General features: G+C 41.3%; 51 protein-coding genes and 3 pseudogenes (1 of these 54 running past the window's edge). 47 read left to right on the forward strand and 7 right to left on the reverse strand.

Annotation, left to right across the window (positions count from 1 at the left end):
• Positions 1–294 precede the first annotated feature (294 nt).
• The 14 genes and pseudogenes from J2S23_RS03275 (at position 295) to J2S23_RS03340 (ending at position 15,927) form a co-directional block, all read left to right on the forward strand.
• Positions 295–612 (forward strand): PadR family transcriptional regulator, encoded by a 318-nt coding sequence (locus tag J2S23_RS03275; RefSeq protein WP_307121332.1) that lies wholly within the window; start codon positions 295–297, stop codon positions 610–612.
• Positions 609–791: pseudogene (locus J2S23_RS03280) on the forward strand (DUF1700 domain-containing protein); the annotation flags it as partial. The gene J2S23_RS03275 and the pseudogene J2S23_RS03280, both read left to right, overlap by 4 nt.
• A gap of 33 nt (positions 792–824) precedes the next feature.
• Complete coding sequence (locus J2S23_RS03285; RefSeq protein WP_307121434.1) at positions 825–1,718, forward strand: DUF4097 family beta strand repeat-containing protein; 894 nt, start codon at positions 825–827, stop codon at positions 1,716–1,718.
• A 158-nt stretch (positions 1,719–1,876) separates the two neighbouring features.
• The gene (gene cshA, locus J2S23_RS03290; protein WP_307121333.1) at positions 1,877–3,469 is read left to right on the forward strand and encodes a degradosome RNA helicase CshA; all 1,593 of its coding nucleotides are present in this window, start codon (positions 1,877–1,879) and stop codon (positions 3,467–3,469) included.
• Between the two features lie 86 nt (positions 3,470–3,555).
• A pseudogene (locus tag J2S23_RS03295) lies at positions 3,556–4,992 on the forward strand (IS1182 family transposase); the annotation flags it as partial.
• A 213-nt stretch (positions 4,993–5,205) separates the two neighbouring features.
• Positions 5,206–6,123 carry a diacylglycerol/lipid kinase family protein gene (locus tag J2S23_RS03300; RefSeq protein WP_307121334.1) on the forward strand — a complete coding sequence of 306 codons (918 nt, stop codon included), beginning with the start codon at positions 5,206–5,208 and terminating at the stop codon, positions 6,121–6,123.
• 133 nt (positions 6,124–6,256) lie between these two features.
• Positions 6,257–7,075 carry a glycosyltransferase family 8 protein gene (locus J2S23_RS03305; RefSeq protein ID WP_307121335.1) on the forward strand — a complete coding sequence of 273 codons (819 nt, stop codon included), beginning with the start codon at positions 6,257–6,259 and terminating at the stop codon, positions 7,073–7,075.
• A 269-nt stretch (positions 7,076–7,344) separates the two neighbouring features.
• Positions 7,345–8,166, forward strand: a complete 822-nt coding sequence (locus tag J2S23_RS03310; protein ID WP_307121336.1) for a PRD domain-containing protein — start codon at positions 7,345–7,347, stop codon at positions 8,164–8,166.
• 47 nt (positions 8,167–8,213) lie between these two features.
• The gene (locus tag J2S23_RS03315; RefSeq protein ID WP_307121337.1) at positions 8,214–9,641 is read left to right on the forward strand and encodes a PTS transporter subunit EIIC; all 1,428 of its coding nucleotides are present in this window, start codon (positions 8,214–8,216) and stop codon (positions 9,639–9,641) included.
• A gap of 26 nt (positions 9,642–9,667) precedes the next feature.
• Positions 9,668–11,602 carry a beta-glucoside-specific PTS transporter subunit IIABC gene (locus tag J2S23_RS03320; protein WP_307121338.1) on the forward strand — a complete coding sequence of 645 codons (1,935 nt, stop codon included), beginning with the start codon at positions 9,668–9,670 and terminating at the stop codon, positions 11,600–11,602.
• 31 nt (positions 11,603–11,633) lie between these two features.
• A complete protein-coding gene (locus J2S23_RS03325; RefSeq protein ID WP_307121339.1) occupies positions 11,634–13,109 on the forward strand; it encodes a sulfatase in 1,476 nt (491 codons plus the stop codon).
• Positions 13,110–13,155: 46 nt separating this feature from the next.
• Positions 13,156–14,262, forward strand: coding sequence for a radical SAM/SPASM domain-containing protein (locus J2S23_RS03330; RefSeq protein WP_307121340.1), 1,107 nt, complete (start codon positions 13,156–13,158; stop codon positions 14,260–14,262).
• 9 nt (positions 14,263–14,271) lie between these two features.
• The gene (locus J2S23_RS03335) at positions 14,272–15,048 is read left to right on the forward strand and encodes a sulfite exporter TauE/SafE family protein (RefSeq protein ID WP_307121341.1); all 777 of its coding nucleotides are present in this window, start codon (positions 14,272–14,274) and stop codon (positions 15,046–15,048) included.
• A gap of 15 nt (positions 15,049–15,063) precedes the next feature.
• Entirely contained in the window at positions 15,064–15,927 is an 864-nt protein-coding gene (locus J2S23_RS03340) for a formylglycine-generating enzyme family protein (RefSeq protein ID WP_307121342.1), read from the forward strand.
• A gap of 59 nt (positions 15,928–15,986) precedes the next feature.
• Here J2S23_RS03340 and J2S23_RS03345 read toward each other — a convergent pair whose 3' ends face one another.
• The gene (locus J2S23_RS03345; protein ID WP_307121343.1) at positions 15,987–16,979 is read right to left on the reverse strand and encodes a helix-turn-helix domain-containing protein; all 993 of its coding nucleotides are present in this window, start codon (positions 16,977–16,979) and stop codon (positions 15,987–15,989) included.
• Between the two features lie 212 nt (positions 16,980–17,191).
• On the opposite strand from J2S23_RS03345, the gene J2S23_RS03350 reads away from it, so the two are divergent.
• The gene (locus J2S23_RS03350) at positions 17,192–18,580 is read left to right on the forward strand and encodes an MFS transporter (protein WP_307121344.1); all 1,389 of its coding nucleotides are present in this window, start codon (positions 17,192–17,194) and stop codon (positions 18,578–18,580) included.
• Between the two features lie 48 nt (positions 18,581–18,628).
• Positions 18,629–19,672 (forward strand): family 43 glycosylhydrolase, encoded by a 1,044-nt coding sequence (locus J2S23_RS03355; RefSeq protein WP_307121345.1) that lies wholly within the window; start codon positions 18,629–18,631, stop codon positions 19,670–19,672.
• Between the two features lie 59 nt (positions 19,673–19,731).
• Here the strand turns inward: J2S23_RS03355 and J2S23_RS03360 are convergent, their stop codons facing one another.
• The gene (locus tag J2S23_RS03360) at positions 19,732–20,421 is read right to left on the reverse strand and encodes a helix-turn-helix domain-containing protein (protein WP_307121346.1); all 690 of its coding nucleotides are present in this window, start codon (positions 20,419–20,421) and stop codon (positions 19,732–19,734) included.
• Between the two features lie 54 nt (positions 20,422–20,475).
• On the opposite strand from J2S23_RS03360, the pseudogene J2S23_RS03365 reads away from it, so the two are divergent.
• Together J2S23_RS03365 and J2S23_RS03370 are read left to right on the forward strand one after the other, a co-directional pair.
• Positions 20,476–20,658, forward strand: a pseudogene (locus tag J2S23_RS03365) (hypothetical protein); the annotation flags it as partial.
• A 190-nt stretch (positions 20,659–20,848) separates the two neighbouring features.
• Entirely contained in the window at positions 20,849–22,309 is a 1,461-nt protein-coding gene (locus J2S23_RS03370) for an MFS transporter (RefSeq protein WP_307121347.1), read from the forward strand.
• A gap of 157 nt (positions 22,310–22,466) precedes the next feature.
• Here J2S23_RS03370 and J2S23_RS03375 read toward each other — a convergent pair whose 3' ends face one another.
• From J2S23_RS03375 to J2S23_RS03390, 4 genes are all read right to left on the reverse strand, one after another.
• Positions 22,467–23,039 carry a xanthine phosphoribosyltransferase gene (locus J2S23_RS03375; RefSeq protein WP_307121348.1) on the reverse strand — a complete coding sequence of 191 codons (573 nt, stop codon included), beginning with the start codon at positions 23,037–23,039 and terminating at the stop codon, positions 22,467–22,469.
• 5 nt (positions 23,040–23,044) lie between these two features.
• Complete coding sequence (locus tag J2S23_RS03380; RefSeq protein ID WP_307121349.1) at positions 23,045–24,358, reverse strand: nucleobase:cation symporter-2 family protein; 1,314 nt, start codon at positions 24,356–24,358, stop codon at positions 23,045–23,047.
• Between the two features lie 104 nt (positions 24,359–24,462).
• Positions 24,463–24,723, reverse strand: coding sequence for a GIY-YIG nuclease family protein (locus J2S23_RS03385; protein WP_307121350.1), 261 nt, complete (start codon positions 24,721–24,723; stop codon positions 24,463–24,465).
• Complete coding sequence (locus J2S23_RS03390; protein ID WP_307121351.1) at positions 24,713–25,459, reverse strand: tRNA1(Val) (adenine(37)-N6)-methyltransferase; 747 nt, start codon at positions 25,457–25,459, stop codon at positions 24,713–24,715. Before J2S23_RS03390 ends, J2S23_RS03385 begins: the two co-directional genes overlap by 11 nt.
• A 63-nt stretch (positions 25,460–25,522) precedes the next feature.
• Between J2S23_RS03390 and J2S23_RS03395 the strand changes: the two genes are divergently transcribed.
• The 16 genes from J2S23_RS03395 (at position 25,523) to pepF (ending at position 42,303) form a co-directional block, all read left to right on the forward strand.
• Positions 25,523–26,278, forward strand: a complete 756-nt coding sequence (locus tag J2S23_RS03395) for a lysophospholipid acyltransferase family protein (RefSeq protein WP_307121352.1) — start codon at positions 25,523–25,525, stop codon at positions 26,276–26,278.
• 49 nt (positions 26,279–26,327) lie between these two features.
• A complete protein-coding gene (locus J2S23_RS03400; RefSeq protein WP_307121353.1) occupies positions 26,328–27,005 on the forward strand; it encodes a helix-hairpin-helix domain-containing protein in 678 nt (225 codons plus the stop codon).
• Positions 26,989–29,226: a DNA internalization-related competence protein ComEC/Rec2 gene (locus J2S23_RS03405; RefSeq protein ID WP_307121354.1), complete on the forward strand. Its 2,238-nt coding sequence runs from the start codon at positions 26,989–26,991 to the stop codon at positions 29,224–29,226. Before J2S23_RS03400 ends, J2S23_RS03405 begins: the two co-directional genes overlap by 17 nt.
• Positions 29,227–29,297: 71 nt before the next feature.
• Positions 29,298–29,420, forward strand: coding sequence for a hypothetical protein (locus J2S23_RS03410; protein ID WP_307121355.1), 123 nt, complete (start codon positions 29,298–29,300; stop codon positions 29,418–29,420).
• Positions 29,421–29,638: 218 nt separating this feature from the next.
• The gene (locus J2S23_RS03415) at positions 29,639–31,189 is read left to right on the forward strand and encodes a 2-isopropylmalate synthase (protein ID WP_307121356.1); all 1,551 of its coding nucleotides are present in this window, start codon (positions 29,639–29,641) and stop codon (positions 31,187–31,189) included.
• Positions 31,190–32,227, forward strand: coding sequence for a 3-isopropylmalate dehydrogenase (leuB, locus tag J2S23_RS03420; RefSeq protein WP_307121357.1), 1,038 nt, complete (start codon positions 31,190–31,192; stop codon positions 32,225–32,227).
• Positions 32,224–32,505, forward strand: a complete 282-nt coding sequence (locus tag J2S23_RS03425) for a DUF1294 domain-containing protein (RefSeq protein ID WP_307121358.1) — start codon at positions 32,224–32,226, stop codon at positions 32,503–32,505. Before leuB ends, J2S23_RS03425 begins: the two co-directional genes overlap by 4 nt.
• Positions 32,502–33,884: a 3-isopropylmalate dehydratase large subunit gene (leuC, locus tag J2S23_RS03430; protein WP_307121359.1), complete on the forward strand. Its 1,383-nt coding sequence runs from the start codon at positions 32,502–32,504 to the stop codon at positions 33,882–33,884. Before J2S23_RS03425 ends, leuC begins: the two co-directional genes overlap by 4 nt.
• A 14-nt stretch (positions 33,885–33,898) precedes the next feature.
• Positions 33,899–34,489, forward strand: coding sequence for a 3-isopropylmalate dehydratase small subunit (gene leuD, locus J2S23_RS03435; protein ID WP_307121360.1), 591 nt, complete (start codon positions 33,899–33,901; stop codon positions 34,487–34,489).
• Positions 34,490–34,562: 73 nt separating this feature from the next.
• Positions 34,563–34,835 carry a hypothetical protein gene (locus J2S23_RS03440; RefSeq protein WP_307121361.1) on the forward strand — a complete coding sequence of 91 codons (273 nt, stop codon included), beginning with the start codon at positions 34,563–34,565 and terminating at the stop codon, positions 34,833–34,835.
• 315 nt (positions 34,836–35,150) lie between these two features.
• Positions 35,151–36,527 carry a 6-phospho-beta-glucosidase GmuD gene (gene gmuD, locus J2S23_RS03445; RefSeq protein WP_307121362.1) on the forward strand — a complete coding sequence of 459 codons (1,377 nt, stop codon included), beginning with the start codon at positions 35,151–35,153 and terminating at the stop codon, positions 36,525–36,527.
• 19 nt (positions 36,528–36,546) lie between these two features.
• The gene (locus J2S23_RS03450; RefSeq protein WP_307121363.1) at positions 36,547–37,635 is read left to right on the forward strand and encodes a DUF871 domain-containing protein; all 1,089 of its coding nucleotides are present in this window, start codon (positions 36,547–36,549) and stop codon (positions 37,633–37,635) included.
• A 52-nt stretch (positions 37,636–37,687) separates the two neighbouring features.
• Entirely contained in the window at positions 37,688–37,999 is a 312-nt protein-coding gene (locus J2S23_RS03455; RefSeq protein WP_307121364.1) for a PTS sugar transporter subunit IIB, read from the forward strand.
• Between the two features lie 31 nt (positions 38,000–38,030).
• Positions 38,031–39,422, forward strand: a complete 1,392-nt coding sequence (locus J2S23_RS03460) for a PTS sugar transporter subunit IIC (protein WP_307121365.1) — start codon at positions 38,031–38,033, stop codon at positions 39,420–39,422.
• A 114-nt stretch (positions 39,423–39,536) separates the two neighbouring features.
• The gene (locus tag J2S23_RS03465) at positions 39,537–40,517 is read left to right on the forward strand and encodes a competence protein CoiA (protein WP_307121366.1); all 981 of its coding nucleotides are present in this window, start codon (positions 39,537–39,539) and stop codon (positions 40,515–40,517) included.
• Positions 40,504–42,303, forward strand: a complete 1,800-nt coding sequence (pepF, locus tag J2S23_RS03470) for an oligoendopeptidase F (protein WP_307121367.1) — start codon at positions 40,504–40,506, stop codon at positions 42,301–42,303. The genes J2S23_RS03465 and pepF overlap by 14 nt, the downstream gene beginning before the upstream one ends.
• A gap of 374 nt (positions 42,304–42,677) precedes the next feature.
• Here the strand turns inward: pepF and J2S23_RS03475 are convergent, their stop codons facing one another.
• Positions 42,678–43,280, reverse strand: coding sequence for a TVP38/TMEM64 family protein (locus J2S23_RS03475; protein WP_307121368.1), 603 nt, complete (start codon positions 43,278–43,280; stop codon positions 42,678–42,680).
• A gap of 102 nt (positions 43,281–43,382) precedes the next feature.
• Between J2S23_RS03475 and J2S23_RS03480 the strand changes: the two genes are divergently transcribed.
• The 13 genes from J2S23_RS03480 to J2S23_RS03540 form a co-directional block, all read left to right on the forward strand.
• On the forward strand, positions 43,383–43,895 hold the full coding sequence (locus tag J2S23_RS03480) for a GNAT family N-acetyltransferase (RefSeq protein WP_307121369.1): 513 nt from the start codon (positions 43,383–43,385) through the stop codon (positions 43,893–43,895).
• Positions 43,896–43,947: 52 nt separating this feature from the next.
• Positions 43,948–44,655 carry an O-methyltransferase gene (locus tag J2S23_RS03485; protein ID WP_307121370.1) on the forward strand — a complete coding sequence of 236 codons (708 nt, stop codon included), beginning with the start codon at positions 43,948–43,950 and terminating at the stop codon, positions 44,653–44,655.
• Between the two features lie 69 nt (positions 44,656–44,724).
• On the forward strand, positions 44,725–45,699 hold the full coding sequence (locus J2S23_RS03490) for a peptidylprolyl isomerase (RefSeq protein ID WP_307121371.1): 975 nt from the start codon (positions 44,725–44,727) through the stop codon (positions 45,697–45,699).
• 224 nt (positions 45,700–45,923) lie between these two features.
• On the forward strand, positions 45,924–46,424 hold the full coding sequence (locus J2S23_RS03495) for an LURP-one-related/scramblase family protein (protein ID WP_307121372.1): 501 nt from the start codon (positions 45,924–45,926) through the stop codon (positions 46,422–46,424).
• A 42-nt stretch (positions 46,425–46,466) separates the two neighbouring features.
• Complete coding sequence (gene alaS, locus J2S23_RS03500) at positions 46,467–49,088, forward strand: alanine--tRNA ligase (protein ID WP_307121373.1); 2,622 nt, start codon at positions 46,467–46,469, stop codon at positions 49,086–49,088.
• A gap of 546 nt (positions 49,089–49,634) precedes the next feature.
• Positions 49,635–50,648: a Gfo/Idh/MocA family oxidoreductase gene (locus J2S23_RS03505; RefSeq protein ID WP_307121374.1), complete on the forward strand. Its 1,014-nt coding sequence runs from the start codon at positions 49,635–49,637 to the stop codon at positions 50,646–50,648.
• Positions 50,649–50,657: 9 nt separating this feature from the next.
• A complete protein-coding gene (locus J2S23_RS03510; protein WP_307121375.1) occupies positions 50,658–52,103 on the forward strand; it encodes an amidase in 1,446 nt (481 codons plus the stop codon).
• A 224-nt stretch (positions 52,104–52,327) separates the two neighbouring features.
• Positions 52,328–53,215, forward strand: a complete 888-nt coding sequence (locus J2S23_RS03515) for a transporter substrate-binding domain-containing protein (protein ID WP_307121376.1) — start codon at positions 52,328–52,330, stop codon at positions 53,213–53,215.
• A 71-nt stretch (positions 53,216–53,286) separates the two neighbouring features.
• The gene (locus J2S23_RS03520) at positions 53,287–53,958 is read left to right on the forward strand and encodes an amino acid ABC transporter permease (RefSeq protein WP_307121377.1); all 672 of its coding nucleotides are present in this window, start codon (positions 53,287–53,289) and stop codon (positions 53,956–53,958) included.
• Between the two features lie 181 nt (positions 53,959–54,139).
• Complete coding sequence (locus tag J2S23_RS03525) at positions 54,140–55,432, forward strand: DUF1576 domain-containing protein (RefSeq protein ID WP_307121378.1); 1,293 nt, start codon at positions 54,140–54,142, stop codon at positions 55,430–55,432.
• Positions 55,433–55,442: 10 nt separating this feature from the next.
• The gene (locus J2S23_RS03530) at positions 55,443–55,787 is read left to right on the forward strand and encodes a hypothetical protein (protein ID WP_307121379.1); all 345 of its coding nucleotides are present in this window, start codon (positions 55,443–55,445) and stop codon (positions 55,785–55,787) included.
• 450 nt (positions 55,788–56,237) lie between these two features.
• On the forward strand, positions 56,238–57,635 hold the full coding sequence (locus tag J2S23_RS03535; protein ID WP_307121380.1) for an oxaloacetate decarboxylase subunit alpha: 1,398 nt from the start codon (positions 56,238–56,240) through the stop codon (positions 57,633–57,635).
• Positions 57,636–57,646: 11 nt separating this feature from the next.
• Positions 57,647–57,671 carry the 5' end (the start) of an OadG family protein gene (locus tag J2S23_RS03540; RefSeq protein WP_307121381.1) on the forward strand. It continues 266 nt past the right edge of the window, so the window shows 25 of its 291 coding nt (coding positions 1–25); it begins with the start codon at positions 57,647–57,649; the stop codon falls past the right edge of the window.

A 57,671-nucleotide genomic window follows, 5' to 3' on the forward strand; every position in this document is an offset into this window, starting at 1 on the left:
AAATAACGCTCAGTGATTGTCAAGTGCTTGCCTTTTAGTGTATAATGATGTTGCATCTCAGGGAGCCTTTCTAGTGTGTTTGTGGTGAACTACATTATATCTCTCTGAGGTGTTTTTGTATACTTTTTTCTCAACTAGAAAGTGGCTAACTCCATTTTAGAACTTTCGTTTTTTGATCCCTTTTAACAATATATAAAATTTTTACATATTTGCTTGACAGTAAGATTCAATAGGTATAAAATTTATATATAAAATATTTATATATAAAAATTTTTAACCTAAGGAGGACGGAAAATGCACTTTCCAGTTTCGTCAACCTTGATTGAGTTTTTAGTTTTAGCCATCATTGAAAGACAGGATTCATACGGCTATGAGATTAGCCAAACGATAAAGTTGGTCGCTAATATCAAGGAATCCACTCTTTATCCTATTTTGAAAAAAATGGAGCAAGCAGGCTTTGTGACGACTTATAAACAAGAACATCAAGGCAGACAACGCAAATATTATGCTGTGACAACAGTGGGGCGTGAGCAATTAGCCTACCTTAAGCAAGAATGGGCAAAGCACACAGACACCTTATCTGACATTATTGAAGGGAGATTACGACTATGACGCGGGAAACCTATTTAGCAGAGTTAGCAACCTATCTGAAAAGATTGCCAGAGGCTGATTTTGAAGATAGCATGGCTTACTTTACGGAATTATTTGACGATGCTGGCGCTGAAGGTGAGGCAGAACTAATGGCCAGCCTGGGAACACCAAGAGAAGCAGCTGCAGAAATTTTGAGCCATTTCAAAGTGACAGTTGACAATCAAAATAAACCAATGAATCCTTCAGAAAGTGAAACAGATGACCAAAATCGTTCAGAAACCTCTCAATATGAAAGGTTACCTGAATTTAATCATATTAACATCAAATTGGATTATGAAAATGTTATTATTATAGCGTCAACAGATCATTCATTTGGCCTTTCTCATCCAACATTGAAGTCTTCAATTAGATATTGTGTTAAAAATGGTGTTCTTGATATAGAGTCTCTAAAAAAAGATTACAGAATCAATTCTATTGGTATGGGATTTAGACATTTCATTAGCAAACAGTTCCAAGAGACAGACAACTTAATAATTAGTTTACCGAAAGACTATTCCCTTAACAATTTATCACTGAATCTTGGCAGTGGGGATTTTCAGTTAAAGGAATTGACAATTTTAGGTTGTTCCATAGCTCTCGGTAGCGGGGATGTTGACGTAGTGGATAGTAAGGTTCACCAGACTACGGTGAATACAGGCTCTGGTGATATTGAACTAACCTCCTCTCATCTTGAAGATGTCAATTTAAATACAGCATCTGGTGATATCATTGTGACTAATACTCAGACGAATTCAAGTATGATTGTTGCAAATTCAGGCGATATTGAGTGTAAAGGAGGACAGATTTCTCAAGTTGAAATGGTTGCAAATTCAGGTGACATAGACTTAGATATGCACTATAAAGGCCTAAATAAGATTGAGACAAGTTCAGGCGATATTACCATTAAAGGTTTTGAAGAGCATTATCATCGTTTGTCAGTTACTGCAGAAACACTTAGTGGTGAGATTGAAGTTTCACTGCAAGACAGTGGAGACAGATTGTTTGAGGGTAGATATACGCATAGTGTTAGTGCTCCCTCTGATCAGTTGTACCTTCAGACAAACTGTGGCGATATTAGTCTAGGTTAAAAGTTCTTTTCGAAAACTTCTAAAGCTCAAACAGGCATTATGCCTGTTTTTGTGATATAATAGATAAGTTGCAATTCTGTAACGTAATACAAGCCCTATAAGACAGCTTCGCACTGTCTTGCATGAAGACCTTGTCTTCAAATAGAAAGAAGAACACATTGAAATTTACAGAACTTAATCTGGCAGAAAACATCTTGTCAGAAGTCGAAAAAGCAGGCTTTACAGAGCCATCACCAATCCAGGAACAAACGATTCCACTTGCCCTTGAAGGTAAAGATGTGATTGGCCAAGCCCAAACAGGTACTGGTAAGACCGCAGCCTTTGGTCTCCCAACCTTAAACAAAATTGATACTGAAAATCCTTTGGTCCAAGCCCTTGTGATTGCTCCAACCCGTGAGTTGGCCGTGCAAAGTCAGGAAGAATTGTTCCGCTTTGGCCGTGCTAAGGGTGTTAAAGTCCGCTCTGTCTACGGTGGCTCTAGCATTGAAAAGCAAATCAAGGCCCTCAAGTCTGGTGCCCATGTCGTTGTTGGAACACCAGGTCGTCTCTTGGATCTTTTAAAACGCAAAGCCTTAAACCTTAAAGGGGTTGAGACCCTTATCTTGGATGAGGCAGATGAAATGCTGAACATGGGCTTCCTCGAAGACATTGAAGCCATTATTGAGCGCACGCCAGTTGAGCGCCAAACCCTTCTCTTTTCTGCAACCATGCCTGACCCTATCAAGCAAATTGGTGTCAAGTTCATGAAGCAACCTGAGCACGTGAAAATCGCAGCTAAGGAATTGACGACTGAGTTGGTTGACCAATACTACCTCCGTGTTCGTGAGGAAGAGAAATTCGATACCATGACCCGTTTGATGGACGTGGATCAGCCAGAATTGTCGATCGTCTTTGGTCGGACCAAGCGTCGTGTGGATGAGTTGACGCGTGGTTTAAAACTTCGCGGTTTCCGTGCAGAAGGTATCCATGGGGACTTGGATCAAAACAAGCGTCTCCGTGTTCTCCGTGATTTTAAAACGGGTGGAATCGATATCTTAGTAGCAACAGACGTTGCGGCGCGTGGTTTGGACATTTCAGGAGTGACCCATGTCTACAACTACGACATCCCTCAGGATCCTGAAAGTTATGTTCACCGTATCGGCCGTACAGGCCGTGCCGGTAAGTCTGGTCAGTCCTTCACTTTCGTGTCACCAAATGAGATGGGCTATCTGTCTATCATTGAAAACTTGACTAAAAAACGCATGAAGGGCATGAAGCCTGCGACAGCAGAAGAAGCCTTTCATGCTAAGAAAAAAGTTGCCCTCAAACGCATCGAGCGCGACTTCGCTGATGAATCCATTCGCGCCAACTTTGAAAAGTTTGGTAAAGATGCCCGTGAATTAGCAGCGGAATTCTCTCCTGAAGAATTGGCTATGTATATCTTGACCTTGACAGTTCAAGACCCTGAACACCAGCCAAAAGTTGAGATTGCGCGTGAAAAACCATTACCATTTAAGCCTTCAGGCACTGGCTTTGGTGGCAAGGGCGGTGGCCGTGGTAAAGGTGGTCGCCGTGATAATCGCGATGGCAATCGTCGTGGAGATCGTCGTGACCGCAGAGATCGTCGTGACGGAGGCCGCAAAGGCGACTTCAAAGGCAAAGATAGCCGCTTTGATAGAGAAAAACGTTACCGTAAGGACCATAAAAAGCCTTTAAACACTTCAAGCGAAAAATCAACAGGCTTTGTGATTCGTAACAAGGGTGAAAGATAAACCGAAAAAGAGCGAACGTCAGGGAGGACACTGAAAAAGTCATCAATTTGATGGCTTTTTTGCTATACTAGAGATGAGGTGAGTCTATGCTTGATAATCAATTCACATTAGATGTCAGTCCATATTCTAATTTGTATGATATTGTGGTTCCCAAAACTCATTTTTTACGTCAGCTAACTGAACTGTGTGATTTTAGCTTTATTTATGATGAATTGGAAAAGAATTATCGTCTTGATTTTGGACGCAAAGCCTATTCCCCTATTATGATGTTCAAGTACCTCTTATTGAAAGATATTTACAAGTTGTCTGATGTGGATGTGGTTGAGCGCTCTTTTTCAGATATGGCCTTTAAATTTTTTCTTGGTCTAGCTCCTGAGGATTCTGTCATCGAACCTTCTTCTCTGACAAAATTTAGAAAGCTTCGGATAAAAGATGAGAAGCTACTCGATTTATTGATTTATAAATCTGTTCAAATTGCCATTGAACACAACTTGATTAAGCGTAAGATTCTCATTGTGGATGCCACTCACACTAAATCTCATTACAACCATAAAAAACCTCAAGAAGTCCTTAGAGAACGCTCAAAAGCTTTACGAAAAACTATCTACCAGTATTCTGAAGACATCAAAATGGAGTTTCCAGATAAACCTCAGGAAGATATTCTTGAAGCAGAATTGACTTATACCAAGGAGCTCATGGCTGTGGTAGAAAAACACGAAGACATCTTGGCTCTGCCAGCTATTTCTCAAAAGTTCAATTACCTCAAAGAAGCTGTTGATGACGACTTAGAACACTTGGAAGCTTCTGTTAAAGAAGAAGCTAGAGTTGGACATAAGACAGCGGACAGCTCCTTCTATGGTTATAAAAGCCATATCGCTATGACGGATGAACGGATTATCACTGCCTGTGTAGTGACTTCAGGTGAGCAAAGTGACGGGAAATACCTTCCTGCTTTGTATGAGAAAACAAAGGAAAATGGTGTTGAAATAGACACTATTATTGGTGATGCCGCTTATTCAGGAAAAGAGAATATTCAATTAGCTCGAAAAGAAAAGGTTCATTTGGTCTCAAAACTTAGCCCGTCTGTTTCAAAAGGATACCGTAAAGAAGAGGATGTGTTTGAATTTAATAAAGACGCAGGGCTATTGGTTTGTCCAGAAGGGCACATGGCTGTTCGCAAAGCAAGAACGGGTAAGAAAAATCAGAAGACCAATCAAGTTATTACGCATTATTTTGACATAGAAAAGTGCAAGATTTGTCCTTCCAAAGAAGGGTGTTATAAAGATGGTGCTAAGTCTAAAACCTACTCCATATCTATAAAGAGTGACAACCATCTTTTCCAGAAGAGGTTTCAGGAAACAGCTCATTTTCGAGAAATGGCACGGCATCGTTACAAAATCGAAGCAAAGAATGCGGAACTCAAACAAAAACATGGCTTTGATGTTGCTAGAGCATCATGTCTTTTCAACATGGAATTACAAGCAGCCACAACCATATTTGTGGTTAATATGAAAAGAATAATGACCTCATCAACTCCAAATAAGCAAAAAAACGAGGAATCTATTCATATTTCAGAGAGATTCCTCGTTTTTTGTTTAATTGAAATAAATTAGCGTAATTTTTTCAGTGGCCTCACGTCAGGTTCCTCTTTTTTGTTAAAATTCAGGCGATTCTCAGAAAATATGCTATAATCACTAGTATCAATGTCTGATATCACCTTAGAAAGGAGTGCTTCCATGAAAACCGTAGCTGTCTTGTATAATCCAGAGTCAGGATCAGGGGACAAACAATCGCTTGTGTCAGAGCTCAACGCCTATCTTCTAAGCCAAGGCTTTCTTTCGGAAGACATCTCCTTGATAGGGACGGAGTCAGGGCAGCATGCTTTTGAAATGGCCAAGTATGCAACCATGGCAGGCATCGACCTGATTATTACCATGGGAGGAGATGGCACCATTAATAAAATTGCAGCAGGTATTTATGAAGGTGGTGCTAGTGCTTGTCTTGGCATCATTCCATCGGGAACGGTTAATAACTTTGCTAAAGCTCTGAATCTTCCCCTGAATCGTCAAGAAGCTATGAGAAACCTTGTGGAAGGTGAAGAGCGACGGATAGATCTTGCCAAAGTAAATGATGATTATATGGTATCCAGTCTAACACTGGGGATTTTAGCAGACATTGCAGTCGATGTTAGTCAAGAGGAGAAGAGACAATTTGGGCCACTAGCCTTTCTCAAAAATGCCTATAAAATTATTAGACGCAATCGCAATTACTACCTCAATCTGGTGACCAATGATGCTGAGCGCCAAATCAAGACTAAATTTTTACTGATTACCATGACAGGTTCCGTAGCTGGACAAGTTCATTTTGACCGGGGCGCCAGACCAGATGATGGGTTGATGAGTGTATATTTATTGTCGGATTTTCGCTTTTGGCAAGTACTTCGTTACCTGCCTAGCTTTGTCAAAGGAAATTTTGCCAAACATCAAGAAGTCCAACATTTTCGAACATCAGAGCTCTCCATCAGTCAATACAAACACCGAAAAAGTCAAAAGGCGCGAACGCGCGTTGATGGGGATAAGAGCCAGTATTTACCCATTCATGTAGCTGTTCATCCAGGTGCTATCAAAGTCATGGTACCAAAAGACGAATCTTAGTTTTCCAAAAAACTTTTGATTGGGACATCTTACCCCAAAAACTACTTTTCTCATCACTACACTAAAGTCTTCATAAGGTATCAGCATGTAGAAGTGCCGGTCTCATTCCAAAGCCTTATCAGAAAGGAAATACATGTCCGTCAATTTATTGTTTTCCATCGACGATGGCTATGTTGACCAGTTCAAAGTCACTCTGTATTCTGTCGTCAAAAACTGTAGTCAAAAAGACCTGGCTATCTATGTCCTCCAACCCTCTGTTCTGGAGCAATCAGAAGCCGTAACAGCTTATTGTAAAGCTTTAGGCGTCAGCTATCACCCTATTGTGGTGGAGGATGCCTTATTCGCCAACGCGCCGACAACAGATCGTTACCCTAAAACCATTTATTACCGGCTGTTGGCGCATGAGATGTTACCCGATCATCTGGATAAGATCCTCTACCTAGATGCAGATATCCTTTGCCTGAATGATATGATGTCGCTTTACCAGTTGGACATGACAGGAATGCTCTATGCAGCTGCTAGTCATATAGAGGACAATGACATGATGGATTTTATCAATAAAAAACGTTTGCGAAATATCGAAGCTACTTCTTATTTCAATTCGGGTGTGCTCCTGATGAATCTTGAGGCCATTCGCCAATCGGTTAGAGCTCAGGATATTTTTGACTACATCGACAAGCATCGGACGGTTCTCTTTTTACCCGATCAGGATGTGCTCAATGGCCTTTATGGACACCAAACCATTCTTATTCCAGAAGAGATCTTCAATTACGATGCTCGATACAGTCTTGTCTATCTCATGCGTAGCAATCGTGAATGGGACCTTGATTGGGTGATTAATCACACGGTCTTCCTCCATTTTTGTGGCCGAGACAAACCCTGGAAAAAAGACTACCGCGGACGCTTCTCTGGCCTTTATAAGTATGTCGCTAGGAAGGCTGGGGAGGTCTAGGGAACACTCCTAAGCTAGCTACGCTTTTTGCCACAGGTTTAGTATTACCTCTCTATCGAACATTGGGAGTTAGGAGACCTTTATTGAATGGCTATGCTTGGGGTTCTCGAAAAAATCTTTCAAGAAAGCCTTTACAAAATGAAAATGGTATGATAGAATAAAATTAAATAAGGGCAGTTACTGATGATGCAGGCTGGACCGTGATACCCTAAAAACAGTGTTTTTAAGTGTGTCATGGCCAGCTTTTTCTATGCCAAAGGGGGTGTCAAGTGAAGATCGTCAAAGTTCTCAATAACAACTCTGTGTTAGCAGATGAAGATGGAATTGAGTATATTTTATTTGGCGGAGGAATTGGGTTTAATCAAAAGAAAGGCCAGGAAATTGAACCATCTAAGATTGAACGACGGTTTATTGCAACCTCAGATTCTTCGATTGAAAAATATGGCCAACTGATCGAATCCATTCCAGAAGAGTATGTCACACTGGCGAATACCATCATTGAACAAGCAAGAGGTCAGTTGAAATATGCCCTGTCTAATACCATCTATGTTTCTCTTACAGATCACTTGTATAATCTGGTTAGACTTTACAAAGATGGGATGAAACTCGGTAATCCATTGTCCTGGGAAATAAAAAAGTTTTACCCACTAGAGTATCAAGTAGGTTTAAGTGCTATTTCCCTGATTTCACAAACCTTTGATTTAGACGTTGAAGAGAGTGAAGCTGGAAATATTGCTATGCACCTGATCAACGCTCAAATTAATGACCAAAGTAGTAGCATGATGGATGTCCAAGGTGTCACCAAAAAAATCCGGGACATTATGGCTCTTATTCGGATGCATAATGGCATTGAGATTGATGAAACAAGCTTAGCCTTTGATCGGTTTGTGACGCATTTGCGATTCTTTTTCAAACGGGTCAATGCCATCAAAGATTTTGACCAATCTAATCCTCTGCTTGAAGATGTTGTCAAACGGTATCCCAAAGCATACGAAACCACAAAACTCGTAGGTGAATACCTACAAGCCGTATTGAATGATGATGAGCAACTCTATCTGACGCTCCACATTCAAAAACTCATTGAAAAATAAAAATAGGGTGTTACTGGTAAAGCAGGCATGACTAAGTAAAACATTTTTTGACACAGCGTCAAAAAGTCTATTTAGTTGTGCCTGTTTTATTTTTTAATAAAGAAAGGAAGTATAAAATGGATTACAAAGATTTGGCTAACCGGATTATAGTATTATCAGGCGGTAGAGATAATTTTATAAAAGTTTTTAATTGTATGACACGAGTCAGAATTAATTATAGAGACATTGATAAGGTCAAAAAAGAAGAGATTAAACAACTTCCAGGGGTATTGGGAATTATTGAAGATTCATCTTTTCAAATTATTGTAGGACCTGGAAAAAGCACAAAATTACAGGAAGCAATAAATCAAGAACTGCAATTAGAAGTGGTTAATGAAGAATTAGTAGAAAGTTCTAAAAATCAAGGTTTTCTCAAAACACTATCTAATATCTTTGTCCCAGTTTTGCCAGCAATTATTGCTTCTGGTTTTTTACAAGGTATCAACAATGTTTTAGTAAATCTTGCTTCCGATGCCGCAAAATCTCAAGGAATTATTGGTACAGAAACATTAAGTCAAGCACAGGTGATGCTTCAAAATTGGAATTTATTTGAGGTTAGTACTGTTCTTGGAATTTTAGGGAATGCTGCATTTGGATTTTTAGCGATTTACACTGGTATCACAGCCGCCAAAGAATTTAAAACAGATATGATTATGGGTGGTTTGGTAGGAGCTATGACATTGTCCCCTAATTTATCCCTCATTAATTTAGCTCCTGGACGTGGAGGTCTATTTGGTGTCATTTTAGGTGTTTGGCTTTTATCGATCATTGATCGTCAGTTGAAAAAGTGGATTCCCGATGTTATTGATGTAGTTATCAGACCAACCCTATCTTTGCTATTGACAGCAATAATCTATTTTGTAGTCATTATGCCAATAGCCGGATTATTAACAGATCTTTTAACTAATGGAATTCTCTTTATCATTGAGACTGCCGGGGTTGTAGGTGGTTTCGTCCTAGCAAGTCTGGCACCATTACTAATTTCAACAGGTCTTCATCACGGATTAAATCCTATTAATATTGAACTCATTAATTCAACAGGCAGTACTCCGATTTCAGCCATTCAAATTATGAGCAACGCAGGTCTAGTCGGTTCTGGATTAGCACTGTATCTATTAACAAAACGTACTGAAATCAAAGAAACTGCTAAAGGTGTCATACCTGCAACATTTTTAGCGGTTGGAGAACCTACAATGTATGGATTGGTTATCCCATCGGGGTTTGGATTTGTTACTGCTTCAATTGGAGCTGGTTTTGGTGGTATGATGATTCGATTGTTGGATGTAAAACTTTCTGCAATGGGTGCAGCTGGAATGTCAGCAATTCCACTAGTCGCTGATGGTAAATATTTACAGTATTTAATTTCATATGCAGTTGGTTTAACGGCAGCATTTGCACTAACATATGCAGTTGGTAAATATAAGAAGTTTGAATAAGATCATTTAAAAGGAGAAAACAAGTCATGAAATACGAAGCACTCAATCGCACCATCCTTGAAAATGTTGGTGGCAAAGAAAATATCAATGGGCTTACCCATTGTATCACGCGTTTGCGCTTTAAGCTCAAAGACGAATCCAAGGCTAACACAGAGGTCTTAAAAAACACAGATGGCGTAGTAACCGTCATCCAAAGTGGCGGGCAATACCAGGTTGTTATCGGTAATCATGTGCCTGAAGTTTATGATGAATTTTTGCAAATTGCAGGAATCACTGAAAATAGTACAGAGTCTAACAGTGAGGCTCCCAAAGGGTTATTAAATAAATTCATTGACTTGATTTCAGGTATTTTTACACCGACACTTAGTTTATTGACAGCTACAGGTATGATTAAAGGGCTTAATGTACTGATGGTTACCTTAGGTCTTTATTCAAATACTTCGGGAACTTATGCCTTATTGCAAGCCGCTGGCGACTGTTTCTTTTATTTCTTTCCAATCTTTCTAGGTTATACTTCAGCACAAAAATTTGGCTTAAAACCTTTCGTAGGGATGGCTTTAGGGGCAGCACTTGTATATCCAAATGTTGCTAATTTAAAAGCTGCGGAACCTTTGTATACATTATTTACGGGAACAATTTTTGAGTCCCCAATTTATGCAACTTTTTTAGGAATTCCAATCGTATTAATGTCTTATAGTCAGAGTGTTATTCCTATTATTATTACAACTTTTTTTGGTGCAAAAGTCGAAAAAACATTGACTAAAATTGTACCAAGTGTCATTCGAAATTTTGTTGTTCCGTTTGGGGTTATGCTTTCAATGGTACCATTGGCCTATCTTATTATTGGACCTGTTGCAACATGGATTAGTAATATTTTAGGAGCTGGAATTTTATGGATTTATAATTTAAGTCCAGTATTATCAGGTTTGGTAATTGGAGGACTTTGGCAAGTTCTTGTTATGTTTGGATTACATTGGGGAGTAGTGCCTATTGCAATTAACAATTTAACAAGTCTTGGTTATGATCCACTTTTAACTTTAATGTTAGGAACTCCTTTTGCAACAGCTGGTGCAGTATTGGCTGTTGTTATCCGATCAAAAAATGCCAAAGTAAGAGAATTAGGTATTCCAGCTTTTATTTCAAGTTTATTTGGTATTTCTGAACCATCTCTTTATGGTATTACATTACCACGGAAAAAACCATTCTTTGCAACTCTGTTTTCTGCTGGTGTTGCTGGTATCATTATGGGCTTTTTCGGAAGCAAAGGATATATAATGGGGGGGATGGGAATATTTGGTCTCCCAAATTATATCAACCCATCTACAGGGATTACTATGGAATTCTGGGCAGTAGTAATTGCGATTACTGTCGCATTTGTTCTCAGCTTTATTCTAACAATGACAATTGCCTATGACCCAAGTTACGATGCGATAGAACCTACTACCAATAAAAATGATTCTAATGAATCCAACACACAAAATAATAATAGCGAAAAAGATCTCATTAACCTCATTGACATATCATCACCGATTGAAGGAGATATTTTAACCTTAGATAAAGTGGAAGATGCTGTGTTTGCTCAAGGATTACTTGGAAAAGGATTTGCGGTTAATCCAACTAAAGGTGAAATTATTACTTTATATGATGGTACTGTAGAAACGCTATTACCATCTAACCATGCTATCGGTTTAAAATATGATAATGGTGTAGAAATGTTAATTCATGTTGGTATGGATACTGTTAATCTTGCTGGGAAACATTTTACAGCTCATGTTAGCCAAGGCGACTATGTGACTAAGGGCCAAGTGTTATTAACGTTTGATATTGAAGCGATTAAAGCAGAAGGATATTCTGTGACAACTCCAATAGTTATCACTAATTCAAACGATTATCTCGAAGTGATTGAACCTTCCCTAACGGATGATGTTAATCCAAATAAAATACTGTCCATTGTAGTATAATGATTGTAATAAATAGTAAGGAGGAACTAAAATGAAAGCTGTCTTGGTAATGTTTGATACGTTAGGCAAAGATTTCTTGTCCAATTACGGAAATGATTGGGTAGATACTCCTAATTTTGAACGGTTGAGAAAACAAACAGTAACCTTTGATAACTTCTATGGAGGAAGCATGCCTTGTATGCCTGCCAGACGGGAATTGCATACAGGACGGTATAACTTCCTTCATAGAATGTGGGGTCCACTGGAGGTTTTTGATCAGTCAGTCTTTGAAGTTCTTCAAAAGCAAGGAATCTATTGCCATTTGATTACGGATCACTCTCACTACTTCGAAGATGGTGGAGCAACCTATCACAATCGTTATTCAACATGGGAAGGTTTTCGAGGTCAAGAGGGGGATAGATGGGTTCCCAGATTACGGGCAAAAATTGGCTCAGACTATAACAAATTAAACAAGGAGGGACTTTCGGTTGTTCAGCATTTTGCCAACCGGACCAGACAAGAAACAGAAGAAGAATTATCTAGTGTCAAAACTATTGATGCAGGTTTAGACTTTTTAAAAGAATATCATGGTCTAGATGATTGGTTTCTTCAAATTGAATGTTTTGATCCTCATGAACCATTCTATGTTCCAGAAAAATACAGAGAGAAGTACCAGGACACAGTTTCAAAATCTCCTTATTTCTGGCCTAAATATGGTCGAGTAACCGATGATGTTAACGCTGAGGACTTGAAGGAGTTGCAGAATGAATATGCCTCTCTCATAACGATGTGTGACTTCCATTTAGGTCGCATTCTAGATTTTTTTGATCAACATAATCTTTGGGAGGATACCTTATTAATTGTCAATACCGACCATGGGTTACTTCTAGGTGAGCATGGCTGGTTAGGAAAAAATATTCCTCCAATGTATGATGAAGTGATCCATCTGCCATTCTTTATCAGTTATCCAGGAGGTAAAAAGGATCAAAGAGTTTCAGAGTTAGCCCAAACTATTGATATTCCAGCAACATTATTAGATTATTTCAACATAGATAACCATTTAGATATGGATGGACAGTCCTTGTTAAAAATCCTTGATGACGATTCAGAGATTCATGATACCGTTATTTTTGGAACAAATGGCGGTCATGTTAGTATATATGATGGGAAGCACATCTATATGAGAGCTTCCCAAGATAAGAGTAATGGTCCCTTGAAAATTCAAACGACTACCTATACATTGATGCGAGGTTTCCTTCCGAAAACAGCATTAGATGAAATGGTGTTAAAAAAAGGGACACGTTTTACCAACCATTACCCTTACACAGAACTTGAAGTTCCTAACTACATTGACTCCTACTCTGTTGGCAATCTCTTGTTTGATATGGAAAATGATCCCTCTCAAACAGCGCCATTAGATGATATCAAATTAGAAGAAAAAATGATTCAAAAACTGGTGAAAATTATGAAAAATATCGAAGCACCAGAGAGCGAGTTTGTAAGGTTGGGGTTAGTTGATTATTTATAAAAGAATTTATTCTTCAATTAAGTAGTTTTTTAGAAGGAGACATAGCATGAAACATATTTCTATCTTAGTGAAGCCAGCCTCAGCTTGGTGCAATCTTCGGTGTAAGTATTGTTTTTACGCGGATGTCTCCTCTTTGCGTGAGGTGAGGTCTTACGGCAAGATGAAGCCTGAAACGACTGAGCTGATGATTGAAAATATCTTTAGAGATTTAGATGACGGAGATGACTTAACCCTTGCCTTTCAAGGGGGTGAGCCTACCTTGGCTGGTTTGTCTTACTTTGAACACATGGTTTCTTGTGTCCAGAAACAAACAAAACAAGTATCCGTTCATTATGCTATACAGACCAATGGTACATTGATTAATGCCAAATGGTGTGAATTTTTAAAGAAAAACCAATTCTTAGTTGGGTTATCAATTGATGGCACACCGCTTTATCATGACCTTAACCGCTTGGATCCGAGAGGGCGAGGAACTTTTCACAAGGTGAAACAAACTAAGGACCTGTTTGATGCCTATGAGATTGAGTATAATGTCTTATGTGTTCTAACGGAACCCTTATCCTACCACGCTAATGATGTTTACCAATTCATAAAAGAGCAGGACATCGCCTATGTCCAATTTATTCCCTGTTTAGATGATTTAGAGGCAGATAGTCCTAGCGACTATGCCTTAACACCACAAGGCTTTAATAGGTTTTACAGCCAATTGCTTCCTCTGTGGCTGGCAGATTTGAAAAAAGGGACTAGACGGTCTGTTAAACTCTTTGATGATGTGTTAAACTTGTTAGTAGCGCATCGCGTAACTGCCTGTGGGATGCTTGGAAATTGCCAGATTCAATATGTGATTGAAGGGGATGGTAGTGTTTATCCCTGTGATTTTTATGCATTGGATGATTATCGCTTAGGGTATATCCAAGAAATGGGCTTAAGAGAGATGTTCATGAGTAAAATTGCTAAACATTTCTTGTGTTCCCGACCGATTTCAGCTCTACCCCAAAAGTGTGAGACGTGTCCTTTCCGGCAAATGTGCCGTGGCGGTTGCAAGCGTATGAAAGATGCCATGTATGTTGATGAAGCACAGGATTTTTGTGGCTACCAAAACTTTCTGCATCAGTTTGTACCAGAGATTGATGGGATTTTACAGCAATTATAGGAGAATATTGTGATTGGACTGATTTATTTTATCGTTATCATTTTAGCCAATACGGTAGGAGCTGTATCGGGCATGGGTGGTGGTGTCATTATCAAACCTATTTTTGATTTTATTGGTGCTCACGATGTGGCGTCTATCTCTTTTTATTCTGCGGTTGCAGTCTTTACCATGTCGCTTGTTTCGACCTATCGCCAGGTTAAAAATGGGGTTCACATTGATGGTAAACAGACAGTTAGTCTGGCCCTGGGCTCTATTCTAGGTGGTTATTTAGGAAATGCACTCTTTTCCTTTATCCAATCCCAGTACCAATCCGAAAGCTTGACCCAAGGGGTTCAAATTATCTTGACCTGCTTAACCTTAATTTTTGCCTTCTTTTATTCCAAGCATTCGGGTTATTCCCTGCAATTAAAAGGATTGGGCTACTACCTGCTTTGTGGCTTGATTTTAGGGACTCTGGCTAGTCTTTTAGGTATCGGTGGTGGTCCGATCAATGTCTCCTTATTGATGCTGATGTTTGCCATGCCGATCAAGCAAGCGACTGTTTATTCTATTTGTACGATTTTCTTTTCCCAACTGTCAAAAATCGTAACGATTGGCTTAACAACCGGATATGGTGGATATGATATGACCATTTTGCTTTATGTCATCCCAGCAGCTATTCTAGGTGGCTTTATCGGAGCAAGGCTGAGTAAAATTTTAAGTGCTGAGCGCGTGGCTTTGATTTTCCAACTCGTTATCATTTTAGTCTTGCTAATCAGTGTTTATAACGGGATCCAATTGCTTTAAAAGAAAGAGAAAGACATGATTAAAATTCCAGGTGGAACCTACCGTATTGGTTCTGACAAAGGACTAGGGTTTGCTGAAGACCGAGAAGGTCCAAGTTGCGAAGTGTCGGTAACTGACTTTTATATCGATGCGACGACCGTTACCAACCAAGAGTTTTTGGCCTTTGTGGAGGCAACGGGCTATCAAACGGAAGCCGAAGGTTTTGGGAATTCGTTTGTTTTGAAATATTTTTTAGCAGAAGATGTGTTAGCCATATCTGAAACCGTTCCACATTTGACGAATTGGGCGATTGTCGAAGGGGCTGATTGGCGCCATCCCCTAGGACCAGGTTCTTCTCTAGAAGGTCTCATGGAGCATCCAGTGGTCCATGTTTCCTACAATGATGCAGTCGCCTACTGTGACTGGGCTGGCAAGAGATTGCCAACAGAAGCAGAGTGGGAAATCGCTGCTAAAGGAGGCACAGACCATGATGTCTTTCCTTGGGAGGGCATGTCCTTAGTTCCAGACGGGGAGTATAAATGTAATTCATGGCAAGGAGAGTTTCCGATTCAAAATGATGCCCTGGATGGCTTTGAACGAACAGCTCCGGTCAAATACTATGAGCCAAATGGTTATGGTCTCTACCAAGTCATTGGCAATGTCTGGGAATGGTGTGCTAATCCAGCACGCATACCATTAGTTGAATTTCAAGATAAAAATGGCCCAGCTTTCTATCAGGAAAACAAGGCAAAAAATGATAACTATATGGCCACAAAAGGTGGCTCCTTCCTCTGTCATTTCTCCTACTGCAAACGGTATCGCATCGCAGCAAGAAATGGGAATTCTGGTCAATCTACAGCGATTAACGTAGGATTCCGATGTGTGAAGGATAGTGAGTAAGAGCAATAAAATAGACTGCAGATTCTATTAGCAAGGAATTCTGTAGTCTTTTTTTGAGCTTAATTTTCTGATTTCTGATACTTTAGTCGATATTGCTTTGGTGGCATACCGACTTCTTTTTTAAAGTAATGGTAGAAGTGATTCTCAGAAGAAAAGTTTAGAGCTTCAACGATATCAGTGATTTTTAGATCAGTGGTAGTTAATAATTGTTGTGCTTTTTGGATACGAATTATTTTTGAATAATTGGAAATCGTATGTGAGGTTTTTTTCTTTAATAATCGATTTAAGTACTCAGCATTATAATGAATGGTATCTTCAATTTCTTTTCGAGAAATATAGCCATGACTTGCTTCTATCAGACTTTTTAGTCGGTGCACTAAAAAGTCCTCTTTATTGCTATCTAAGGATACATTTTTTAATTGAAAGAAATGAGGGTTATTTAATGTATCTAGAAGTCTCAAGAGTAAACCTTTTTGAAAATATTCAGTACCTATAGGTTCTGTAGACAGTTCAATTTGAATCTGATCCAATAGTTTATGGAATGATTCATTTTGAATGGGCAATAAGGAGTTAAATTCGATATAATTTCTTTGCCAGTCCATTTCCTTTTTAAAATATTGGTTAAAATAATGAAAGATTGGCTTTGATAAGAATGATGGTCTCAAAGTTTTAATAATAGTTTCAAGTAGAGGGGGAGATATGTCAATAATCAGCAAATGACCCTCTTCAATATGATCGCTTTGAGCAATTAAAGGATTAAGAAAACAACCTTGACCGGCTAAAAAAGTATACTCTTTTCCTTCAATAACTTTTGTCACTTGACCAGACAGAACATAAGAAAATTGGAATGAATTTGTTTTATAAGGCTCAACGGATGGTTTCTCTACAATAAATTCGATATTTTTATCCTGAATCAGTGTATATAAAAGATTATTATCGACAGAGCGTTTATAGAACATGGCTAAAGGGTAGACTAAATCAATTAAAGGAAAGTTATCAGCAGATAGCTTATTATTAGTCTGGTAACTAAACTCTTCAGAAGACTGGTTCATATGTATACCATTAAGTTGATTACAGACAATCACTATACTTTCTATGTCGGTTTTTTACATGTTATTTTAGCATAAATTCCATTAAAATAAAATCATAAGTAAGACAAAGACCCATCGTTAAAATTTTCAAGGATAAGCTTTGAATTTTTGTTTTTTCTATATCTGGTGGGTCTTAGCTCTTGCTAAATAATTAATTTAAAGGAGTTTTTCGGATGAAATCAAATAAAATCAACGAAAAATTTGATGGTAAATTTGCATTCTTTCATGCAACTTCTGTAAGTGGTACAGCGATGATGATGCTGGCCTTAATTTCAACCTATTTTAGCGTCTATATGACAGATACGATAGGTCTTGCAGCAGGAGCGGCAGGTTTGATTATGTTTATTGGTTCTCTGTGGGATGCCATCAATGATCCTATGATGGGAATTATTGCAGATAGAACTAAGTCAAAATGGGGTCGTTATCGTCCATATTTTCTTCCTGCTCCGATTTTATTGACCTTATTTGGAACGTTAATGTGGATGAATCCGGACTTATCACAAACTGGAAAATGGTGGTGGGTTCTTGCCATGCAAATTGGATTTGGCATGACAACAACTATGTATACCATGCCTCAGATGTCCATTCTACCAGCTCATGTTAAAAGTGATGAACATCGTAATAAAATTATCACTTTTGGGGCAGTATCATCAGCCTTGATGTTCACTATCGGAACATCTTTCGGTCTCGATTTGAAAGCTTTCTTTGAGAAAACATTGGGAGTATCAAATGGTTGGGTGCCGTTAATGCTTATCTTAGGTGCTTTAGCCTGTGTGTCTTTCTGGGGATTATTTGCTACCTCTCGTGAAAAATATATTGAGCCTATCCCAGATAGACCAATGTCTCAAGATTTAAAGCGTATCTTACGCCATAAAGAGCTTGCTCCATTTATTATTGTTTGGGTTTTGGCATCTGTTGGTTATGGATTATCCTTTGCATCATCCGTTTATTACTTGATGTATTATTATCAACGTCCTGACTTAATTGGAACTTATATGTTCATCTCCTCACCAGCTGGATTACTTTCTATGATGGTCGTGATGCCACTCACATTGAAATATTTAAAAACAGCTCAAAAAGCTTTAACGTTCTCTGTCCTAACATCTAGTATTTTCTATATCATCTTATTCTTCTTTGGAAAATCAAGCTTTATTTTACTGTGTGTTCTTAGTTTTTGCGCTAGTTTATTTGCAACTATGCAAAATGCTCTTGTGAATGTTCTAGTAAATGATGCTATTGATTATATTCAATTTACAGAAGGGATTTCTGCCAACGGTCTCATTTCTTCAATTAAAGGATTTGCTCAAAAATGTGGTGGAACAATCACTAACTCTGGTATTCTCTTTATTCTAGGTCTTACAGGTTATGTAGCCAATGAAATAGGAAATCAAAATGGAGCAACCATGTTTGCTTTGAACTTCCTTAAATTTGGAGCTCCTGTTGTTCTCGGTTTGATTATGTTATTAGCGCTACGATTTAATCCAGTAGATAAACACAGGGACGACATCACAGCTATGAAAGCTTTGATAAGAGATCATTCAGAAGAAAATCATGAGGCATAAGTTAGTTAAATTTTAAAATTAGAGCGAATTTATAAAGGAAGGGAAAATATGAATAAATCATTTAAACCTGGGCAACCATGGCTAGATACTGATGGAAATCGTATTCAGGCACATGGTGGTTCGGTAATTTATATAGATGGTATCTATTACTGGTATGGTGAAAATAAAGAAAAGACTGACGGTGAAAATGGTATTTGGCATTGGGGAGTAAAATGCTACAGTTCAAAAGATTTATATAACTGGAAAGACGAAGGAATCATCATATCGCCAGAAGTAGATGATGAAACATCAAGTCTCCATCCTTCAGCCTGTATGGATAGACCTCATATTATTTACAATCAACGGACAAAAAAATACGTTTGCTGGTTAAAGATTATGAATGGTTTTAATGAACAAACGGAAACCGTTTTAACTGCTGATAATATCTTGGGACCCTATACAAAAGTAAAAGAAGGCTTACGACCATTGGGGATGAGTGCTGGAGATTTTGATTTAGCAGTAGCACCAGATGGAAAAGCGTACTATTATTTTGAGAGAGTCCATAGTGAAACAATTTGTGCTGACCTAACGGATGACTATACGGATGTTACTGGTTATTATTCTACACATTTTCCTCGAGTTCAGCCTCCATATGTTCGAGAAGCGACAGCTCATTTTTACCGCAAAGGAAAACACTACTTATTAACATCTGGAACAACCGGTTATCTTCCGAATCCTTCCGAAGTGGCGATAGCCGATACCTGGCACGGGCCATACACTGTACAGGGGAATCCTCACATTGATGATACCAGCAAAACCTCCTTCCATTCTCAGATATCGTCTGTTTTAAAAGTTGAAGGGAAAAAAGACCTTTATATTGCCTGTGCAGATAGATGGTTACCAAATGAAATGCATCGTGAATACGATACTTATGCAGAAATGTTTGATCTAATCTATCAAGGTAGAGAAAATGAATTCGACTTCTCTCGCATGGGAGAAACACCTGTCCAAAATACCTCTATTGCAGATTATGTTTGGTTACCGATTCGTTTTGAAGGAGAGCGAGCCTATATTGATTGGCACGATGAATGGTCTTTAGATGATTTTGAATAATGACAGTTACACAAAATCCATAAATATGAATAAAATTTAGTACAAAAAACGGAATGTTATTAGGGCATTCCGTTTTTTCTATAATCACTGGGTGTTTGCCCAGTATTTTTTTTGAAGATTTTTGAAAAATAATCTGTAGATTGGTAGCCACACTTTTCAGCGACATCGTTAATTGTGAGTGAATGGTCCTCTAACAATTCTTTAGCTTTCTTCAACCGAAGCTGGTGACAATAGTCTGTAAAGGACTGTTTTATTTCTTTTTGAAAAAGTGTACTGAGGTAACTTCTGGAGATATGACAGTGTTGAGCGAGGATATCTAATGTCAGTTTTTTATTTAGATGCGTCTCAATAAAATAAAGGCATTCTTGGATAGCAGGAGAATATGTGTGGTAATCTGAGTAATCCTTGACGAGTTGGCAATAGGTCTCGATAATTCTCTGGCCATAATTTTCCAAATCATCATAAGATAACTCCTGATGAAGTGGAATCGATAGGCTAGAGGATACTTTATCAATGTATACTGGTGGAATATGACGTCTCTCAACAGCTTTACGACAAAGGGTATTAAAGATTCTTAGTCCCATGATTTTCATTTCCATAGGATTATCTGTCCTGCTTTTAAACGTGAGTTTGCTCTGAATTTCTTGAAATTTAAGCGCTTCTTTGGCATCGCCATTAGCAACAGCGTCTAGAACCTTATTTTCTAAGGCGTAAAAGTCATCGATTGTATCTCGGTAGTGTTTCGACATTTTATCTTGAGGTTCAATAGGCCTAAGTAGGTGTGATGGGAGAAAGGAATGGATGCTTTTGCTTTAGCGGACATGCCACAAGTTGGTACCTATATTAATGCATATGATGGTATGCCAAATACGCTGGAAGCGCTTGTAAAAAAACTAGCTGGAGAATCTGAATTCAAGGGAGTTTCTTCTGTAGATGCTTTTTGTGGACTAATTGATACACATATTTGGAGAGAACATGCTAAATAAGTAAACCCCCTATAGTTCGAATGGAGCATTATTATAGGCTTAAGGCCAAGTTGATTTATTGCATTTTGATTATATGCCTTTCAATTTGGGTAAGTATCGTAATATAGAGTTGGGAGAGACACCTATGATGGCATATCCCAACTCATAAAAAACCAAAAAAATGAAAACGTTTTATTTAAAGGAGTCTAAAATGGCAAAATCTGGAGTTCATAGAGCAAAAACATGGGAAATCGCTCTATTTGCATTCAATAACACTTCTACCAACCTTTGGATGGTTATGGTCAACTTTGTGGCCTACTATTTAACAGGATATGTAGGAGTCGGAGTAGTATTGGCTTCAACCCTTATGACGTCTATGCGTATATGGGATGCGGTAACGGATCCTTTAGTAGGATTTATCGTTGATAAGACAAATGGTAAATTTGGAAAAAATAGGCCTTTCATTGCTATAGGAAATATTATTTTATTAGTCACTACGGCACTAATGTTCTTTGTAACACACCATTTACCAGAAAACTTTAGATTGATTTATTTTATTGTCATCTATTTATTCTATATTATTGGGTATACATGTCAGACTGTAGTTACTAAATCGGCACAATCTAGTTTAACAAATGATCCTCAACAACGCCCAACTTTTGGAATTTATGATGGGATTTATAATGCAATCTTATTTGCAACGTATCCTGTTATTGTTTCTAACTTTTTGATACCTAAATATGGTGGATTTACTGCGGAGTTATTTGCTAATTTATGGTTTATCGTTGCACCTTTATCAACTCTCTTTGCCTGGTTAGCTATCTTCGCACTGAAAAATAAAGATAGAGAAGAATTCTTTGGTACTGGTCAGCAGGTTAAAGTAACCTTTAGAGATTACTGGGAAGTCCTAAAAGGCAACCGTGCGATTCAGATGTTAGTTGTTTCTGCATCAACGGATAAGTTGGGGCAAACAATTCGTAGTAATGCAACGATTATGGTTATCATTTATGCGATTGTTTGTGGTAACTATGGATTACAGGGTGGTGTAGCAGCGTATGTCACATTACCACAACTTTTAATCATTTTCTTCGGTGTTAAAATCTGGGCTCAAAGACTCGGTCAACGAAAAGCATTGATGATCGGTTCATGGGGTGGTATTATTGCCAATAGTCTCCTGTTCTTGCTCTTCTATATCGGTAATCCTAAAACTATGGCTTTGCCTGGTATAGAAGGATTTAATGGTTGGACGTTCTTTACCGTCTCCTTCTTAATCCTTTGGGTAGCATCAGCAGGTTTTAGCTCATTGGCTAGTGCGATGGTTATCCCAATGACAGCAGACTGTGCGGATTATGAAGTATATCGTTCTGGAAAATATGTTCCAGGTCTTATGGGAACGCTCTTTAGTTCTGTAGATAAGATTATTTCTTCTTTAGGCACAACTATTATCGGATTGATGTGTGCGCTTGCTGGTTACACCGCAGATTTACCTCAGGTTGATTCTCCATATTCAGAATCAATTAAATTTGTTGGTCTGTTCTGTCTCTGTGGTTTCATTATTATTGGCTACCTTTGTAATATTATTGCTATGAAATTCTATCCATTAACTAAAGAAAAAATGGAAGAAATTCAAGATGAAATAGCACGCATTAAGTCAGAACAAGTACAGTCTTGATCAACCGAATAGGTTATTTAAAAAAATATAAAAAATCTGCATGTGGAAATCTTGATTTCTTCATGCAGATTTTTTTAATGTTAAAATAGATTGATATATTTTCTGAAGGCTATACTTCAAGCTCGAGAAAATTAATGGTTAAAATAATTAATCACACTTAATCTTCTAAAAATGTCACTGTGCCGTTATCGAGTGAAGCGATGCGGCAGACAGAGTGAACGTTGAGGCCTTTGGCATCTAGTTTAGCACGGCCATCTTGGAAGGATTTCTCAATACAAATCCCGATTCCTGCAACTTTAGCACCAGCTTGCTCAACAATATCCACAAGTCCAAGGGCAGCTTCACCATTGGCAAGGAAATCATCGACGATGAGGACAACATCGTCTTCATTGAGGTATTGTTTAGAGATGATCACGCGACTCGTGATATTCTTGGTGTAGCTATGGACATCTGTCTCATAGCGTTCCTGATTGGCAAGGGTTGACGGTTGTGTCTTCTTGGCAAAGAGCATAGGGACATCAAAGAGTTCAGCAGTCGCAATTGCAGGCGCTATCCCTGAAGCTTCGATGGTAAAGATTTTTGTAATACCAGCATCTTTAAAAGTTGTATAGAACTCTTGCGCGATCTCACGGATAATAGCTGGATCAATTTGATGGTTCATGAAAGAGTCCACTTTGAGGACATTGTTTGGAAAGACTTGACCGTCTTTTAAAATACGTTGTTTTAACATACGCTTTAGCGTTTCTCCTTAAGGACAATATTGAGAATCAAGGCAGCTAAAGTACCAGTTGAGATACCTGAGGAAAGGATCATTTGAAGGGCACCAGGCAAGCCTTGAAGAATTTCAGGGCGAACGGTTACACCAATACCAAGGGCAAAGGCAACCGAAATTATAAGCAGTTCACGGTCACCCAAATGAACAGAAGCCAAAGTTTTAAGACCTTGGGCAGCAACTAAACCAAACATGATAACGCCAACACCACCAAGAACAGGTTGAGGCATGACAGAAATCAAGGCACTCAGTTTAGGGAAAATTCCTAGAATAGCTAAAATAATACCAGCGATAATCATGACGTGACGGCTGGCAACCTTTGTCAAGGCAATCAAGCCAACGTTTTGAGAGAAGGCTGTGTTAGGACCAGCACCAAATAAGCCTGAGATCATGGAACCAACACCGTCAGCCAAGACACCAGATGCTGCACGATCGCTAGAAACTTTGACGTTAGAGGCTTCACCGATAGCCATCATGATACCAACTGTACCGATGGTTGAAACGATATATGCTGGAACGAATGATAGGGTAGAGGCTAGGTCGAATTTAAAGCCATAACGAAGTACGTTAGGGATTTCAATCCAGGCAGCATCTTTCACAGCAGAAAGATCTACCATGCCAAGCGGGATACAAACCAAGTAACCGAAGACCATCCCAATAAAGACAGAAGCCGTGCTCCACATGCCTTTACCAAAGTGGTTAAGGAAAAGGGTAAAGAGCATGATAACAAAGGCTACAGCCAAGTTTTTAACAGAACCATAGTCTGCTGCTCCTGAACCACCCGCTGCCCAGTCAATACTGACAGGAAGAAGGGTGATACCGATAAGCGCTACAACAATACCGGTAATCAGTGGTGGGAAGAATTTCATCAAGGGTTTGATGAAACGGCTTAGAACGATTTCAATAAGCGAACCTGTGATGGTAGCAGCGACAATACCTGCAATACCAAATTTAGCCCCGACACTGATGGACGGGTTAACGAAGGTAAAATCTGTTCCCATCATTCCAGATACACGAGAACCTACCGGACCAACGCCTCTTGATTGGATAATAGTAGTTAAACCAGAAGCAAAGATCGTAGCACCAACCATGAAGGACGTATCCTTAACATCAAGGCCAAGGGCACTTCCCACAACAAGGGGAACAGCGATAATGCCCGCAAAGGCTGCTAGAATATGCTGGAGAGCAAGGACAATGGAAACGCCCATAGGCGGTTTATCGTCAATCCCATAAACCATTTGGGTTTCTTGTGCTTGGATAGTCGGTTTTTCAGTCATTTGACACCTCTTTTTAAAAAATGATAGACCTATTATACTTAAAAAGAAGATAATGGTAAACAATCACAATTAAAATAACAATAAACATTCGGAAATAAAGCGGTTTATCGATGATGTTTCCTAATATAATTCAGTTTTGACTGTCTGGTCCGACGTTTAAACAAGGCTTCCGCTGACATAGCAGCTTCCTTACTCTCAAAGGTTTCCCAATAAAGAAGGTTAACAGGAAGTCTTGCTCGTGTATATTTTGCTCCTTTGCCAGCATTGTGGGTTGCCAGACGTTTATCCAAGTTCGTCGTGTAGCCTGTGTAGAGGGACTCATCGGCGCACTTGAGGACATACATATAGGCCTTTTTAGTTTCCATAGTAAATATCAAAGACCTCCTTGGTATAACTCCCATCTTCCTCGTGAACAATCAATGGTGGAAGGAATTTGAGACCTTCTGTCGAGCCATCTTTAATCGCTTCGATCAGCACCATATTGGCCTCCTTGCCCGCTTTAGGATAAATCAGTTGCAGACGTTTTGGCGCCAGCCGGTATTTTGTCATGGTCTCAATGATTTCAATGAGACGGTCAGGACGATGCACCATTGCTAAACGACCATTGGACTTAAGGGCCTGCTGACTCACTTTACAAATGCCTTCCAGATTGGTGGCAATCTCATGACGGGCAAGCAGGTAGTGCTCACTGGCATTTTTTTTGGAGGTTTCGGTCACCTTAAAATAAGGTGGATTACAGAGGATGAGATCAACCTTCCCTCGCGGGACATGGTCAAGCAAGTTAGCCAGATCGTCCGTAATCACATTGACCTGATCTTCTAAACCGTTAAGAACAATAGAGCGCTGGGCCATATCGGCCAAGCGGTCCTGCAGTTCAACAGCGACAATCTTGGCCTTAGTAGCTGTGGAGGCAAAGAGCCCCACAGCCCCATTGCCTGAACACAAATCAACAATCAAGCCTTCTTTGGGGAGCTTAGGAAAGCGCGACAAAAGAACGCTGTCCACCGAATAACTGAACACCGCCTTATTTTGTATAATTTTAACATCTGTCGAAAAGAGCTGGTCTATTCGCTCTCCGTCTTTTAAAATTACTTTGGTCATGGTATAATTATAGCACATGATTTAAAATCAAGTAGTGATTCACTGATTAAAAAGGAGATTCTCGTGTTTTATGCTTATTTAAGAACTGTAGTGACCTTCTTGCTTTGGGTTATCAATGGCAATATCCATTACCATAATACGGATCGTATTATCTCTAATGATGAAAACTATGTTTATGTTGCCCCTCACCGGACCCTCTGGGAAGTCGTTTTTATGGCCCATGCTGTTCGTCCCAAGGAATTTGCGGTTATTGCGAAGAAGGAACTGTTCACCAATCGTATTTTTGCTTGGTGGATTCGCATGTGTGGTGCCTTTCCAATCGATCGTGAAAATCCAGGCCCTAAAGCCATTCGCTACCCCGTTAATGCCTTAAAGAAAACCAATAAATCGGTCATCATGTTCCCATCAGGAAGCCGCCATTCGACCGATGTTAAGGGAGGCGTTGCTGTCATCGCCAAGATGGGCAAGGCTAAAATCCAGCCAACAGTTTATGTTGGCCCACGGACCTTTAAAGGCCTTTTTAAGCGGGAACGGATCGATATGAATTTTGGCGAGCCTATTGACATCTCGGATATCAAACGGATGAATGATGAAGGCATTGCAGAAGTATCTCGTCGTATTCAAGCTGCCTTTGATGCCTTGGATGCTGAAATGATTCCTGTTCATGATAATAAAAAACCAAATCCTCTCATGTGGGTCATCTGGATTCCAGCTGCTGTACTAGGTGTGCTATTGATCCTCTTGACCGCTATTATCAGTCTTTTTGCACCATTTATCTGGGATGCTGAAAAACATCAAGAAATTAATGAAGCCAATTAAATGCTATTTATCCCCTTCTTTACGAATTAAGAGTAAAGGAGGTTTTTTTATGTTTGAGAATCTGGTAGAAGTTCTTCAGGAAAAGAAAGGAATTGCAAGTCTTATTGGGTTAGGTGCAGTCATAGGACTAGCCTTTATCTTTTTTCGACAACCAGCTCAAGTGGACCAAGTACCTTCTGTCACCGCTTTAGCTAGCCAAGTCGTCTCCGAGGAGCAAGCAGAAGCGTCGTCGGACCCAACAGTTCCGTCCCAAAATGAAGACAAAAGGACTGAAGCCGAGCAAGTTATCATGGTTGATGTTAAGGGAGCTGTTCAAAAACCAGGACTTTATTCCATGAAGTTAGGGGATAGACTGGCTGACGCTATCGCCAAAGCAGGAGGTCTGACGGAAGAGGCGGATGGAAACTCTATCAACCTCGCCCAGAAGCTCAGCGATGAGGCGGTAGTTTACATCGCCAGTCAAGGGGAGGACATTAGCGTCATTACCAGCTCGGTCAGCACGAAAGAAGGCCAGTCTGAAGAGAAGGGCAGTAGCCTGATCAACCTCAACACAGCTAGCTTAGCCGAACTGCAGACCATTTCAGGAATTGGTGCCAAGCGAGCTCAAGATATTATCGACTACCGCGAGGCTAACGGTGGTTTCAAAACAGTGGACGACCTCAAGAAAGTCTCAGGCATAGGTGATAAGACCATAGAAAAGTTAAGAGATTATGTTTCAGTGGATTAAACAGTCTTCTCTTCCCCCTATCCGGCTAGCTCTTATCCTCGTCCTAGCCTTTTACACCCTGCATTTTCCTAGTCCCATCACTTTTTCCTTGTTTGGCTATATCCTTTGGCGATTATTGTTTAAACATAGCAGAGCAGTGATCAAGGCGAGCCTGATGATTCTGCTGCCTTTTGGGCTCTTTTTTATGGCCCATCACTACCTCGCGGCACAGACCAAACGAGCTGCTCCAGAGACAATCAGCCACCTTCAGCTAGTCCCAGCCACCATCGGTGTCAATGGGGACCGTCTGTCCTTTCGAGCGAGAGCATCAGGCCAAACCTTCCAAGTCTTTTACAAACTCAAAAGTAAAGAAGAACAGTCCTATTTCCAGAATCTCACACAGACTGTTCAGATGACCGTTCATGCAGAGGTTTATGAAGCAGAAGGGCAACGCAATTTTGAGGGATTTGACTATCAGTCCTACTTAGAGACACAGGGGATTTACAAGATTGTCCAGATTGAACAGATTGAGGCTATCTCGCCGATCACCAGCTTCAATCCCTTTGACCTGTTAGCCCAATGGCGACGCCAAGTTATTGTCCATACGCAACGGCATTTCCCCGACCCTATGCGTCATTACCTGACGGGCCTGCTTTTTGGGCAGTTGGACAAGGACTTTGACCAGATGAGAGACCTTTACTCTAGTCTAGGCATCATCCATCTCTTTGCACTTTCCGGCATGCATGTCAGCTTTTTTGTGGATAAGTTTCGTTGGCTCTTATTGCGCTTGGGCTTGACTAAGGAGTTGGTCGATTGGTTGCAGTTGCCCTTCTCGCTCTTTTATGCGGGGATGACTGGGTTTTCAGCTTCGGTCCTGCGTAGTTTGATCCAAAAAAACTTAGCCAATCAGGGTATCTCGGGTTTGAACAATCTTGGGCTAACGGTTCTGATCAGCTTCATACTCATGCCAAATTTTCTACTGACCACAGGTGGCGTTCTCAGTTTTAGCTATGCCTTTATCCTGTCCTTTATTGCTAGCGATGACCTAAAGGGGCTTAAGGGATCAGTCCTAACGTCCCTAAGCCTGTCCCTTGGCATCCTACCGGTCCTCATTTGGCACTTTGCTAGCTATCAACCGCTCTCCATCGTCCTGACCTTTGCCTTTTCCTTGCTTTTTGACACTCTGATCTTACCCCTTTTGACCCTCACTTTCTTGATTTCCCCTTTTTGGAAAATAGCAGAGCTCAATAGCTTGTTTATCGGGCTGGAGGCCATCATCCACTGGCTAGCAGGGATTGTTCAGCGACCCTTTGTCTTTGGCAAGCCCAGTCTTTTCATTTTAGTCCTGTTACTGATCTGTTTGGGCTTTTTATATGATTCTTGGAAACAGCCAAAAATTCGCGTTAGTCTATGCTTACTTTTAATATCCTTGCTCTTTCTGACGAAGCATCCCTTGACCAATGAAGTGACCATTGTAGACGTCGGTCAGGGCGACAGCATTTTTCTAAGAGATATGAAAGGCAGAAATGTTCTCATCGATGTGGGTGGGAAGGTCAGTTTTACAGGCAAAGAAGAGTGGCAGCAGGGACAGGTGGACAGCAATGCAGAACGAACCTTGATTCCTTACTTGAAAAGTCGAGGGGTTGCAAAGATAGATACCCTCGTTTTGACCCACACCGACACCGACCATATCGGTGACCTCATTCCAGTCAGTCAAGCTTTTGATATCGGTCAAATCTGGGTCTCGCCAGGCAGTCTGACCGATGCGGATTTCGTTCAGGTCCTAGAAAGCTTAAACATACCTGTCCATGTGACGACCGTCGGTGACCAGATTCCCCTCTTTGATAGCTATTTAGAAGTGCTCTATCCCATGACGACAGGAGATGGTGGCAACAATGATTCGATTGTCCTCTACGGGCAGTTGCTCCAAACCCGTTTTCTCTTTACAGGGGATTTGGAGGATGGCGAGCTGGACTTGATCGAAACCTATCCTCAACTTTCCGTTGATGTTCTAAAAGCTGGCCACCATGGTAGTAAAGGGTCTTCTTATCCAGCCTTTCTGGACCACATCCAGCCTCAAATTGGCCTCTTCTCAGCAGGTAAGAATAACCGCTACCAACATCCCCATTCTGAAACCTTGGAGCGATTTGAAGAGCGCGGGATAACCACCTATCGGACGGACCAAGAGGGCGCTATTCGGTTTACAGGGTGGCGCAGCTGGCGCGTTGAGACGGTGAAGTGAGGAATAGATTGCCGGTTAGATAATCAGTTTTAAAAATCAAAAAGAAAATTCTGATAATTCACACAAAAGTATTGACAGAGTTTTCTGAAAATGATAAACTAGGACTCATCATTACTTACAGGGAGTCAGCACATGGTATCAACAATGTCATCATCTTTATTGTTGCGACCCAAGGACTAATGCAAGAGCATTAGTCCTGTTTGGCTTACCAAGCGGGATGAGGAGTCTCGCTGGAGGCTCCTCTTTTTTGCTAGAGGCTTCCATGATAAGTCAGCCAGAAAATAAAAGATAATCAGTCTAAGCAAAAAATGACATTTGTTTTTTAGATGATGCTAGCAATCCCCAAAATAGCTAAGACTGTTGATGATTATAGCTAAACGATCCCTGTGGCCAAAGAAGAAAGGAAGCTGTGATGAGACCGATTGAATTTTTAGATACAACCTTGAGAGACGGCGAGCAAACGCCAGGCGTTAATTTTTCCATCCAAGAAAAAGTTGCTATTGCTAGGCAGTTGGAGAAGTGGGGCATCTCAGCTATTGAAGCAGGTTTTCCTGCAGCTAGTCCAGATTCATTTGAAGCTGTCCGTCAGATAGCAGGAGCAATGACGCAAACAGCGGTAACAGGTTTGGCACGTTCAGTAAAGTCAGATATTGACAGGGCTTATGAAGCGTTAAAAGATGCCAAATATCCTCAGGTTCATGTTTTTATTGCGACCAGTCCCATTCACCGGGAGTTCAAACTCAAAAAGTCAAAAGAAGAAATCCTGGAAGCGATAAAAGAACATGTTAGCTATGCTAGGTCCAAGTTTGACGTGGTTGAATTTTCACCAGAGGATGCGACACGGACAGAGCCAGACTTTCTGCTAGAAGTTGTTCAGACAGCAGTGGACGCTGGCGCCACCTATATCAATATCCCAGATACGGTAGGCTTTACCACACCGGAACCCTATGGTCAAATTTTTAAAATGTTAACGGAAAATATCCAATCAGACCGTGAGATTATTTATAGTCCTCATTGTCATGATGACCTTGGAATGGCTGTAGCCAATACCCTTGCTGCCATTAAAAATGGAGCAGGGCGTGTCGAAGGGACAATCAATGGTATTGGTGAGCGGGCTGGAAATGCTGCCCTAGAGGAAGTTGCGGTTGCTCTAAACATTCGTGAGGATTTTTTCCAAGTGGATAGCCCGATTAAGCTCTCAGAAACCATGGCTTTGGCTGAGTTGGTTTCCCAAGCTTCTGGGATTCCACTACCAAAAAACAAGGCTGTTGTTGGTGGCAATGCCTTCTCTCACGAATCGGGCATTCATCAGGATGGTGTTTTAAAGAATCCTTTAACCTATGAAATCATCACACCAGAATTGGTTGGGGTTAAGAAAAATGCCCTGCCTCTTGGTAAACTCTCAGGTCGCCATGCCTTTGTTGACAAATTAAAATCCTTAAATTTTGAAGTAGACGAGACAGAAGTGAGCCGCTTGTTTGCAAAATTTAAGGCCCTGGCTGATAAAAAACAAGAGATCACCGATGCGGATATTAGAGCTCTGGTCTTAGATCGTGAGGTTCAAGATTTAGAAGGTTTCCAGTTCGCGGATTTAAAGGTCATGACAGAGGATTCTGGCAAAGTGACGGCCCAGGTCTTTATGGTCAATCAACAGGATGAGCAGGTGGTATTGGTAGCTGAAGGGCAAGGATCTGTTGAAGCCATCTTTAATGCAGTCGACCAGTTCTTCAAACAAAAAGCACGGTTAGACCGTTACCAAATCGAGGCTGTGACAGAAGGTATTGATGCGCAAGCCTCCGTACACGTGACGGTTGAAAATATGGAAACCGGGACACTCTTTAACGCATCTGGCATTGATTTTGATGTGTTAAAGGCTTCGGCAGAAGCCTACATCAACGCCAATACCTTGGTACAAAAAGAAAATGCTGGCATTATTGGTCAGCGCCTATCGGAGAAAGATTAAATGACATATCAGATTGTGACGCTAGCTGGAGACGGTATCGGTCCTGAAATCATGGCGGCAGGGCTGGACGTTCTCGCAGCAGTTGCCAAAAAAATCCATTTTGACTACGACTTAAAGGACTTTCCTTTTGGAGGTGCTGGGATTGATGCGAGCGGGCATCCCCTACCAGCAGAAACGCTTGCAGCTGCCAAATCAGCGGATGCCATCTTACTGGCTGCCATCGGCAGTCCAGAGTACGACAAGGCACCCGTTCGGCCTGAGCAAGGTCTCTTGCAGTTGAGGGAAGACTTGGGCTTGTTTGCTAATATTCGACCGCTTAAAATCTTTCCTGCGCTGGCACATTTATCGCCACTAAAGGCTGATCGTCTAGAGGGACTTGATTTTGTGGTTGTCAGGGAATTGACCAGCGGTATTTATTTTGGAAAACATGAATTAAGTGAAGACTGGGCTGAGGACATTAACCGTTACACGCACTCAGAAATTAAACGAATTTTGAGAACAGCCTTTCGCTTAGCCCAAACACGTCGAGGCAAGGTCACTAGTATTGACAAGCAAAACGTTTTGGCGACTTCAAAATTATGGCGTCAAGTCGCTGATGAGGTGGCCAAAGAGTTTCCGGACGTGCAACTAGAGCATCAGTTGGTTGACTCTGCGGCCATGTTGATGATTACGCAACCGAGTCGCTTTGATGTCATTGTCACGGAAAATTTATTTGGCGATATTCTCTCGGACGAAGCATCTGTCCTAGCAGGAAGTCTCGGCCTCATGCCTTCTGCTAGCCATTCTGAAACAGGGCCAAGCCTTTATGAGCCTATTCATGGATCGGCTCCTGATATTGCAGGTCAGGGCTTGGCCAATCCTATTTCCATGGTTTTATCCGTTGCCATGATGTTACGGGAATCCTTTGGTCAAGAGACTGGAGCTCGTATGATAGAAGAGGCTGTCGAGACTGTCTTGGCTGAAGGGGTTTTAACCGCAGACCTAGGCGGGCAGGCTAGTACCACCCAAATGACAGAGGCGATAATACAAAACCTATGACCATCAAAGAAATGATAACAGCGATTATAACCTTGTGGAATCTTTTAGTCTTTGCCAGCTACGGTTGGGACAAATACTGTGCAGTCAGAAACAGATGGCGTCTGCCAGAAAAGTTCCTCTTATTGGAGAGTTTGCTACTGGGAGGTCTCGGAGCATGGTTGGGCGGGCAAGTCTTTCACCATAAAACCAGGAAATGGTATTTTCAGCTCATCTGGTGGCTTAGTTTAGCGATTCTAGGCAGTGTTTTGTATTGGATTTGGAAGGGAGGTGTCCTATGAGCGGGCAGACAATTTTTGATAAAATTTGGGAGCGCCATGTCATAACTGGAGAGCTTGGCCAACCTCAGTTACTCTATATTGATCAGCACTATATCCATGAAGTGACAACCCCCCAGGCTTTTGATGGCTTAAGAGAGGCTGGACGACGCGTCAGAAGACCTGATTTAACCTTTGGGACCATTGATCACAATGTTCCGACTAAGGATATTTTTAACATCAGGGATTTGATTTCCAAGACCCAGATTGATACCCTGACGCGTAATGTTGAGGAATTTGGAATTGAGACTGCGGTTCACGGGAGTGAGAAACAAGGGATTGTTCATGTGGTTGGACCAGAGACTGGGCGTACTCAGCCTGGCAAAATTATCGTCTGTGGAGATAGCCACACCGCAACCCATGGCGCCTTTGGCGCAATTGGTTTTGGGATTGGGACATCAGAAGTTGAGCATGTCTTTGCGACCCAGTGCCTCTGGCAAGTTAAACCTAAGCAGATGAAAGTTGAGTTTGTTGGCACACCGCAAAAAGGGGTGTATTCGAAGGACTTTGTCATGGCTCTTATTGCCCAATATGGTGTCGGTGCTGGTGTCGGCTATGCCGTTGAGTACACCGGTGAAGCCATTGAAAGGCTCAGTATGGAAGAGCGCATGTCTATCTGTAATATGACCATTGAGTTTGGTGCCAAGTATGGGATAATGGCACCTGATGAAACGACTTTTTCCTATATGAAAGGTAGAGAGTGCATGCCAGAAGCTTTTGACGAAGCTGTGGCTGATTGGCAGACCTTAGTGTCTGATCAGGATGCTTCTTATGACAAGGTCATTACTATCGATGTCTCCAATCTGGCACCGATGGTATCATGGGGTACTAATCCAGAAATGGCAGTCGCCTTTGACCAGCCTTTTCCAGAGATGCGGGATATGAATGATGAACGTGCCTATGCCTATATGGACATGAAACCAGGGCAGACCGCACAGGACATTAAAATTGGTTATGTCTTTATTGGATCCTGTACGAACGCTAGGCTCAGCGATTTACGTCTAGCTGCGAAGTTTGTTAAAGGCCGACAGATTGCGGACCATGTCACGGCTATTGTCGTTCCGGGGAGTCGTCCGGTCAAGAGAGCTGCAGAAGCAGAAGGGCTGGATCAGATTTTTCTGGAAGCCGGCTTTGAATGGCGCGACCCAGGCTGTTCCATGTGTTTAGGCATGAATGAGGACAAGGTTCCTGAAGGTGTTCATTGTGCCTCGACCAGTAATCGTAACTTTGAAGGCCGACAAGGTTTCGGAGCAAGAACCCATCTTTGTAGCCCGGCTATGGCTGCCGCTGCCGCTATTGCTGGTCGCTTTGTCGATGTGCGCCAACTGCCGGAATCTCAATAGAAAAGATAAAGACTATGGAAAAATTTTCAATCTATACTGGGACGACTGTTCCAATCATGAACGACAATATCGATACCGACCAACTCTTGCCCAAGCAGTTTCTCAAGCTGATTGATAAAAAAGGATTCGGCAACTACCTCTTTTTTGAATGGCGGTATTTGGATAAAAAGTATACGGACAATCCTGATTTTATCCTCAACCAACCGCAGTATGCCAAAGCGAGCATCCTTATCTCAGGTGATAATTTTGGAGCCGGCTCGTCCAGAGAACATGCCGCTTGGGCCTTGGCCGATTATGGGTTTAAGGTGGTGATTGCTGGCTCTTTTGGAGACATTCATTACAATAATGAGCTCAATAACGGCATGCTTCCCATTGTACAACCCAAGGCAGTTAGGGAACAACTGGCTCAGTTGGCACCAGATCAGGAGATTACCATCGATCTCCCTAAGCAGGAATTGATCACACCTTTTGGGACTTTCTTCTTTGAAATTGATGACCAATGGAAGCATAAACTTATCAATGGTCTCGATGACATTGGGATTACCCTGCAGTATGAGGACTTGATTGCTGCCTACGAAGAAAATCGCCCCAGCTATTGGCTCTAGGACGATTTTCTTCTGTTGACTATTTTAGAATAATATCGAAGAATTTAGTTGAGGATAGGAGGGAGAGACAATAATGGCACGTGTGGTCTATGTTCAAGAAAAGGCATCTCATGCTGGCTGTGGTTGTTTAGCTAGTATTCTTTTGCTTTGGCTAGTCTTTTTGAAGTCCTTCTGGCGTCCATTACTTGTTGTTTTTTTAGTGCTTTTCATCTGGCACTGGCTTAAGCAAACCATTTTCAAAAAACATCAACAGGATTTCTACCAAATTTCCTCGCCATACGCACAAGATACCATAAGAACGGTAAAAGAAGCAGAAGGTATTGATGGGGATGAGAAAATAAAGTGATTTCTTTTTGATATATTAAAAATGACACCCTTTTTATGGAAGATTTTCAAATGGAATAACCTGAAAATTCCTATTCTGGAGTAGTTATCTAGTTTATCAAAAAAGAAGTAACCTGTATTTCAAAAATGATTTAAGATGAAAGTTAATCTTTAATCGCATTTTCAAAATGTATACATGAGCGCTGAGTTTTTATCAGGCTCATTTTTTGTTAACAAATTTCCTTTTAGATAGGGAAAATATATAACTTTAAAACCGTTTACAATGTTGATTTAATAAGCTATTATGGAATTAAGAAAACAAATGAAGGGAGCTATCATGATTACATTTCCAAAGGACTTTTTATGGGGAAGTTCGACCTCTGGTCCTCAGTCTGAGGGACGTCTTCCAGATGATGGTAAAGGTGATAATACATGGGATTATTGGTTTAAACAAGAGCCTCAAAAGTTTCACAATCAAGTAGGTCCAGAATTAACCTCGACATTTTATGAACATTATGAAAAAGATTTGGACTATCTAGTTGAGACAGGGCATACGGCTTTTAGGACCTCAATTCAGTGGTCACGCCTTATTCCAGACGGTGATGGCGAGGTCAATGACAAAGCCATTGCCTTTTACAGAAATGTCTTTGAAGGTGTCAAAGCACGGGGCATTGAATTACTTGTTAATTTGTATCATTTTGATTTACCCATGTGTTTGGAGGAAAAGGGCGGCTGGATTAACCGTTCAACAGTCGATGCCTATGAGCGTTATGCTCGTATCTGTTTTGAAGCGTTTGGTGATATCGTTGATCGTTGGATTACCTTTAATGAACCAATTGTGCCTGTCGAATGTGGTTATTTTTACCAACTTCATTACCCTGCAACAGTTGACCCTAAAGCAGGAATTCAAGTTGCTTTTCATACGCAATTAGCAAGTAGTCTAGCAGTAAAGGCATGCCATGAGGTTGGTTCTGATTATAAAATTGGTATTGTACTCAACTTAACCCCAGCCTATCCAAGGAGTCAGCACCCAGCAGACTTAAAGGCCGCACGTATTGCAGAACTGTTTCAAGCCAAGTCCTTCTTAGATCCATCGGTGAAAGGCGAGTATCCGGAAGAGTTAGTAGAACTGATCAAAGCACATGATCTATTACCCGATTATCAAGAAGATGATTTGAGAGTCATCAAAGAAAACTGCGTTGACTACTTAGGAGTTAACTATTATCAACCGTTACGTGTCGCTGCTACTAAACATCTAGCTAATCCTGAAGCACCATTTTTCCCTTCGGTTTACTTTGACCACTATGAAATGCCTGGTCGAAAAATGAATCCGCACCGAGGATGGGAAATATATGAGCAAGGTGTCTATGATATCGCGCGTGATATCAAGGAAAACTACGGGAATATCGAGTGGATTTTGACTGAGAATGGCATGGGTGTTGAAGGAGAAGAAAAATTCCGTGAGAATGGCATGATCCAAGATGATTACCGCATTGACTTTATTAAAGACCATCTAAGAGAGCTCCATAAAGCCATTGAAGAAGGAGCTAACTGTAAAGGTTATCTTCTTTGGACCTTTATTGACTGTTGGTCTTGGTTGAATAGTTATAAAAACCGCTACGGTCTCGTTGAACTGGATTTAAAAGATCAGTCACGAAAGATTAAGAAGTCTGGTAAGTGGTTTAAAGAGCTCAGTCAAAATAACGGCTTTTAATTAGAAAAGAGCAATTGATATGGCAAAACTAGGCTTTTCACTTTACCCGGAGCACCACGATTTAGAAACCTTAAAATCCTATGTAGATCAATTTTCAGAAACACTATGTGAGCGTGTGTTTCTTAGCATGTTGCAACTAGATCCTGATGACTTAACAATGTTCGATCATTATAAGTTTATTGTAACTTATTGCCAATCAAAATCGTTTAAGGTCTTCGCTGATTTAAGTCCAGAATTTATTAAAAAAATAGGTTGGCAAGATGATTTGATAAAGCGAGCGTTTGAGTTCGGTCTTTCTGGGATACGGTTAGATGAATCCTATCCAGATCAAGAATTAGTTGATTTGAGTCATAATTCTTATGGTGTCAAAATTGAGCTCAATATGAGCACTGAACCCAAATTATTGGAAAGGTTAGTTACTCTAGGGGTTAATCTAGATAATATCACAGCTTGCCATAATTTTTATCCACGAGAATACACAGGATTAGGCACAGACTATTTTTTAAAAATCAGTGAAGAATACAGTCGGTATGGAATTGAACGTGCTGCGTTTATTACCGCTCAGACAGCTGATACTGGTCCCTGGCCAGTGTCAGAGGGATTATGCACATTAGAAGATCATCGTCATTTGCCTCTTGAATATCAGTACAAATGGATGCAGGCTTCTGGTGTAGTCGATCATATCATCATTGCTAATCAGCTCGTTTCTAAGAATGAATTAAAAATGCTCCCTAAAGATGATGTATTGGATCTGACCATTAACATACATCCCAATATCTCAGAAATAGAAAAATCGATTATCCTAAACGAAGCGCATTGCTATCGAGGAGATGTTTCTGATTACGTTATTCGTTCGACTAACCATCGACCAAAATACAGTCAATGTGATATTTCGCCCCTTCCATCTAATAGAGAAGTAACACGTGGCGATATTCTAATTGACAATAGTCTTTATGGTCGGTACTGTGGTGAGCTCCAAATTGCTTTAAGGGATTTTAAGATTTCTGAGAAGACGAATTTGGTTGGACGAATTAGCCAAGAAGATTTATCACTCATAGACCTTCTAAAACCTTGGCAATCTTTCAGATTCTCACCTCGAGAGAGTTAGCTCTTCTAATCATAGTTATTAATAATCTTATCCAAATACAAGGAGGAACTATATGAAAACAATTATGCTCGTCTGCAATGCAGGCATGTCAACTAGTATGCTGGTGACAAAAATGCAAAAAGCTGCTGAATCCAAAGGATTTGAAGCTAACATTTTTGCCGTACCAGTTTCAGAAGTAGACCAAGAGATGGCAAAAAACAATGTTGATGTGCTCTTGATTGGTCCACAAGTCAGATTCATGTTAAAAGAGTACAAAGAGAAATTTGAACCTAATACTAAGGTCACAGATATCAATATGGTAGATTATGGGACTATGAATGGGGAAAAAGTTCTTGAAAGTGCTTTAGCTTTAATTAATATCTAGGGGAAATAATAGAAAAGAGGAGTAACATACCATGGATAAATTTATGGATAGTAAATTTATGGAAGGGTTCATGACATTTGCAGGTAAGATGGGTTCCCAAAAACATCTTGTTGCCATTCGTGACTCTTTCATTGCAATGATGCCGATAACATTGGCAGGATCAATCGCTGTTTTGCTAAACGTATTCTTTAGGGATATTCCAAACAGTTTAGGAGCCACTGGATTTGCAGAGGCTATGCAACCAATCGTTACTATAAATGGTTACGTTTTTGCGGGGACAATTGGTATTACAGCATTGGTGTTCGCATTTGGGATTGGTTATCACCTTTCACAAGGTGATGGGGTTAACCCAATTGCAGGTGGTTTAATTTCTTTTGCATCATTTGTTGCCACCATTCCACAGACAGTTAAAGTAGCTATCGATTTGGCAGGAGCTGAAGGTTCAGCCCTGGATGCCCTTACTGCTTTAGGGCTCACTATTGCACAAGGTGATTCTGGTGCATCAATAGATTATGCTCACAGTGGCGCTATTGGAACGGGATATCTCGGAGCAACGGGTCTCTTCACCGCTTTAATTATTGGTTTTATTTCTAGTCTCATTTATATTAAACTGACTAAGAAAAACATCATTATTAAGATGCCAGACTCTGTCCCTCCAGCTGTTAATAAAGCCTTTGCAGCTATTATTCCTGGTACAGTAGCTATTTATGTGTCTGCTCTTTTAGCGCATCTTGCTATTTCATTAACTGGCTCACCACTTAATGATTTAATTTCTACATACATTCAACAACCATTGATGGGCTTGTCTCAGGGCCTCTTCAGTGTCATCGTGCTATCATTCTTAGTGCAATTGTTCTGGTTCTTTGGTCTTCATGGCCACAATGTTTTGGCGCCAATCATGGATGGTATTTATGGTCCTGCCCTTTTGGAAAACACATCTGTTTACGAAGCAACTCAGGATATCAGCCAACTTCCTTGGGATTGGACGCGTGGTTCCTTTGATGCTTTTGCCCAGATGGGTGGTTCTGGTGTAACGCTAGGTTTAATCATTGCAATCTTTATTTTCTCAAAACGTCAAGAGCACAAAACAATTGGTAAGCTAGCTGCTCCAATGGGACTCTTTAATATCAATGAGCCGATTATCTTTGGTATGCCTATCGTTCTTAACCCAATCTTCTTAATTCCTTGGTTGATTGTGCCTCCGATTTGTTGTACAATTGCTTACCTTGCTACTTCCGCAGGCTTGATTCCACCAGTTTATCTTTCTGTTCCATGGATTACGCCTCCAGGTCTCTATGCCTTCTTAGCAACTGGTAATAATATCATGGCTGGTTTAGTAGCTATTTTCAACCTATTCGTGTCATTCTTGATTTGGACACCATTTGTTATTGCTGCAAATCGCATGAATACAGAGGAAGTATAGGATGGATTATAATATCAGTTAAAATACAATAGCAAAAAAGTCCTCTTGGCTTAAGTAAGAGGACTTTTCTGCTTTTTTCATTTCTTTACGAATAAAGAGATGGAGGTGGTTGTTATGTTAGTGGCCAAGGATCGGCATGGTCGTTTGGTTAATGCTGTGCATCAGGAGATCAAGAGGAATCAAGCACCGTTTACCTGCCCTGGCTGTCTGGGGCAAGCACGTTTTAAAAAGGGAAAAATCAATCGGCCACACTTTGCTCATGTGACGCGAGAACAATGCACATTCTTTGCGGAAAACGAATCAGCAGAACATCTCAATCTTAAAGGCCATCTATACAGGTGGGCCTCAAAAAGCAAGACCAGCCATGTTACTCTGGAGGAATGTTTACCTGACATTGGCCAGATTGCGGATGTGATGTTAAACGGACACTTGGCCTTAGAGGTTCAGTGTTCGTCACTATCTCAGGACCGGTTAAAAGAGCGGTCAGACCATTACCGTTTTTCGGGTCATGAAGTCATTTGGCTTTTGGGAAGGAAGCTTTGGTTAAAGGAAACGTTGACGAAGCTTCAACGCGGTTTTTTGTATTTTAGCAAAAACTGTGGCTTTTACCTGTGGGAACTGGATGAAGCGAATAGTGTTTTGAGGTTAAAATACATGATTCATGAGGATCTCTGTGGGAAACTCCAATATTTAACTAAGGAATTTCGATTCGGTGAAGGGGATTTGATGACCTGCTTGCGGTTTCCATTTCAGGCACAGTCACTTCATAGCTTTGAAGGGAAAATGAATCATAGCATTGTCTCTTATGTCCGTCAGCAACTCTATTTTCAAAACCCAAGATGGATGGCCAAACAAGCCGAGGCTTACCGACAGGGCCATAATTTACTGACCTATAGTTCAGAAGACTTTTACCCTCAGGTAAATCCTATCTCATCTGACGGGTTAACTCAGATTTCCCAAGATCTTGACACCTATTATCATCAGTTTCATAGCTACTATATCAGTCGAAAGGCTAAGCATTACCAAATCCTTTATTCTCCAGCTTTTTATGATAGAATAAAAGGTACGGAGGATTTTACAAATGGTAAAAAATAGAACTGAAATTGATGAAAAATATACTTGGGACTTGTCTACGATTTTTCCAAGCGATGAAGCCTGGGAAGCGGAGTTGTCCGAGATTATGGTGGCTCTGGAAGAGGCTAGCCGTTTTGAAGGAACCTTGGCACAGTCAGGTCACGCTTTGTTAGAAGTGACGGAGGCCTACTTGGCCTTGGCTCGCCGGATTGACACACTCTATGTTTACGGTCACATGAAAAATGACCAGGACACGCGCGAGGCCAAGTACCAAGAATTCAACGCTAAAGGCAAAACTGCTTATGCCAAACTCAGCCAGGTTTTTGCCTTTTACGAACCAGAGCTCTTGGCACTGTCTGAAGAGACTTTTAATCAATTTGTGAAAGAGGAACCAGGTCTTGAGGCTTATGCCCATTACTTTGATCGCTTGTTCCAAAACAAACCGCATGTGCTCTCAAAAGCAGAAGAAGGCATTTTGGCGGCAGCTAGCGAGGTATTCTCAGCTGGACCAGAAACCTTCTCGATCTTGAATAACGCTGATTTAAAATTCCCGACGATTCGTGATGAAAATGGGAAAGAAGTGCAACTGTCACATGGCAATTACATTACCTTTATGCAGTCGAAGGACCGTGAGGTCCGTAAACGTGCCTATGAGGCTATGTATTCTGTCTACGAGCAATTCCAGCATGTGTTTGCCAAAACGCTACAAACCGCTGTCAAAACGCATAACTTAAATGCTTCTGTTCGTCATTATGGCAGCGCGCGTGAAGCGGCCCTGTCTCGGAACTTTGTCCCTGAAGCGGTCTACGATACTTTGGTGTCAGCGGTTAATAAACATCTGCCTTTGATGCACCGCTACATCAAGCTGCGTAAAAAAGTCATGGGAATTGATGACCTTAAGATGTATGATCTTTACACGCTACTTGGAGAAAGCGAGCCATCTTTTAGCTATGAAGATGCTCTAGCTAAAGCAGAGGAAGCACTGGCAATTCTTGGGGAAGACTACCTCGGCCGTGTGAAGAAAGCCTTTAGCGAGCGTTGGATTGATGTACATGAGAACACTGGCAAACGGTCTGGGGCTTATTCTGGAGGTGCTTATGACACCAATGCCTTCATGCTTCTTAACTGGCAGGATAACCTCAATAACCTCTATACCTTGGTTCATGAGACCGGTCATTCCATGCACTCAGCCTACACCCGTGCTAATCAGCCTTACGTTTATGGAGATTACTCTATCTTCTTAGCAGAGATTGCCTCTACGACAAATGAAAATCTCTTAACAGAGCACCTGCTCAATGAAGTGGACGATGATGCTTCTCGCTTTGCCATTCTTAACCATTATTTGGACGGTTTTAGAGGAACCATTTTCCGCCAAACCCAGTTTGCAGAGTTTGAATTAGCAATTCATCAGGCAGACCAAGCTGGCGAGGTATTGACCAGTGAATACATGAATGCTCTTTACGCAGACCTCAATGCTAAATATTATGGGCTTTCCAAGGAAGATAATCCCCAAATTCAATACGAATGGGCACGTATCCCGCATTTCTACTACAATTACTACGTCTTCCAATATTCAACAGGTTTTGCGGCAGCAACAGCCCTTGCTGAAAAAATCATCAATGGCAGCCAAGAGGACAAGGACAAATACATTGCCTACCTCAGTGCTGGAAGTTCCGATTATCCAATCAACGTCATGCAAACAGCAGGAGTTGATATGACCAGCGAAGATTACCTCAATGCAGCCTTTGAAGTCTTTGAACGCCGTTTGGAAGAATTAGAAACCCTAGCTGAAAAACTCTATGCTTAATGTAGCAGACTCTTGCCTCTGGTAAGAGTCTTTTTGAATACAAAAAAGACCAGTGATAAACTGGTCGCAGACTGAAGACAAAGTTATTTTTGAAACTTTCCTTAGGCGATAACGGACGGTAGCGACTCCCTTCGGAATTCCAAACCTAAGTTTTGAGCCTAAGGTCTCAAAACTTCCTAGAGCCTGAAACTATTAAGTTTCAGGCTCTTTTATCACGGCGGAAAGTTTCCGTTTTTGCTTACCTCTCTCACTAAAAATACATTATTTTAAATCATTAGCCAAACTTTTGAAAATCAATAATACAGAAAACAGGGTTTGTCTACGCTCTCAGACCAGTGATAAACTGGTCGAATTGGGATAAAGCCTTTACTCCATTAAGTCCAAAACAGTTGCTGGAGGACTTCAAAGAGGCCCATGCTATAAACGATGATGGCTAATGGTTTTCCTAGTAGTATGATGCTGGTAAAGGTTTGATAAGACATCTTAGTGGTGCCAGCCAGATAACAGAGAAAGTCATCAGGGGCAAAAGGAAGGAAGATGGCAATAGTAAAGTATTTGGTAAAGTTACTATCAGGACCGGTCCATTTTTCATATTTGGCAATCGTGCTAGGCTTGAAAAAGAGGGATAGAGCAGGACGGCCAAATCGCTTGGCAATGTGGAATCCTAGAAGAGACCCTATGCAGATTCCAGTATAATTCAAAAGGAAACCTAGGAAAGGTCCAAAAAGGGCAACACCAGCAATGGTTGAAATGCCACCTGGAAAGATGGGAATAGCCACTTGAACCACCTGGAGGATTAAAAATAGCATAGGACCAAAAACACCAGAGCCTTTGACAAGATCTTGGAGTTTATTAATATCGGTCAAATAGCCTTTGTAAGCCAAATATCCAAGAAGGACTAGCAGACCTACCAGTAGGATGCGGCTAATAAAGGTGATTATTAGTCGAATGCGACGTATTCTTAAACTTTCTTTCATCAATTTTATTGTAGCGTTTTTTGCTAGAAGAAACAACTAAAGAGGGGTTGTCAAGAGGGGAATCTTTGGTATAATAGAATCACAATTTAGGAGGATATCCGTATGCTCGACATCAGAACGATTCGATTAGAAGACGAAGGGGCCTACAGAGAGTTCCAACGGCTTTTGCAAGAGGAGAACAATCCGTTTATCAGTCCCAAGATTTTAAAAGAAGGAGAGTTTGCAGCGTTTGTTGAACGGTCTAAACGACGGGAGACCCAGACTGATCATCCTGACTGGTCAACATCGACCAATTACTATGCTTTTAAGGTTGGTCAAATGGCAGGTCGTATTGGATGCCGTTGGCAATTAGAAAAGGGCAACTTGGCGACTGTTGGTGGGCATATCGGTTATGTAACCGCTCCAAATTTTCGCCAAAAAGGGGTTATGACAGCTTTGCTGGATTTTGCGCTCGAACGATACAGAGAACGTGGCATTAGAGCTGTCTTGATTACAGCTGATGAAACGAATCAAGCCAGCCGCAAAACGATTGAAAAAGCCGGTGGTATCTTGGAAAACAATATTTCAATAGAGGATGACAAGCGTTTGGCTCGTTATTGGATTCATGTTAATTAAGAAATAAGGCTCAAGTATTTGCTTGAGTCTTTTTCTGTGGTAGAATAGGACCATGGTAAATACATATAGTCAACACGCAAACCCAAATATGAGACGGCCAGTGGTCAAACCCGAAATCGTTGATTTTATGCGTCAACGCCAAGCGCCAGTCACCGATCATCTCAAAACATTGGAAACTTTTGCAAAAGAAAATAATATCCCCGTCATCCCACATGAAACGGTAGCTTTTTTTCGCCTGATGCTAGAAAGCATAGCGCCCAAAAATATTCTGGAAATCGGGACAGCTATCGGTTTTTCAACGCTATTGATGGCACATCATGCCTCAGAGGCAAAGATTACGACCATTGACCGTAATCCTGAGATGATTGCTTTAGCTCAGGAAAATTTTCAAAAGTATGATGAGCGTCAACAGGTGACTCTGCTTGAGGGAGATGCTCTGGAAATCCTACCAGACCTCCAAGGGCAGTTTGATTTTGTTTTTATGGACTCTGCTAAATCAAAATACATCGTCTTTTTGCCTGAGATTCTCAAGCGAACAAAGACAGGTGGGTTAATCTTGATTGATGATGTTTTTCAAGGAGGCGATGTCGCCCTGCCGTTTGAAGCGATTAAAAGAGGTCAACGGGCGATTTATAAAGGCCTCCAAGCTCTTTTTGACGCAACACTAAATCACCCTGACTTGACTGTGAGTGTAGTCCCATTGGGTGATGGCCTTCTTATAATTCGAAAAAAGAGTGAAAATATCGTTTTACCAGATTAATTTAAGCATTCTTAAAGCTTTTGTGTTATAATAGTCAAGTTGATTCTAAATAAGGAGTACATCGATTGAATGACTAAAAAATCTATTTTAGGAACTGGTATCGCTTTGATTGCAACAGCTGTGATCTCTTCTGTTGCGACCTTATCTGTTACCTCTTCTACTAACACAGACACAGATATTATTACAATGAAAGGTGACACGATCACTGTTTCTGAGTTTTACGACGTTGTCAAAAACAACGGTTCAGCCCAACAAGTTTTGCTGGAGCAAGTCATCGCCTCTGTTTTTGAAACAAAGTACGGTTCTGACGTCACTGACAAAGAAGTTCAAGAAGCTTATGATGAAAGTGCTGCCCAGTATGGTGATAATTTCGCTACAGCTCTTGCCTCAGCAGGCATGACAGAGGAAAGTTACAAATCTCAAATTCGTACCAATAAATTAGTTGAGTACGCTGTTGCTCAAGCAGCTGAAAAAGAGTTGACTGACGATGCTTACAAAGCAGCATATGACGCTTATACACCTGAGGTAACTGCTCAAATCATCAAATTGGCTGATGAAGAAACAGCAAACGACGTTCTTGAAAAAGCTAAAGCAGATGGTGCTGATTTTGCAGCCTTAGCTAAGGAAAATTCCACAGATTCTGCAACTAAGGAAGATGGTGGAACCATTACGTTTGACTCGACGTCAACGGAAGTTTCTAGCCAACTCCAAGAGGCTATCTTTGCCCTTGAAGCTGGAAAAGTTGCTGAGTCTGTTGTAACTGTTATTGATCCATCAACTTATGCAACAAGTTACTATGTGGTTAAACTTAATGAAAAAACAGAGAAATCTGAAAACTGGGAAGACTACAAGGATATCTTAAAAGAAGCTATTCTGACGCAGAAAAAATCAGATGCTAGCTTCATTACAGGTGTCGTTGCGGACGAGTTGCAAGCAGCAAATGTTAAGGTGAAAGACGAAGTATTCCAAAGCATCTTATCTCAATACATCACATCAGATAGTTCATCAACATCAGATAGCTCAACAGCTTCATCTGAAGAATAAGGAAAAACAAGAATCATCTCTCCTTAAAAGCAAATCCAGGGAAGTGGCGGTCAGTGCGAGCCACCTTTGCTAGAGAGGTGTTGCTACTTGTTTGACAACTGAGTGGAAACACTCTGCATAGTCGAGCTTTGGCTCAATGAGGATGACAAGTTCATCGAATGAAGGTGGTACCGCGGTTTTCGCCCTTCGTTTGATGGACTTTTTGGCGCTTTTTGGAGGTATTTATGAGCCGTCAATTTGAAATCAAGCAAAAAATGTGGTCATTAGGTGGTAAGTTCACCATAAAAGATGAATCTGGCAAGCCGGCTTATGAGGTTAAGGGAAGTTTTTTACAGATTCCAAAAACCTTTACCTTGTCAGACATGTCTGGCAATCTCATCAGTCAAATTGAGAAAAAAATGCTGACCTTTTTGCCACAATTTACAGTCAGTCTATCTAATGGCCAATCGTTTGTGCTTAAAAAGCAATTCACTTGGTTTAAACCTCGCTATAGCCTTTCTGGTCTCAACATGACTGTTCAGGGCGATTGGTGGGATATGAATTTCACTCTCAGTCAAAAGGGGCGAAAAATAGCGGAAATCAACCAAGCCTGGCTAGCGATGACCTCGACTTACCAAGTGACGGTCCTAGATGATGCCTATGCAGACCTGGTCATCTCCTTGGTCGTTGCCATTGACTACGTCAAGGAACAAGAAGCTGCCGCAGCAAGCTCATCTGCCACATAACCCTATTAACCAAACACTATCATAAGAAATAAGGAAAATATCATGAAACAACTCTCATCAGCCCAAGTCCGCCAAATGTGGCTTGACTTCTTTGCTTCTAAAGGTCATGCGATCGAACCTTCAGCTAACTTGGTTCCAGTCAATGACCCGACCCTTTTGTGGATTAACTCAGGGGTTGCTACTCTCAAGAAATATTTTGATGGGTCTGTGATTCCAGAGAACCCACGGATTACCAATGCTCAAAAGTCTATCCGTACTAACGACATTGAAAATGTCGGTAAGACAGCTCGTCACCATACCATGTTTGAAATGCTCGGGAACTTCTCAATCGGAGATTATTTCCGTGACGAAGCGATTGGTTTTGCCTTTGAGCTCTTGACCAGTCCAGAATGGTTTGCCTTTGACTTAGACAAGCTTTACATGACCTATTATCCAGATGATCTTGATTCCTATAATCGGTGGATCGAACTTGGAGTCGATCCGAGCCACCTGATTCCGATTGAGGATAACTTCTGGGAAATCGGTGCGGGTCCTTCCGGTCCTGACACGGAAATCTTCTATGACCGTGGGGAATCCTTTGATCCTGAAAATATTGGGGTGCGTTTGATTGCTGAAGACATCGAAAACGACCGCTACATCGAGATTTGGAACATCGTTTTGTCTCAGTTCAACGCAGACCCAGAAGTACCACGTTCTGAGTACAAAGAATTACCAACCAAGAACATCGATACGGGGGCTGGTCTTGAGCGTATCGTGTCTATCTTCCAAGGGGCTAAGACCAATTTTGAGACTGACCTCTTTATGCCAATCATCCGTGAAGTGGAAAAACTTTCTGGAAAAACCTATGACCCTGATGGCGATAACATGAGTTTCAAGGTCATTGCGGACCACATTCGCTCACTGGCTTTTGCGATCGGTGATGGTGCCCTTCCAGGTAACGAAGGTCGTGGTTATGTGCTTCGTCGTCTTCTCCGTCGTGCCGTTATGCATGGCCGTCGTTTGGGTATTAACGAGCCCTTCCTTTACAAGTTGGTCGTAACTGTTGGCCAAATCATGGAAAGCTACTACCCAGAAGTTCTTGAAAAACGTGACTTTATCGAGAAGATTGTTAAGCGTGAGGAAGAAACCTTTGCCCGTACGATCGAAGCGGGAAGCAGCCATTTAGACAGCCTCTTGTCTGACCTCAAAGCAGCAGGCAAGGATACTCTTGATGGTCAAGATATCTTCAAGCTCTACGATACTTATGGCTTCCCTGTCGAGTTGACAGAAGAATTGGCTGAAGATAATGGTTTCAAGATTGACCATGACGGCTTTAAAGCAGCCATGAAAGAGCAACAGGACCGTGCGCGTGCCGCTGTGGTTAAGGGTGGCTCTATGGGCATGCAAAACGAGACCCTGCAAAACATCACAGTAGCCTCAAGCTTTAGTTACGACACCCTAGTATTGGACTCAGACTTGGTGGCCTTGGTTGTTGCTAATGAAACCGTTGAAACGGCTGAAGCTGGTCAAGAAGCCTTGGCAGTCTTTAGCCAAACCCCATTCTATGCGGAAATGGGTGGTCAAGTAGCTGACCATGGTGTGATCTCAGATGCTTCTGGCAATATTGTTGCCAAGGTTGTTGATGTTCAAAAAGCGCCAAATGGCCAACCGCTTCATGCGCTCGAACTCCTAGCAGATGTAGCTGTCGGTGGGACCTATCACCTTGTGGTTGACGCTAAACGTCGCTATGCGGTTGAAAAAAACCACACGGCAACGCACTTGCTTCACGCTGCCCTTCATCAGGTTCTTGGCAACCATGCCACTCAGGCAGGTTCCTTGAATGATGTGGATGTGCTTCGTTTTGACTTTACGCACTTCCAAGCTTTGACAGCCGAAGAGTTGCGCGCTATTGAAACCCAGGTTAACGAAAAAATCTGGGAAGCCATCGCAGTTGAAACCATCGAAACAGATATTGATACAGCGAAATCTCTTGGTGCTATGGCCCTCTTTGGTGAAAAGTACGGTCAAAGCGTGCGTGTCGTGAAAATTGGCGATTACTCGATCGAGCTTTGTGGGGGGACGCACCTTGCCAACACGTCTGAAATCGGCCTCTTTAAGATCTTGAAAGAAGAAGGGATTGGTTCAGGTACCCGTCGTATCGTCGCTGTCACTAGCTCTGATGCCTTTGCGGCCTTCCGTGAGCAAGAAGATGCCCTTAAAGAGATAGCATCAACGCTTAAAGCGCCACAAATCAAGGAAGTTCCAGCTAAGGTAGCCAGCTTACAAGAGCAACTGCGCGAGCTTCAAAAAGAAAACGCAGCCCTTAAAGAAAAAGCGGCAGCAGCAGCAGCAGGCGATGTCTTTAAAGACGTCCAAGAAGCAAATGGCGTGCGCTACATCGCTAGTCAAGTTCAAGTATCTGATGCAGGAGCACTTCGTAACTTTGCTGATAACTGGAAGCAAAAAGATTATTCTGATGTCCTAGTGCTTGTCGCAGCCATCGGCGAGAAAGTAAACCTCTTGGTAGCCAGCAAGTCGGCAGATGTTCACGCTGGAAACCTCGTTAAAGAATTGGCACCGATTGTGTCAGGTCGTGGTGGTGGGAAACCAGACATGGCTATGGCCGGAGGTAGCGATGCCTCTAGCATTGACAACCTCTTGACAGCTGTCGCAGAAAATCTATAACCTTTAGGGAGTGAGACAAAATCGGTAACCGAATAGGTTCGATTTCCCCTCCCTTTTTTATTTTTTAGGTTCAGGCTGAGAAGGTCTATTCCCAGACCTTCTCACTCCCACCCCCGCATAGCTCAAACAATCAGAAAGTGACTGTTTGAGGTTGGAAATAGTGGAAACGACGTTTCCCTCTTTTGTTAGGGTATAAAAGCTGATGAAATCAGCGAATGAGAGGCCAATCAGCAGTGGCTCATTGGTGCTAAAGCACCTAATGACCTGTGCAGGGGTAACACTAAAACTGGCATAGCCAGTGAGTGTTACTTCCAACCACTGCATCTTGTTTAACTGCTGATAAATGATTAGAAGGCTAGGACTTTTTTCCCAGCCTCTTTTAGTATTTTTATAACTTGACCAGCTTTAGGAAAAAAGTTATTCTAGAAGTATGCTAGGACTGGTTCTTAGACCAAAATGCAAATCTATCGTGATGGTAAGGCCTTTCAGCCCTTTTGCCATTGCGACAGGAGATACTCAGCAGTTAACACTCAAAAGGAGAAAAACATGCTAACTATTGCTTTTATTGGAAATGGGAAATCGACCTATCGCTACCATATGCCTTTTATTCAAAAACATGGTCAGTTTAAGGTGAAAACAATCTATTCCCGAACAGCAGGCACCTGGCCCAAATTAGATGGGATTGCTTACACTCATGACATTCAAGATGTGTTGACAGACTCTGAATTGGATTTGGTGGTTATCACAACCCCTCATACCGTTCACTATGAGTTAGCCAAAGCTTGTTTGGAGGCTGGAAAAAATGTTCTTCTCGAAAAGCCTTTTACAGAGACAGCCGCTGAGGCGCGCGAACTTTTTGCTCTCGCTAAGGAAAAAGGTCTTTTCTTACAAGCCTATCAGAATCGTCGTTTTGACTCGGACTTTTTAACGGTTCAAAAGGTCATCGAATCAGGGAAATTAGGAGACTTGCTGGAGCTAGAGATGCATTTTGACTATTATCGTCCAGAAATACCTGAGTCAGTTGATTTTTTTGACAATGCGACCAGCTACCTCTATGGTCATGCCTGCCATACCTTAGACCAAGTCATTTCTTATTTTGGTCTTCCGCATAAAGTCCATTATGATGTGCGCCAACTTCTTGGCGACGGTCGGATGAACGATTATTTTGACCTCGATTTGTACTATGAGGGGCCGCTTAAAATATCAGTGAAATCTTCTTATTTCCGCTTGAAAGAACGACCAAGTTTCATCGTTTACGGCAAAAAAGGTGTCTTTGTCAAGGAAAGTAAGGACCGCCAAGAAGCAGATCTCAAACGCTTCTACATGCCTACCAACCCTGATTTTGGCCTCGATTTCCCAGAACATTACGGTACCCTGACCTACATCGATGATCAAGGGCAATATCGTGAAGAAAAAGTCATTAGTGAAGTTGGCGATTACACTTGTTATTACCAGTATGTTTATGAAACCTTGGCCAATGGCGCTCCAAAACTAATCAAGGATGAAGAAACCATTGCCCTTATGGAAATGCTTGAAGAAGGGTTAAAGACGCTTAAATAAGGAGAATACATGTTTCATGATGCACTGGCAATGGCTGATGCTATTCGCCAAAAAGAGGTCTCATCGCTTGAGCTCGTTAATGATAGCATTGCCAACATTGAAAAGATGAATCCAAAGCTCAATGCTGTCGTCAGTAAACAGTATGAGGAAGCTCGTGAAAAGGCGAAAACTCTAAAGGATAAGGGACAACCTTTCTTAGGAGTTCCCTTTCTCTTAAAGGACTTAGGCCAGAATCAAGCTGGACAGCTATCTACTTCAGGTTCCAAACTCTTCGCCAACTACAGAGCGCAAAGAAGCGATTACCTGGTAGAGGTTTTTGAAAGCCTTGGCTTTATCGTCCTTGGACGAACCAATACCCCTGAATTTGGCTTTAAAAATATCAGTGATTCGCGCCTGCACGGTGCCGTCAATCTACCGCAAGATGTCACTCGCAATGCGGGTGGGTCAAGCGGAGGCTCGGCAGCAGCAGTGGCGTCAGGAATGGTTCCGATAGCAGGAGCTAGTGATGGTGGTGGCTCTATCCGTATCCCAGCTTCCTTTAACGGCCTCATCGGCCTCAAACCCAGCCGAGGGCGTATTCCAGTAGGACCAGATTCCTATCGAGGCTGGCAGGGAGCCTCGGTCAACTTTGCCTTGACGAAATCTGTGAGAGACACTCAACACCTGCTCTATCACACCCAGCGCTATCAGACAGAGAGTCCTTTCCCCTTGCCAAGGCTGAGTCAGTCTGAGCTTTTTAAGGAAAAATGGGAGAAGCCCTTAAAGATCGCTCTCCTAACGGCGTCGCCGATTGGAGGCCGTGTGTCAGACCAAGCCATTGCTGCCGCGACAGAGGCAGCCAAGTTCCTGTCCGACCAAGGGCATGAGGTCACCCCACTCCAGGCCCAGCCTGTCGATGGGGTTGCAGCCATGAAGGCCTACTATATCATGAACAGTGTCGAAACAGCCGCCATGTTTGATGGGATAGAAGCGAGCTTAGGACGGCTAATGGCACCAGATGATATGGAACTGATGACTTGGGCTATCTACCAATCAGGCCAGACCATTCCTGCCAAAACCTACAGTCATACCCTCAATGTCTGGGATCAGTTCTCAGCCCAGATGGCTCACTTCCACGAAGAATATGATATTGTCTTGACTCCGACGGTTGCTGATGTGGCGCCTAAGCATGGCCAGTTTGATTTATCAGAAAAGCTCAAAGACCAGTTGCTCCATATTGGTGAGGTTCCAATGCAGGAACAACAAGACCTCGTTTGGCAAATGTTTGCAGACAGTCTGGATTGGACCCCCTTTACCCAACAAGCCAATCTGACTGGCCAGCCAGCCCTCAGCTTACCGACTTATCGCAGGAACGATGGCCTGTCAATAGGGGTTCAGCTGACAGCAGCAAAAGGGAGAGAAGATGTCTTGCTCCATTTAGCCAAAGATTTTGAAGATGCAGGGCTCTTGAGATAAAACAGAAGATTGTGAAATGTAAAACGTTATTGCAAAAAAAAATAGGTTAAAAAACCTTGTTTTTAAAAGATGAAAACACTGAAAATGATGTTAAAATAGTTTGTGAAATTTTCAAGCAAATAAATTGAGAATAGGCTTTCATTATGATATAGTGAAACAGTTGGAATCTGTTCTAAAAATGGGAGAGAGTCCAATAATAAAATATTTTTAGGGGACTCTTTTTCATGAAAAAGAAATTATTAGCATCATTAGTTGCCCTAGGGGCTACAGTTTTAGTCGGTTGCAGTACTAACAAAGCAACAGAATCTACAGCGCCGTCTGCTGAAGCAACAGTATGGGACAAAGTGCAAGAAGCAGGTGTTCTTAAGGTAGCGACACCAGCAACCCTTTACCCAACAAGTTACTATAATGATGATAACCAATTGGTCGGTTACGAAATTGATATGATGACCGAAATCGGAGAACGTCTTGGTGTCGATGTAGAATTCGTTGAAATTGGAGTAGCGGAGGCTTTCACTTCGGTTGATAGTGGCAAGGTTGATGTTGCTGTTAACAACTTTGACTCAACACCAGAACGCCTCGAAAAGTACAACTTCTCAGTGCCCTACAAATACTCCGTTGGTGGCATGATTGTTCGTGAAGATGGTAGTTCAGGTATTGAAGCAGCGGACCTTAGCGACTGGACTGGCAAAAAAGCTGGTGGTGGTGCTGGTACCCAGTACATGAAAATTGCTGAAAAACAAGGTGCCGAACCAGTTATCTACGACAATGTGACCAACGATGTCTACCTACGTGACGTCTCAACAGGTCGCACAGACTTTGTGCCAAATGATTACTTTACACAAGTCATTGCTGTTCAAATGATTACTGAAAAATTCCCTGATATTAAAGTCAAAATGGGAACAGTAAAATACAACCCAACAGAGCAAGGGATTGTTATGAGCAAAACTGATGAGAGCTTGAAAGAAAAACTCGATGAAGTCATTAAAGCAATGCAAGAAGATGGCACGATGAAGGCTATCTCAGAAAAATATTATGCTGGTCAAGATTTGACACAACCACTTGAGGATGTCGATAATATTCCAGTCATCGATGTTTCTGACATCAAATAATGAACGCTTACTAAGTGGGAGGCTGGACAATTTGCCCAGCCTTTTCTTGAAAAATTTTGAAGGAGAAATCAATGATTAAATGGGATGCCATTTTTAGCCTTCCCTTAGCCCTTGAAGCCCTACCAAGTATCTTGGAAGGACTCCCTTACACGCTGTCTCTATCCTTGATAGGCTTTTTACTAGGTACCGTGTTAGGGTTCTTTGTGGCTTTGATGAAAATGTCGTCGCTGCGTCCATTGAGGTGGCTGATGAACACCCACATTTCCTTAATGCGAGGGACTCCTCTAATGGTGCTCTTGTTTCTGATCTACTTTGGATTGCCTTTTGTTGGCCTTCAACTAGATGCCATCACGGCATCAATCTTGGGCTTTACCATGATGTCGAGCGCCTATATTGCTGAGATTATTCGTTCCTCCCTTTCAGCAGTCGACAAAGGACAATGGGAAGCGGCAAAAGCCCTCGGAATTAAAACATCGACCATCTACCGAAAAGTTATTATTCCTCAGGCGATAAGGATTGCCATACCTCCACTAAGCAATATTCTCTTAGATATGGTTAAAAGCACGTCTCTAACAGCTATGATTACAGTTCCAGAAATTTTTAATAAGGCTAAAATTGTTGGTGGTGCCAAATCTGATTACATGACGGTATATATTTTAGTTGCCTTAGTTTATTGGGTAATATGCACTCTTTATGCTTTTGGACAATCTAGACTTGAAACCAGGTTAGCAACCTATCAGTAAATCTGTATACGGTTTCAAAAAGACAATGAAAAAACACTAAAATCTCTTGTCAATTATACTGAAATTGGGTAAGGTAGAAGATAAGAATATGAGCAACGGATACCTATATAAACATCGTTTAATTTTGTTGTCAATGAGCTAACGTAAACGGTAACTGATAAAATACTAGAGAAGGAGTACTATGGTAGAAAAAGCTAGGAAGCTAAAAGCGCAATTACATATGCACTGGGAAAAAGACTATTTGCTTCTGCTGGCGATAGTGACGTTTGTCTATGCCATGTTGATGCCTGATAGTAAAGATCTTATTGCTAATTATCAAAAGTTGCTTTTTCACCAAACCTACCTGATTCATGATTTTTTTGAAGTGGCTGGCATATCTGCTACCTTCTTTAATGTTTCTCTTCACTTTTTAGTCGCCTATTATCTTAATGTCCGAAATAATTTAACCCATTTAACTGGATTTCAATTGGCGGCAGCTGGTATTTTTATTGGACACTCCTTTTTTGGAACCCATGTGTTAAACATTGTCCCTATTATTTTAGGGGTTGTTCTTTATTCATGGTGGTCCGGCCAATCCTTTAAACTCCACACGTCTCAAAGTTTGTTTGCAACATCAACAGCACCCTTGGTTTCTTATATCCTTCTCAACCAAGGCATCAGCATAACCTCAATTCTTCTAGCGACAGGTTTAGGACTTTTCCTCGGATTTGTAACCCCGCCTCTGGCTGAAGCATTTCTGAAATTCCACCAAGGGTATACCCTTTATAATACGGGGTTTACGACTGGTATCATTGCCATGATGGTTTATGCTTGTCTTCGTTATCTTGGGTTTGAAGTTGACAGTGTTTCCATGATCAGTACCCATGCTCATCGCTATATCTATATCTATATTGCCTTTATCTGCGCAAATTTTATTATTTTCTCACTGATTGGTGCTGATTTTAATGAGATGACGCTAAAGTTTGGTAAACTCAACCGTCGTGTGGGTCGCTTGCCGGATGATTTTGTAATGAAATATGGGCGTCGAACGACTTTCTTAAACATGGGACTTACTGGGATGGCCTTCTTAACCATCGTCGTCTTGACAGGAATGCCACTAAACGGGCCGATCGCAGGAGGCTTAATGTCGATTATTGGGTTTGCTGCTTTCGGGAAACATCTCCGGAACACCCTACCCATTGCTGCAGGTGTTCTTTTAGCTGGTTATTTTTCCTTCGGGCATCTAAATGATTTGACTGTTATTTTACCCCTATTATTTGGGACAGCTTTAGCCCCCATTGCTGGATATTATGGTATAATAGTTGGGGTAATAGCTGGCTTTCTGCAATTCAACGTCGCACAAAGCGTTATTGGACTGCATTTAGGACTTAGCTTATACAATAATGGGTTTTCGACAGGTTTCGTCGCAGCCTTTATGGTTCCTATCCTTGATAGCATTAAAGACCGAATCCCTTTAAAAAAAGATAAAAAGTGAGATTTAAAAAATGATTACTGAAAAAAGCAAAGCTACTCGCATCATGAAAGAGCTAATTGGCTACTTTTTAGAGCATTGTTATTTTCAATTTGATATAAAGTTCAACTTAGACGACGAAAAGTTTGATCTTGCTATCTCGACACCATCTGAGGATGTGCCGACCCATTTTGATCATTTGATGGCTGACCTAAGCTTGGAGCGAGAGGTTGAAATCGATGAATATTATAATGCTTTACTAGGTGGCCATGGCACAGATCATGACTATACCCTTCTTGGAAAAGCAGTGGATGAATCTTCGATCGAATTAGAGGATGGCATCTTAACCTTAAAGGTGAGACGCTACAATCGCAAGTAATGGTTCTTTGATGTTGCTGTGTAGATAAAATTAAAAATAATCACTAAGATGTGTCATAGATTGAAAAGTCTAGGCACATATTTTTTTATCTTTAGTTTTAAAATGATCTAAAGCGAGAAAATAGCTTGTCCTCGTCTTAGATTAACCATTACCATTACTGACTGTTTAGAGGTCTGGCTGCAACTTTTTCTCCGCAGTGATCGGTGGATTTGTCCAGTAATAGCATAGCCGATTTCATAGGGCTCTTTCAACTGAGACAGTCAGCTTTTTACTATAATAAATATCAAACACAGCTTGAGCAAATAACTTGACAAGCCTGTGTTTTTTTGGTGTTTTGACTGTTTTTTTATTGTATTTTTGAGAAAAAAAGCACAAAACAATGGTATACTAGAGGTATGAATGGCTTGAAAGCGCCTACTGTATCATATCATATTAGAAAAGGTGGTCTTAATGAAGCAAATACGGTTTACAGAGACAGTTTTGCGGGATGCTCATCAAAGTTTGATGGCGACACGTCTGAGGACAGATGAGATGCTGCCAATCATGGCAGATTTAGACAGAGCTGGCTATAATGCTCTTGAGTGTTGGGGAGGAGCGACTTTTGATGCTTCTGTCCGCTACTTGAACGAGGATCCGTGGGAACGTTTAAGACAATTCAAAAAGAACGCTCCTAACACGCCCCTACAAATGCTACTACGTGGACAAAACTTATTAGGTTATCGCCATTATGCAGATGACATTGTTGAAAAATTTATAGAGTCAGCTGCTAAAAACGGTATGGATATCTTTCGGATCTTTGATGCGTTAAATGATGTTCGAAATATTCAAGCCAGTGTTAAAGCAGTCAAGAAATTTGGTAAGCATGCGCAGGTAACTATTTGCTATACGACAAGTCCAGTTCATACGATTTCATACTACCAAAACCTGACTAAGGATATGGTGGCATTAGGAGCGGATTCGCTTTGTATCAAAGACATGGCTGGGATTCTAACACCAGCGGCAGTTAAAGAATTAATTCCTGCCCTCAAAGAGGTCACAGACTTACCGATTGAAGTTCACACGCATGCGACGAGTGGAACGTCTGAAATGACTTACTTAGCAGCGGTTGAAGCTGGTGCAGATATTATTGATACAGCCATTTCACCTCTAGCTGGGGGAACAAGTCAACCAGCTACAGAAAGCTTAGCTGTGGTTCTCAATGAATTAGGCTACGAAACAGGCCTAGACGATCAAGCACTTATCACAATCAGTGAGTATTTCAAACCCATAAAAGCAAAATATATCGAAGAAGGCATTTTAGCACCAAAAATCATGGGCATTGAACCTCAAACCCTGCTGTATCAAGTGCCGGGTGGTATGCTCTCAAACTTGTATGCCCAGCTGAAGCAAGCTAATGCCGAAAACCTTTACGATGAAGTGCTAAAAGAAGTGCCTAAGGTACGTGAAGACCTTGGCTACCCACCACTCGTGACACCGATGAGTCAAATGGTCGGCACACAGGCTGTCTTTAACGTGTTGACTAAAGAACGGTATAAAATGATTCCAAATGAAATCAAAGACTATGTTCGTGGGAAGTACGGCCAATCCCCTGCACCGATTAGTGACGTTATCAAGCAAAAAATTATTGGTGACGAAGAGGTTATTACAACACGTCCTGCTGACTTACTTGAGCCAGAGTTTGAGCATCTCAAAGCAGATCTGGCTGGGTTAGCTAAAACCGATGAAGATGTTCTTATCTGTGCTATGTTCCCTCAATTGGGTAAAGAGTTTTTAGAGAAAAAATACAATCCAAAAGCCCAAGAAGCTGATGATGCGTCTGAAATCATTCGCATCGAAGCTATCATGTAAGGAGGAAGCAAGTGGAAAATATTACGATTATGGAAG

The organism is Streptococcus moroccensis (genome assembly GCF_030812835.1).
Classification (GTDB): domain Bacteria; phylum Bacillota; class Bacilli; order Lactobacillales; family Streptococcaceae; genus Streptococcus; species Streptococcus moroccensis.

Excerpts from the sequence above, each read along its gene's own strand:
- J2S23_RS03340 (WP_307121342.1), top strand. The coding sequence starts at position 15,064 with ATGATTAAAATTCCAGGTGGAACCTACCGTATTGGTTCTGACAAAGGA.
- J2S23_RS03455 (WP_307121364.1), top strand. The coding sequence starts at position 37,688 with ATGAAAACAATTATGCTCGTCTGCAATGCAGGCATGTCAACTAGTATG.
- J2S23_RS03450 (WP_307121363.1), top strand. The coding sequence starts at position 36,547 with ATGGCAAAACTAGGCTTTTCACTTTACCCGGAGCACCACGATTTAGAA.
- J2S23_RS03480 (WP_307121369.1), top strand. The coding sequence starts at position 43,383 with ATGCTCGACATCAGAACGATTCGATTAGAAGACGAAGGGGCCTACAGA.
- J2S23_RS03440 (WP_307121361.1), top strand. The coding sequence starts at position 34,563 with ATGGCACGTGTGGTCTATGTTCAAGAAAAGGCATCTCATGCTGGCTGT.
- J2S23_RS03460 (WP_307121365.1), top strand. The coding sequence starts at position 38,031 with ATGGATAAATTTATGGATAGTAAATTTATGGAAGGGTTCATGACATTT.
- J2S23_RS03350 (WP_307121344.1), top strand. The coding sequence starts at position 17,192 with ATGAAATCAAATAAAATCAACGAAAAATTTGATGGTAAATTTGCATTC.
- leuD (WP_307121360.1), top strand. The coding sequence starts at position 33,899 with ATGGAAAAATTTTCAATCTATACTGGGACGACTGTTCCAATCATGAAC.
- J2S23_RS03380 (WP_307121349.1), bottom strand. The coding sequence starts at position 24,358 with ATGACTGAAAAACCGACTATCCAAGCACAAGAAACCCAAATGGTTTAT.
- J2S23_RS03305 (WP_307121335.1), top strand. The coding sequence starts at position 6,257 with ATGTCCGTCAATTTATTGTTTTCCATCGACGATGGCTATGTTGACCAG.
- J2S23_RS03370 (WP_307121347.1), top strand. The coding sequence starts at position 20,849 with ATGGCAAAATCTGGAGTTCATAGAGCAAAAACATGGGAAATCGCTCTA.
- J2S23_RS03300 (WP_307121334.1), top strand. The coding sequence starts at position 5,206 with ATGAAAACCGTAGCTGTCTTGTATAATCCAGAGTCAGGATCAGGGGAC.
- J2S23_RS03355 (WP_307121345.1), top strand. The coding sequence starts at position 18,629 with ATGAATAAATCATTTAAACCTGGGCAACCATGGCTAGATACTGATGGA.
- J2S23_RS03515 (WP_307121376.1), top strand. The coding sequence starts at position 52,328 with ATGAAAAAGAAATTATTAGCATCATTAGTTGCCCTAGGGGCTACAGTT.
- J2S23_RS03325 (WP_307121339.1), top strand. The coding sequence starts at position 11,634 with ATGAAAGCTGTCTTGGTAATGTTTGATACGTTAGGCAAAGATTTCTTG.
- J2S23_RS03320 (WP_307121338.1), top strand. The coding sequence starts at position 9,668 with ATGAAATACGAAGCACTCAATCGCACCATCCTTGAAAATGTTGGTGGC.
- alaS (WP_307121373.1), top strand. The coding sequence starts at position 46,467 with ATGAAACAACTCTCATCAGCCCAAGTCCGCCAAATGTGGCTTGACTTC.
- J2S23_RS03520 (WP_307121377.1), top strand. The coding sequence starts at position 53,287 with ATGATTAAATGGGATGCCATTTTTAGCCTTCCCTTAGCCCTTGAAGCC.
- J2S23_RS03505 (WP_307121374.1), top strand. The coding sequence starts at position 49,635 with ATGCTAACTATTGCTTTTATTGGAAATGGGAAATCGACCTATCGCTAC.
- J2S23_RS03530 (WP_307121379.1), top strand. The coding sequence starts at position 55,443 with ATGATTACTGAAAAAAGCAAAGCTACTCGCATCATGAAAGAGCTAATT.
- J2S23_RS03400 (WP_307121353.1), top strand. The coding sequence starts at position 26,328 with ATGTTTGAGAATCTGGTAGAAGTTCTTCAGGAAAAGAAAGGAATTGCA.
- gmuD (WP_307121362.1), top strand. The coding sequence starts at position 35,151 with ATGATTACATTTCCAAAGGACTTTTTATGGGGAAGTTCGACCTCTGGT.
- J2S23_RS03475 (WP_307121368.1), bottom strand. The coding sequence starts at position 43,280 with ATGAAAGAAAGTTTAAGAATACGTCGCATTCGACTAATAATCACCTTT.
- J2S23_RS03495 (WP_307121372.1), top strand. The coding sequence starts at position 45,924 with ATGAGCCGTCAATTTGAAATCAAGCAAAAAATGTGGTCATTAGGTGGT.
- J2S23_RS03415 (WP_307121356.1), top strand. The coding sequence starts at position 29,639 with ATGAGACCGATTGAATTTTTAGATACAACCTTGAGAGACGGCGAGCAA.
- J2S23_RS03535 (WP_307121380.1), top strand. The coding sequence starts at position 56,238 with ATGAAGCAAATACGGTTTACAGAGACAGTTTTGCGGGATGCTCATCAA.
- J2S23_RS03375 (WP_307121348.1), bottom strand. The coding sequence starts at position 23,039 with ATGTTAAAACAACGTATTTTAAAAGACGGTCAAGTCTTTCCAAACAAT.
- J2S23_RS03360 (WP_307121346.1), bottom strand. The coding sequence starts at position 20,421 with ATGTCGAAACACTACCGAGATACAATCGATGACTTTTACGCCTTAGAA.
- J2S23_RS03525 (WP_307121378.1), top strand. The coding sequence starts at position 54,140 with ATGGTAGAAAAAGCTAGGAAGCTAAAAGCGCAATTACATATGCACTGG.
- J2S23_RS03345 (WP_307121343.1), bottom strand. The coding sequence starts at position 16,979 with ATGAACCAGTCTTCTGAAGAGTTTAGTTACCAGACTAATAATAAGCTA.
- J2S23_RS03385 (WP_307121350.1), bottom strand. The coding sequence starts at position 24,723 with ATGGAAACTAAAAAGGCCTATATGTATGTCCTCAAGTGCGCCGATGAG.
- J2S23_RS03285 (WP_307121434.1), top strand. The coding sequence starts at position 825 with ATGAATCCTTCAGAAAGTGAAACAGATGACCAAAATCGTTCAGAAACC.
- J2S23_RS03490 (WP_307121371.1), top strand. The coding sequence starts at position 44,725 with ATGACTAAAAAATCTATTTTAGGAACTGGTATCGCTTTGATTGCAACA.
- leuB (WP_307121357.1), top strand. The coding sequence starts at position 31,190 with ATGACATATCAGATTGTGACGCTAGCTGGAGACGGTATCGGTCCTGAA.
- leuC (WP_307121359.1), top strand. The coding sequence starts at position 32,502 with ATGAGCGGGCAGACAATTTTTGATAAAATTTGGGAGCGCCATGTCATA.
- J2S23_RS03405 (WP_307121354.1), top strand. The coding sequence starts at position 26,989 with ATGTTTCAGTGGATTAAACAGTCTTCTCTTCCCCCTATCCGGCTAGCT.
- J2S23_RS03510 (WP_307121375.1), top strand. The coding sequence starts at position 50,658 with ATGTTTCATGATGCACTGGCAATGGCTGATGCTATTCGCCAAAAAGAG.
- J2S23_RS03425 (WP_307121358.1), top strand. The coding sequence starts at position 32,224 with ATGACCATCAAAGAAATGATAACAGCGATTATAACCTTGTGGAATCTT.
- pepF (WP_307121367.1), top strand. The coding sequence starts at position 40,504 with ATGGTAAAAAATAGAACTGAAATTGATGAAAAATATACTTGGGACTTG.
- J2S23_RS03275 (WP_307121332.1), top strand. The coding sequence starts at position 295 with ATGCACTTTCCAGTTTCGTCAACCTTGATTGAGTTTTTAGTTTTAGCC.
- J2S23_RS03485 (WP_307121370.1), top strand. The coding sequence starts at position 43,948 with ATGGTAAATACATATAGTCAACACGCAAACCCAAATATGAGACGGCCA.
- J2S23_RS03465 (WP_307121366.1), top strand. The coding sequence starts at position 39,537 with ATGTTAGTGGCCAAGGATCGGCATGGTCGTTTGGTTAATGCTGTGCAT.
- J2S23_RS03330 (WP_307121340.1), top strand. The coding sequence starts at position 13,156 with ATGAAACATATTTCTATCTTAGTGAAGCCAGCCTCAGCTTGGTGCAAT.
- J2S23_RS03390 (WP_307121351.1), bottom strand. The coding sequence starts at position 25,459 with ATGACCAAAGTAATTTTAAAAGACGGAGAGCGAATAGACCAGCTCTTT.